The sequence below is a fragment of the Leeuwenhoekiella sp. CH_XMU1409-2 genome, assembly GCF_037029365.1.
Classification (GTDB): Bacteria; Bacteroidota; Bacteroidia; order Flavobacteriales; family Flavobacteriaceae; genus Leeuwenhoekiella; species Leeuwenhoekiella blandensis.
Map to the genome: position 1 here is coordinate 1 of NZ_JAYMEI010000022.1, position 56,258 is coordinate 56,258.

The window sequence follows — 56,258 nt, forward strand, 5'->3', positions numbered from 1 at the left end:
GTCTCATGATTGCTAAGTTAACAACTTGCAATAATATTCATTCAACTCTATGTCCAGTCTAATGTAGTAATTCCACATCGATAAATCCATTTTAAGAGTTTTGAATTTTGTCTAAATCTAAATGAACATAAAAAAAACGCTTAAAAGCGGCTTTTTTATGTTCATAATATTGCGTTTTACAGTCTTGTGCAACGGTTACCGGTGTTGGCTGACGTTTTTATTTTTTAGGATCATTGTTTTTCAATTCCGAGTTATTTGCCCATTTTTTAAGTCTTTCATCAATTGAATTGAGTCCGAAAAAACTTGCTAAAAGTCCAATTGGCATTCCGATAATACTTCTAATAAATTCTTTCGGATTTCTTTTATAATCTTGATAATAACCAAAATAGATAAAAGCTCCGAAAAAAAGTATAAAGAATGATATAATTAAAAAACCAAACATATTTTAGAATGAACCGTTGTTAATGTATAATCCAATAATTACCGCAATGCAATGAATTCCGAGTAAGTAATATTTCCAGTTCGGTTTGTTATTCAGAATCAGAGCATAAGTTGGAATCTGTATGATTGCTATTAAAATTCCAACAATTCCGATTTCGTTTTTGAATTCCGCAATTAACATTGTGAAAGGGTAAATCAGTTTCGCAGGAATATAAGTTCCGTGGCCTCCTCCAGCCAAAAATATAGTCAGAAACAGCAATAGAATTGTGATTATTGTAGTTTGAACGATTTTCATTTCAGGTATTGCACACAACGTTTTTGTGTAACACGTCGTTGTGCGTTCGTTTTTTTAATTCCATCGTTTGTTTTTAATTCGTGTTTTTATTAACACAAATCTGCTCCAACCCTTATCAATATTAAAACTCAAGTTTCTTTTTCCAATAAGGACTTTACCATCCGAGAGATATGGTATTTGAGATATTATTAAATCCGAATCTATAATTGAATCATTTTCTATTTTGCTTAAGTTTTCTTGATTTTTAAATTCTCCTTTAAAAACTAATTTCAATGTATCCATCGAAATTTTAGTCCAAGTCCCTGTAGTTATTTTTTCCTTTCCAAGCTCATTTGAATTGTAATATTCGAAAGTATTGTCATCTTTCAGTTCAATTTGAGAACAAGCAGTGTAACTTTTTTCACATTTGCCATATAAGCCAACAACCGATTTATTTGTTGAGCACGAACTTAAAAAAGTAAGCAATAAAATCAGTTTAATGAATTTCACGATTTGGTTTTTAAAATGACGCACAACGGCAGTGGGTCTCAAAACTACCTGTTTATGTTTTAAAAGTAGTTGAAGTCACTGCGATATCCAACAAAAACTACATATGAAGTGTTTAAGGTTTTTAGGTGATGTCGTTAAGATTTAAATGAATAGGCTTTATTAGAAATTATAGAATTGTGTAACGAGTACTGGTGAACCGCTAAGATGCGCGTATCACATATAGAGCCTGTGCTGAACTTGTTTCAGTAATGCCGAGCAAGTTATATAGGTATTGAATGATTGATAATCCTATCGGAATTATCAACGATTCAACACCCCAAAATCAACATTATGAGGTAATTAAAAATAAAATATTAACTTTAAAGAACTGGACTAGGGCTTTTCATAGGATACATTGTTGCCTGCAGTATTTTATTTTTCATTCCGAGTATAAGATTTTTACTGCTTCGTCGAATTTTATTGGAAAATTATATTTCGAAGCAATTTTTATTCGTTCAGCACCTAATTCGGCTGGGCTCCATTCATTCGGGATTAATTCAGCCAATCTTAGAGCTTCCGAGTTTAATTTTTCATTTTCACTTTTCATTATTTTTGGTTTCTCAAGATTTCCAGTACTATCTATTTTAATTGAAATCCAAACTGTTCCTTTTTCGTCAGTCAGATTCATATTCGAGTATATTATTTTCGGAATACTGTCAAGGCCGTATTTAAACTTTGCAGGGTATTCAATTGGGTCAATAATTATGTCCGTTTGATTTTCAATTGAACCACTATCCAATTCCGTTTTTTGTTTTTCAGTTTTACAACTAAAAATCAGAATCGAAATTAATATGAGTAGCAGTTTTTTCATATTGCAGGCAACGGCAGTCTGTCTCAAAACTACCTTTTTATGTTTTAAAAGTAGTTGAAGTGTATGCGATATCCAACAAAAACTGCATATGAGGTGTTTTGGGTATTTTGGTGATATACTTTAGGTTTGAGCCTCTCTAAGCCCTCTAATAGCTTTAAAACACTTAAAAAACTATGTTTTATCGCTGCCTCAAGAGATACTTTTAGCTTGAACAGTCTTTTAAGATTATAAGCTAGCAGCATAAGACCTAAATCTGCTGAAGCAGCTTGTATTCCTTTTTTGGTCAAGATATGATTAAATCCCCATTGACGCTTTATGGTGCCGTAAGGATGCTCAACTAGTGCTTGCCGCCTTTTGTAGAGTTCACCGCTTTGAGCAATACGTTTGGCATTATCCTGAATGTTCTGGGTGTACTGACTGCGCTGTATTACTTTTCCATTGACTTTTGAAGTGGTACAGTTCTCCCGCACCACACAGGTCTTGCAGGCTTTGGTTTTGTATTGTTTAAAAGTGTAGTTACGTGCTTTGTACTGGGTCCCGTTAGAGGTTAGTGTATGTCCCTGCGGACAGGTATAAGTGTCTGGATCTGAGTTATAGTTAAAATACTCTGCGTTGTATCTGGGGTTTGGTGCCTGACTTTTTCTTCCAATAGCAGGTATGGCAACCAAGGTAGCAATGCCTAAATGATCTGCTGTATGAAACTCACTTCCGGTGTGATACCCTTTGTCATAAAGGGCGGTGAAGTGGGTTGTGCGTAAGATGGTTTTAGCTCTGGCGAGCATACCGCCCATTGCTTTTTTATCATTGGCGTTGGTGAGTTTATAATCGATCAGGATTTTATTTTGAGCATCTACGGTGGTTTGTGCAGTGTAGCATACTTCGGTAACGGTCCCGCGTACAATTTGATGTCTGCTGTCAGGGTCAGAGGTCGATAGTTGCGGATTGGGAGAAGAGGTATCCTGCTCCAGTTGGTTTTTTATCTGCTGGTATTTTACACGTTGAGCTTTACGGGTGTGTATTTGCTGTTGTACTTCTTCTTTGTGATCTCCATCAGCATTAGCCAGTTCCCGGTTATGTTCTTCGAGTTTTTTATCAATGTAATCCAGATGGCGCTGTATCTTCTTTTTGTTGTAGTTATTCTTCTTGCTGTTTTGGGCTCTGAGCTTAGTAGAATCACCGGCGATGAGCGTAGCCCCGATCAGGTTGAAGTTACGTGCGAGTTGCACGCTCTGGCGGAACACGCGCTTAATAGCCTTTGGGTTGTCTTTTCTAAATCGGGCAATAGTATTATGATCAGGCTGTAGGTTTTTGATCAACCAGATGACCTCGATATTGCGCAGGCATTCTTTTTCTAAGATGCGGGAAGAGCGCATCCGGTTCATATAGCCGTAAATGTAAAGCTTCAATAAATCTGCAGGATCATAGGGAGGTCTGCCCTGTGAGGCTTTGGATTGAAAGCCCAGCGCTTGAAGATCTAATAGGTTTACAAATTGATCGATCAGACGAACACTATTATCTTGAGGGATCATATCGTCTAAACAGGTGGTGTACAGGGTAAGTTGCTCGCGGGGTTGTCCTTGTTGATATTCCATTCATGAAATTAATCTTTTTAAATGAAATATCCTAAGTTTTGAGACAGTCTGACGGTCTCGTATAACCGTCAGTTACGGGATTAAAGTTAATGAATTTCGGTTAAAAACTGGCGTTAGCAATTCCGAGTGGATTCGGACGCAGTCGAATCCGCCGTAATTGCGGTTATACATTGTTACCATACGTTTTTATTTTTTCACACGTTTCAAATTCCGAGTTGCCCAAAATTCGTATCCATTTATTGGTTTTATTTTCCGTTTTCTTATTCTGTAACTTATGGTCGAATTGATTTCAGTCCAATTTTTGTCCGATTTACTTTCTTTCTCCAGTTTTATATTCAGAATCAGAGTGTCATTTTTAATTTTCCATTCTCCTTTTAATTCCGAATAAATTATTTCGTGATAATGGTAGAATTTAGTCCGATGAAAAGTTCCGTTTTCGTAAAGCACTAAACTATCAGAATCGATATAATTCCATTTTATTCCGCTACCAATTTCCGATTTAGTTTTTTCTTTTTTGAAAACATATTCAGAGTGAATTTCCTGTGAAATCACAAAGTTTATCAAAAGACTAAAAATTAATATTAGAACTGTTTTTCTCAAATGTATGGTAACGGATTTGTATAACAGAAGTAAAAACTTAAAATACTATACCTTTCCGTTGTGTATTATTGTTTGATTCTCTGCCGAACTTTAGGTCTCGGCAACTGACCTTTTTATTTTTGTTATACGTTGTTGTGCTTAGTGTTTTTAACCACACTTTGAATTAAATCAAACTTACTTTTAAAGTATTTCAACTCTCCTTTTTGGTAAATAAAATACAGGTTATTTGAAAGTCTTTTATATATGTTTTCAAACTTTCTCCCATTTTTATCTATATAGATAAACTCTTCATACTTGCCTAAACTAAAAGACTTTCCTTCTCCTAATTTTTGAAAATATATTTTAGGTAGATTATTTAATTTACTCTTTAAAATTTCAACCTTGTTTTCAAACTCTTCTTTAGTTAAAATACCATCCTCAAATAAACTTTTTAGTTTTTTATAATCTTCTGATGATTTCAGTTCTGAATCTTGTTTTTGGTTTTCAAGGTTTTTAACTTTATCGTTGTACTCTTGTGCAGTTAGAATTTCTTTATCCTTTAATTCTTTTAGAGAGTTTATTTTATCGTCAAAACTGTTTGTTTCTTTTACTGTTTGCTTTTCTCTTAAAACTTCGGGTGAGTTTTGTTTTCTATAATTATTTATTCCTAAAATAATTAGTATTGAAACCCATTGCAACGGCGGAAAAATAATACAAATTAGTAAAAATGCTTTTTGAGCTTTAGTAAATTTATCCGACTGATAAACATATAATGAAGAAGCTATGACTCCGCCAACTATTAATCCAACTCCAATACTTTTATCCATTAATCTTAATTTTCTCTAAAAATAGTTATATTTAACAAATTCTAAAATTTATATTATGGCATTAGAAGTAATCACAAAACCTGCTCAAATTACCGAAGATATGAGTCTCTATCTAAAAATAAGTATAGAGACCTCTAATAAACATATCGAACAAATGGCGGCAGATTTAAGAAAATCTCCTATCAATAATTTAGACCCAAAAGACGGTAGAAAAGCTATAATTACATTATCCGTAAACGAAAAAACTGGGTCAATTGAACAAAATAGGGAGTTTATACTTCCATAGGTTGTTTAATAAACGTATCTATCATTCCGTGAGCCATTTTCTCATATGTTCTTATTTCATATCCATTTTGTTGACACATTTTAATTGCAGAAAGTAATTTTCCTATTTCTTGCGTTGTTGGTTTTGCAATTTCTAAATAATTATTATCAGGTTTAATCCAATAATCTAATTGTTTTTCTATACTCATTTCTTTTTCTACATTAAGCACAACTTGTTATATCAGCACAAATATAGTTGATTATCAGAGTCCCTGTCGGGATATCAACACTTTTTATTGCTCTTTTTCATTTTCTGTTATTGGCAAAATCACGCCGTAAAACCCAGCGCTAAAACAGGTTAAAGCACTGGGTTTTGTACGCAATTCCTGCGTGCTTTAACCATTATTCATCCATAGTTTATCCGTTGTTTTACCATTAAACCCCAGTGTTTATGGGCAAACAATGCTTAATTAACGGATAATCAATGATTAAAGGGCGAACAAAATCAAATGAATATTAGGTTATTTCCTAATTTGCATTTAGCTTAGTTACCTGATAATCAATAAATTAAAACTATTATGGGAATGATGTCAAATAACGGTGGAGGAATGTGGTCCGGGCTGGTTGGTCCGGTAGTATTCGTACAAGACAAAAATGGGAAAACTATTGTGCGTAGCAAGCCGGTTTACAAGAAGAAGAAACTTACCCCTAAGCGACAGGAAAGCTGTGATCGGTTTACACGTGGTGGTGATTTTATTAAACCGATATATCCGTTTTTAAAAACGAGTTTTACCGATTGGCTTGAAATGAAAACTGCTAGGGATGCTGTACGCAGTTATACACTTACATATGCGGTGAAACAAGAGCAGGGGAAGCCGGTGATCGACTATCCTAAATTCCTGATCAGTACCGGGAAGCGAAGAGCTTACCATCCTGTACAACAGCAACGGGAGCATACCGAAGTATTTCTGGAATGGCAGCCCGATAGCACGCAAGCCTTTGCGCATGCTGACGATCTGCTGAGTGTGATGGGCTATGTGCCACAAACCGGCGCGTATGTGTTTTTTGAAGCCTGCGCGACACGTGCTGCCGCACAGGTAGCATTAGAACTTCCGGAAGCGCTCGCAGCGGCGCCGGTACATTTCTGGGCAACCTTCAGCACTCCTACAGGCGATAGCTATGCTTACAGCACCTATTTAGGGCTGTTGTAAGCTTTCGGGAAGCCGGGGCTAGCCTTGCATACGCTTGAGCAATTGTTTGATATAGGCTTTACGCACCATAAGATCCTCTAGCGAGGCTTCATAAGTCTGCGTAGCGCTCAATTTTGGGAAGCTGAGTTTGCCTTTGGCCAGCGAGTTACTCACTAAGAGATTGCCATAATTAAAGGCGAGAATCAGCTGCTGCAAACCGTCCTTGGGTTGGGGTTTAAAGCCTAAACGGGCTGCGGTGCGTTGATTCACGATATAGCTCGTCCAGCGGAGGGTAAGCGGTGCTTCCTGCTGCTCATAGGTTGCTATAAGATGCAAAAGCCCTTCTAAGTAGTGTTGTAGAATAAATGCAGTCCGCGCTTTGCCCGACGCTTTAAAGTCTAAAACATAGACATAGTCAAACAAGGTGCCGCCGTGCAGGTTAAGCACGCCGTCTTTAGGTGCTTCGGCCAATAGGAAAACGGAATGATAGCTCAGCTTTCCGGCTTTGACCATTCCGGGGACGTCTACAAAGGGAGCCAGAAGTGTGATGAGTATAAAACAGATCAAAATACCCACAAACAAGAGGTGCAACCACCAGAAGAGAAGAAAAGCCAATATGCCAAGTATAACGGTAATGCCTATGGCATATAACATATAGCGGTTTTGTTCGGCTGAAGTTTTAGCGAAATAGGGGTGTTGAAACGTGTTGCGCATAACAAAGGATCACTTGCCCGCAAAACTCGTACTTTCCTGTGAATTGCAAAATGAGCGATCAGCTTTTCGACAAGTGCTTCAAAAGTTGGTTTAAGATCTCGTCTTCTTCATCCAGCAAATGATCACGAATAAACAGATCGGGGAGTACCCCTTCGGCGCGCTCACTTCCATTTACACGTACGATATAGCCTTTGGCAATTTGTACTTCAATACCGGTAATGGGTAAGGTATACCGAAACACAGACGCATATAAACTGGGATAATCTGCGGTTTCTTCGCCTACCAGGGTAGCCAACTTATAGTCTTGAAGCTGTGCTGCCGTCACTGCGGCCTGCGAATAGGATTGCCGGTTGATGAGTGCATACACCTTGCCGGTATACCGCAAGTGTTCCGGTTGGGGTGATGTAGGCTCAAAACGATAGGCGTATTGCGTGCCGTTAGGGCGGTTGAGTGCCCGCTTCCAAAAGGCAGCAGTCGTGTCTTGCTTGGCCCTGATGTGTGCTTTAAGCGCTTCGCTCGTTTTTAGCCGGAAGCTGGAATTCCATTGAAACGGCTGCCGGGCAAGATAGCCTACCAGATAGTCGCTAAAGGCATCATCCCCTCCGGGATTGTTTCTCAGGTCGATGATAAGGTTTGCACTTTTGCGCGTGTTGATCGCTGTAAAGGCCGAATCGATAAAGCTTTTATATTCTTCAAGCGCACCACTAAAAGCGCCCGGACTCAAATACGCAGCCTGCTCATAGAACTGCAGCTTTTGTGTGCTGTTGATCACTTCGTTTCTACGCATTTCATAAGCTTCTATCGCGGGTATAGCAGCTAAAGTGTAGGTTTTGGGATGACCGTCTTCCTGCAGCGTTACGCTGAAGTTTTCCTGTGTACCAAAGACTTGCCAGTAATAGCGCGGGAAAGAAAATCCTTCTAAAAACGCATTGCTAAAATAGGGACGTTCGGCAGCGATCTGGGGGCGTATGCGGGAGACGATCTCGGTTATGGGCTGCCCATTGATGCGTAGCAGCCGTGTTCCGGGGTGAATTTCAGCTTCTGTAGACCAATTCTTTCTTACATACACCGTATCGGCTTCAAAGGCAAGCTCCAGCGGGAAAACCGTACCGCCTTCTTGTGCATAAGCGATGTAGGACGGGGCAGGGAAATCAATAAGCGTGTGTCCGTTCTTCAATAAGGCGGGAAGCTGTTGCAGCAGGTTTGTGGTTTCTAAAAGGCTTAGAGAATCCTGCGTGATCTTGTTGTATACATCTTGATACCCTGCTTCAAAAGCTTCTGGAGTGGTATAGGCAAAGGCATTATAGTGCGCGTCGATCAGCGTTTTTTTAAGTGTGTTCAGTTCTTCTCTGACCTCTTGTTTGCTGAAATAGGTTTGACCAAAACTCAAGCTGGTCATTAAAAGGCCTAAGGTCAAAAGCAATTGATGTTTCATTTCAGAGGTTTTTTAAAAGATGAGGTGTCGGTATTTTCGTTTCCTGAAGCAGTGTCGCGCAATTCAAGCATGTCTTTGTTGCTATTGGGGAACAATTTTAAAAATTTCTGCGGAAGTGGTGCCGTAATTGCGACGGGTTGCAGTTTTTGCGGGTGATTAAACCGAAGACTGAAGGCGTGCAGATACATGCCTTTTCCCTGAAGCAGAAGTTCTTTGGGGCAATAGTCCCGATCGCCTAAGATGGGATGGCCTATTCCGGCGAGATGTTTACGCAGCTGATGCCGCCGTCCGGTTTGAGGTTGCAGGCGCACAAGATTGAGTTGTTCAAAACGTGGCGAAGCTACCGAAGCCACAAGGGTATACACAGAAACGGCTGCTTTACCGTCAACAGGTGTATTGATGGTTCCTGACGCGGGCATCACGCCAAGGGTCACCGCATAATAGGTTTTGGTAATTGCTTTGTCTTCAAAAAGTTGGTTCAGCTGTCGGATGCTTTCGCGGGTTTTACCTACTAAAACGGCTCCGGTAGTTGCATAATCCAGACGGTGTGCCGGTTGTGGCGTGCAGGCATCGGGTGCGCTGCTTGCATTTAGATTTTGCGGTAGCGCGCGTGCCACCGTTTTAAAACTGTTGCCACTGACTAAGATACCGGCAGGTTTGTGTACCACGGCTAGAAATTCATCTTCATACAGCACATCTAAGACTAACCGAAGCTTTTTCTGATTATTCGGTTGTTGCGGTATGCGCAAGCTAAGCTGTTCACCACCTTTGATCCAGGTAGCCGTACTCGCCGGCCTACCGTCAATGCTTAGGTAGCCTTTCTTCAGCAATTTCTTCAATGCCGACTTGGTAGCAGCAGCTTTAAAAATGCCTACGCCGTATTCTTGCAACCGCAAGGGCTTTTCCTGAGGAGGGACGCTATGGGTTTCGGTGGTACTGATACTTTGCTTTTAAAAGAAGAGATTATAAAAGAAGCTGGAGTTTATGCGGCTTTTTTTCCGCTTAAAAACGGCTAAGGATTTTTTCATAGTAGTTTTCGCTTTAGGAACTTAAAAAGAAACTACTGCTGCAGTACGTAAAAGATAAAGCACGGCAAAAGTGCCTAAGCTTCCCACAACCAATGTGCCTTGCCAGTAAAACACACGAGGCGTCCACGTGTTCCACGCTTTTTTACCGTATGCTTTTTTAAAATGTGGGTGCGTAGTACAATAAAAGGCAGCGCTGATCACTACAAAAAGTAAGCAAGCAAGAAGGTAAAAGCTGTTCATAGTACGACTTTTAAGATTGATAGCTCAAGATAGGATTTTTAAAAAGATCTCTAGCTGTTGTGTTTAATCCATAAAATAGTGCAGCTAAGGACTAGCGTATTCCGGGTAATCCTTTAAGCTTCAAATCGGCATATACTTCCTGAACCCCATGATAGCTTTTGCCAAAGTCTATAGCTATGGTGTAGGTAATATTATAGGGTTTTAAAACAGCATCTACTTTGGCCTTGTTCCTTTTTGCGCTAGCTAAATTTTGGCGGTGTTTGTGTAGTGTGCCTATAGCCATACCTAGTGGAGCTAAGCCTATTGCCATTATGGTGAGCGGTACCGTTGAAATAAACCCTTGGTCGTAAACATAAACCCCAAAGAGGTAGCCACCGGCGATCACTGCCAGACCAATACTTAAAAAAGCAAAAAAGTAAACGTAGGTGAGTAGCTGTTGTTTCTGGAGTTTCGTGTAGTGGATGTTCACTTCTTTAAGTCGGTCTTCAAACTTCTGGTTCAATGTGATTTTTGAGCAGGTATTGCTGAATTCCGGCTTACGTGCGGTTAACGCACAGGTTGTTCCCTGAGCCAAACTTTTTTCTTGGTGGTCGCATAAATTGCAATGAAAAGAAGGATGCATCTGCTAAGCGGTGTTTTGATCGTTAAATAGGTCTGTGGAAGATACTCTTTTTCGCTTAGTAAACCTTGAAGTACACCTCGTGTATATCAATTCATGGATTAGCAAGGCTTAAGCATCCAATACGCCTGCCTCAATAAAACCTTCAGGAGATCTCGAAATGAAGCTTGTGTTTCTAGCGATTACCATCGCTGATTGCACCGAGATGGCTTATCGGGATACGCGTAAGCTGTACATCTTCTTTGTTGGTAGCATAGCCCACATACAGGTGCTCTTGCCAAAGCACACTTTTGGGGTAGCTGTAGCCGGCGCGTTTGTACTTGCCGGGCACGCGTAAGGCTTGTAGATCATTACCGCCACTGCGCAGTCTAAACGCTCTGTCGAAGAAAAACCCGTCATCGCTTAAGGTGATCACCAGCGGAAAGCGGCGTTTGCTGCCGGTGGGGTTGTTGACCATAAAGGCGGTGCCGTCGGGTAAATTCCCTGCGCTTTGTTTGGCTCGGGAATCGGGGGTGTTGATGAGTACGGGTGTAGACCATGTAACCCCCTGATCTTTGCTAAGGGAAGCCAATTTTTTAAACGAACTTTCCTGATCCCGAAATACCATTACGACAGCATCGTCGCTTCGGGAAAACCAGGAAGGTTCGATGCCGCGGCTCATCGTGGGGCTGCTGCCGGGCATTGGGGGTAGTGCTCCTGCGGTCCAGCCGCTTACCCCAAGGGGATCATCGGTATAATACGGGGTGCATTGCAGTCCCGGTTGCAGGTGAAAAGCAGTAAGCAAGCGACCACTTGGTAAAGCGCGTACATCTTGCTCGATGATGCCTAATACCGGCTGCCCGTAGGCTTCTGTTACCGGTCGTTCTTCTGTCCACTGTATACCGTCTGTAGAACTTCGGTAAACGGTATGGCCTTGCTTGGGATCTTTTTCAGCATCCTGCCATACATTGATATATGCGATCAAGGTCGTACCGTCACTATACCAGCCGCCGCTGGTTTTTATGCCGTGCTCTCCCATTGAGGTTAGTGGTTTTGGAGTGTCCCAATGCTGCCCGTCACTACTGCTGCTGTACATAACCTGAGTGTCTGGGCCGTCCTCATCTTTAGACGAACTCTGCCACTGCGCGTACAATTTGTCTTTAAACGGAAACAGAACCACCCCGTGATTGTAGGTGTTCTGCGTTGCTTTGGGAGCAAAGAGCGTAAAGGTTTCCGCTCCGGGAGCTTCATCTAAGCCTAAGGTATTGGGCTTGTCCAGATTAAAAAGCGGCGCAACACGAAAAGGGGCTGCGGTTTCTTGAGCTACTGAAGAAAACATCAGAACACTTAATAGGCTAAACACGAGGAATAAAAGTCTGTACATAAGGTGGCAGGTGGTTTAAATCATTCCTGTTCTGCTTCAAGTCTTTTGATCATTTGTTTCATCTCCTTGATCTCTTTCTTTTGCGCCTTGATGATTTCATCTGCCAGTTGACGTACTTCAGGATCTTTGATCTCAGCACGGGTACTGGTCAAAATAGCGATCGAGTGATGAGGGATCATGGCCTTCATCCAGCGTACATCTTCAATGGGCGTTTGAGTGCGTACCAAGGTGGTGGAGACTCCCATCAATAGCAGGCTTCCGCCTATAATTCCTATATTTTTGGCTTTGTTGGTATACATTCCCCGCATAAAAAAGAACATAACCAGCGCCATACCTCCAATCCCTATAAAAGTCATATACATACGCGTCCAACTGAAAAAAATATGACTCAGCTCATAGGTGTTGAAATACATGGTGATGTACATCGATAGCGCAGAGCAAAATAGCATCAAGACAAATTTGGTATAGTTTTTCATAGATGAAAATTTAAGGGTTAGTTGATTTTCTTAAAGTTAGATAATGCGCAAAAGATGAGATGAGTCCCGGTATTTAATTAGGAAGAGTTTAGCGTGTTTATTGGGATTCTTAACAAATCCCTAAGGTTTTGCAAGATTTGCCAGACAGAATTTAGGGATGTTCTACAATTAATAGGCATACCTTTTAAAGAATTGTTCGGCATCCTTAAGCTCTTGCAGGTTTAGAATATAGCATACTTCGACTAAGTCTGAAAAATCGACTCCGCCTTTGGCGATCGCTGCGTTGTTGTGCCGTCCTTCCTTCCCGTTGTACTGTGCCGAAAGTTTAAAAGCCAACTCCCAGAGCTTTTCAAGTTCGCGGTTCTTTAAGGTCAGGTTTAAAGGATTCACCTGGGCATCCCGCAAACCCGGCGAACCGTTACCTGTAGCGTTGCCGTCCGGGATCTTACGATAATCGGTAGTCGCTTTGACGTAAGTGAGGGCTTCGGGTGACGTTTTACGTTCATTCCAGTCGCTGTGTTGTACGATATGAATGCGCTTATGGGAATCAAGTTGAGGTACTTTTTGCAGTACTGCTTTGACCAGCGCTGCCGAAAAATCAGATTGCCCGGCCTCGGCGATCCAGAGGTCGCCATCTTGTTGTAAGGTTTCCAGCAACATAGGGAGTAGCTTCTCGATAGCCTGAGCAAAACCGTTGTGCGCGTCCGTCCATCGCGTGCCATAGGCCTGTTGCATCAGTGTGTTTGGCGGTACATAAAGCCCATCCTGAATGCCATAGGTTCCGGCGACGCCGTGATAGTTCAGCTGTTCCAGATCGGGGTGGGATAAGAGGGTAGCAAACCCGGCGATCGAGTGCAAATCATCCACATCGGTCTTACAATCGTAAAACAGCAGCAGCAGGTCTTTCTCGATAGTAAAGTCCGTTGGTTCTAAGTTGGAAGCTTCTTGCGCATAAGCGGTTGTACAAACGACCAAAAATGTGATACACAGGATAAGAATAGATTGCATAGGCTGTTTTTTGATGGACCTATAAATTAAGCATATTCTTTAGGATAAGCGTGGGATTTGTGGGTAAATGATTGGTTTTTAGAGTGCTATTTCTTTTGGTTGGCGATCTTTTGGTTGATGTTATCCAGGTCAATTTGATAGAAAGTCCATTCGGGATCTCCTGTTGCCAAGACGAGTTCTAAGGCTTTTTCATAGTGTTCTTTAGCCTTAAGCAAATCATCCATTTCTTCATACGCCATACCTAAAGTCGAGTGGGCATCAAAAGAATTAGGGTGTGCTTTTACATTTTCTGTAAATACTTCTACGGCGTACGGTTTGTACTCCTCAATTTTTATGAATTTATACCCTAAGTCGATTAACGCATATTCATTGGTGACCTCAAAACCATACTGTTCAGAGAGTTGGTCAAAATAGGCTAAGGTTTTTGTAAGCGCCTGTTGCGGTCCGCCTTGAGCTTTAATGGCTTCGGGAGTACTGGGCACTTCGTACTGGGTAGGTTCAAAAATATAGCGAAGCCCAAAAAAGGTAGATGGCAGACCGAGGGATCCGTGAGATTCTAAGGGCATAGACTCGTATTTGTAGCGTATGTTGGCATCCTTATGCGCATTGCTATAGTTGGCAAACTCACCGTTCAATTTGTAAATATTCCCGCGCATGGTACCGCCATTTTCTGTAGCTAAAGACACGTAGTAGGAGGTGTTTTTAAGTGGAGCAGGATCAGGGAATACATCTTCTAAAGCTTGTTCTATGGTTTTGTTTGTGTACCACAAACTCGGACTGATGATCACGTGACTGCTAAAAAGTTCCGGTTTTTGGAAAATAGTATAGACGCTAAAAAGTCCGCCTAAAGAGTGTCCTTCTAAAATACGATATGGGGAAGCTCTATAGTTTTTTTCAATATGCGGAATGAGTTCTTTTTCGATAAAAGATAAAAAGGCATCTGCTCCAGCGGTTGTTCCTAATCTTTTTTGATGATATTCTCCTATTTCTGAAGCGTCAGGGGTAAGGTCTCGAGCTCTGTTCGTATTGCGTATGCCTACAATGATCAAGTCGGGAATCTTTCGGTTAAGTATCAGATATTCTACCGTGCCCACTACGTGTTTAAAATTGTAGTAGCTGTCTAACAGGTATAATACGGGATAAGTCTTTTTTGTAGTGTCGTAATTTTGTGGTAAGTGAATGTCCAGTTTACGCTCTTCTTGCATGAGTTCAGAGTATAGGCTTTCGGTGTGGCCAATGCTGATATCGTTTTGTGCGGTTGCTGTAATGCCAAAAAACATAAGAACTAGAAGGAAAGAACATCTCATAAAGGAAGGTATAGTTTATAACGTAATTCCTTTAAAGCTAAGGTTTCTAAAGTAGAAGAGGTTTGTATTATACTTAAAGTTTAATACAGCGTGTTTTGGAATAGAGCTTGAAAAGCATTTACTTTAAATTAACTAATAAAAAAAGCGACAGCTCTTAAAGAACTATCGCTTTTCAATAAAGTTTGTCTGGCTTAGGCCTAGTCGGCGTAGGCGTGTTTATACGGTTTGCCTTGTAAGATTTTCAGCATATCTTGCTCGAGACTTTCGATAGGGTATTCTACAATGCGGCCCAACTCGGTACCGTTCTTACTAAAGATCAAAGTAGGAACACGCTTGATGTTTTTCCCTTCTTCCAAGCCTTCCGGCGTGGTTTTAGAACGATCTACTGTGATGAGTTCGATGTCTTGTGTTTTACCTGCCGCATCTAAGATCTTGTAGAAGCGAGGCGTCTCGCGTTTACTATCACCACACCAGGTTCCCATAAAAATGGTCACGTCTACATCTTCTAACAGTGGCTTGAGTTGCATCACCACATCTTTATTGATGTCGTACTCGGCATAGCGCGGGTTAAACCACGAACCAAAAGTACCGGTTTGCAGTTCCATACGTTCAGTCTCACCGATGAGCATTTCCGGTTGTTGTGGCGTTGCCGGTTTAGCCGGAGCTTCCGGTGCTGCGGGTGCCTCTGGAGCTTTAGAAGCACTGGTAGTAGTTGTGGTGGTCTTGCAGCTCACCAATGCACCCAGTGCAAGGGCTAAAAGGCCTGTTTTATACGTTTTCATAATGTGTATGTTTTAGCTAACCAGACTTTTCTGGTCCATTTCTTCAGGTTTGTCAACACCCATCATATCTAAGATGGTAGGAGAGACGTTTCCTAAGATACCGTCTTTTACGCTCTTGATGTCGTTGTCTACCACGATGATCGGCACAGGGTTGGTCGTATGTGCCGTGTTTGGCGAACCGTCTTCATTTTTCATGGTTTCACAGTTTCCGTGGTCGGCGATCACGATGGTGCTGTAGCCGTGCTCCAGACCGGTCTCGATCACGTCTTTAGCGCAGCTGTCTACCGCTTCGCAGGCAGCGATGGCTGCTTCGATCACTCCCGTATGTCCTACCATATCCGGGTTGGCGAAGTTGAGGCAGACAAAGTCTACTTCTTCTTTTTTCAATTCGGCAGTGATCTTGTCACGCACTTCATAGGCGCTCATCTCCGGCTTCAGGTCGTAAGTCGCAACATCTGGAGATTTTGCGATCAGACGGGTTTCGCCTTCAAATTCTTTTTCACGTCCTCCCGAAAAGAAGAACGTCACGTGTGGGTATTTTTCAGTCTCTGCAATACGGATCTGCTTTTTCCCTGCTGCAGAAACTACTTCACCAATCGTATTGGTCAGGTTGTCTTTATCAAAAATGATGTGAATGTTCTCAAACGTCTGATCGTAATTGGTCATCGTCACATAGTACAGATCAAGCTTCTTAGTATCCTGCTCCGGGAAGTCTTCCTGAGAAAGCATACGCGTCAATTCGCGTCCACGGTCGGTACGGTAGTTAAAGAATAACACCACATCGCCTTCTTTGATCGTGGCAACCGGTGCATCATTTTCGGTGATCACTAAAGGTTCTAGGAATTCGTCGGTAGTACCGTCTGCATAAGATTGTTTGATCGCAGCAACCGGATCTGTAGTTTTGGTCCCGATCCCTTTTACCGCAGCGTCATAGGCTTTCTTTACACGCTCCCAACGGGTATCGCGGTCCATCGCAAAGTAACGTCCCGTGATGCTCGCCAGTTTAGCGCCGTTTTCTTTCGCATACCCATCAAGGTCTTCAATAAAGCCGGCACCGCTTTGTGGGTCAACGTCACGACCATCGGTAAAGGCGTGTACATAAACTTCTTCAACACCCACTTCATTGGCTGCTTTGATCAGGCCTTTGGCGTGGTCGATGTGCGCGTGTACGCCACCATCTGAAACCAGACCTAAAAGGTGAATAGGCTTCTTGTTTTCTTTCGCGTAAGCAAAAGCATCTTTAAGCTCTTTTTGCTCGCGTAATTTATCTTCTTTAAGCGCTTTGTTGATCTTTGCAAAATCCTGGTATACAATGCGACCGGCGCCTAAGTTCATATGACCTACTTCGCTGTTTCCCATTTGCCCGTCAGGCAAGCCTACATTACCACCGTGGGTAAGCAACTGCGCGTGTGGGTATTTGGTGTATAACGAATCAATAAACGGAGTTTCAGCAAGATCTACTGCAGAAACTTCTTTATTAGGTGCAAATCCCCATCCATCGAGGATCATTAAAATGACTTTCTTATTCATGGTTTTTCTAGTTGTACTGCAAAGATAATCACTCTTAACGCGAATTACGAAAACTTTGCGTTTTAATAACGTTAGCTTCGGGAGTGTGCAGCTGTGGGATTAATTGCGGTATTTTGTAATAGCGGCACGTATTTTCTCAATACGATTATCGGGGTCGGGGTGGCTGCTCTGAAACTCCGGTACGCGTTGGCCGCCACCAGCTTCTTTTAAAATCTGCATCACCTCGATGAGCGCTTCGGGATCATAACCGGCCTCAAGCATAAACTTTACACCCAGATCATCACTTTCAAGTTCATCGCCGCGACCATTCTTAAGCAGGATGGTTTGGCCTAACTGACTGGCGAGCATTCCCGCGTCTGCGCCTACTTGCGCCCCGGTGGCCACTGTGTTGGCGAGTTCGCTTTGCGCAATACGCTCCGCCGAATGTCGCCCCACCACGTGACCGATCTCGTGCCCCAGAATACCGGCTAATTGATCTTCGCTGTTCAGTCGTTTATAAAGCGCGTAGGTAATAAAGATCTGCCCGCCCGGTAACGCAAAGGCATTTACCGTATTGGGATCACTCAGTAAATGAAATTCATAGGTATAGGGTGTCTCCTGAGCGATGGTGTTGTCTACCAGTTTTTTACCCACAGCATCTACCTGATCTTGCAGGCGCTGATCCGGATACAAGCCGCCGTGTTGTTCGGCCATTATGGGAGCATTCTGTAAACCAATGGCGATCTCTTCTTCGGTAGAAAGGCTAATGGCTTGTGTTCTGCCGGTGTACGGGTTTTCTTCCTGACTCCCGCAATAGCGGATAACGCCAAAAGCAACGATGGCTACGCCTAAAAATAACTTGAGTGCTCTTCCGCCTAATTTCATATTGAAAGGATTTTAGCTCAAAAGAGCAGGGTTGATGTCTAAAATGTTCTCTGTACGGTATTGGTTGATAAATGCGGAAGTAAAGGCTTCGCTTCCCAGTAAGTGTTCCTGCTGAAGAACCTTCGCTACATCCAATTGTTTATACTGTTTAAGATAACCTGCCGAAAGGGGTGCATAGCTAAAATGCCACGGCTCATAGTTGAAGCCTTTGCGGCCATAGTCATTGGTGTACACCTCATAAAACCCAAAGGATTCTGCGTGTTCATCCAGCCAGGCTTTGAGTTCGCAAAACGGACCGGTACCGTGAAATTTATCAGGGTCAAGCACATTGCTGGTCACACCGGTTCCCGATTGAATGATGTCGAGATCGGTTGCCCAATGATGTCGCGAAGTCCCGGGGATGGTGCTGTACTCGATGATCTTTTTAATAGCATCCAAGTCGCTCATTCCGTTACTTGTATAGCTTTTGAATTTACGTTCCCAAATGCGGTTTTGATGCGCATAATCGCGATAACTCGACACCACTTGAATACCGATACCGTCTTGTTGTGCGGCAGCAACCATTGTATCGAAAGCTTCCGCCACAGCAGGGCGCAGGCGGTAACCATCCTTTTCAATAAGCTCGGGACGGCCTTTGCCTATAAGTTGGTCTGCACTCCCGGTTTCCTGCGGGAGTGCCCAGTTTGGGAAGCTGCTTAGTGCGGCGGTTGCCAGAGCGGTGGTTTGTATAAAACGTCTGCGTTTCATCATAATTTTTTATAAAGCAGGTAGTGTGTGCCTATGGGTTCGATCTCAAAAGGTTCGCCTTCAATTTTAAAGCCTTTATGGGTATAAAAGTTGAGTGCTTTAATACGGGCGTTGCACCAGAGTAGGTCATAGCCTTGGGCTTTAAGTCGTGCTTCGCCTTCGGCGACCAGCAGATTGCCCAGGCCTTTACCTTGATAGGCTTCTAAAACCGCCATACCACGCAGCTGGTATTGCTTACCGGTGAATTGAGGTTTAGCCGCATTCATAAAGGTGACCACCCCAATAAGGTTTTCAGCATCAAAGAGTCCTAAGTGAAAGGTATCTTCGGCATCATCACCCGGCATTGCGCAGGTCTCGACAGGTCTGCCAGCGCGTAGCACAGGATGCCGCACAGCATAGGTTTCGGCAGTTGTAATTTGCTTAACGGTAAAATCTTTTTGGGTCAAATTCAATAGGGTTTAAGCACGCACATCGGCGTAGTCGGGGTTCTCATCAAATTTAACTTCGGCAAACGGGCAAAGCGGCTCTATTTTGATGTTGTTAGAACGCGCCCATGCAACGGTGTGATCCAGTAATTTGCTGGCGTATCCCTGATGTTCAAATTCCATTTTTGTTTCGGTATGATCTACAATGATCGTACTGCTATCTTGCACGGTATAGGTGAGTTCTGAGATCTTTCCGCTTTCGCTTTCTATCCAGAACATTCCGCGTTTATCATTTTCTCTGTGTTGAATAGTATAATCCATTATTTTTGTGTCAATTTTCAATACTTCAGTGGGCGTACTTCAAGATTCATTGCCTGCGCATGGTCTTGTAATGCAACACTTTTTTGTTTAATACCTTTTCGACCTTTCTGAAAAGGATATGCTTTTAAAATTAGCAATTATGTCCAAAATTACGGTCACCCGTTTGTATAAAGAAGACATTAACACCTTTTTACCACTGGTGCAGGAGTTGATGGAGCATAGCGTAGCAGAAGACCTGCTGAAAGCGCGTTTTGCCGAAATGTTTGAACACCGGTATCAATGTCGGGGAATCTATGTAGAAGGAGAACTTGCCGGCGTATTTGGCTTATGGTTTGCGGTGCGGCATTATGCCGGTAAAACCTGTGAGGTAGATCACGTCTATATTAAACCCGAATACCGCAATCAAGGTTTAGGCAAACAAGCCTTTCAATGGATTTACGATTATGCACGGGAGCAAGGTTGTGAGACTTCAGAACTGAATGCGTATGTGCATAACTTTCCCAGTCACAAGTTTTATATGAATGAAAACTACGTGATCAAAGGCTATCACTTTTTGAAGAAACTCTAGCTAACGGTAATTACGCTGTCTGTAGGCAATTCATACGGCGCCTTGTCGGCTTCAAAAATTCGCGCACTGTGTGGGCCGCGTAAGGTGTATACCCGCTTTTTGACTTCGATCCAACTGCCTTCACGCAGTCCGACTACAGGAAGCGCATTGAAATGGTGAAATTCTTTAATTCGGGTTTCCCGGGTTTCACCCATATGCGTGCTGCCTTCTACAGGATCTAAATAATGCGGATTGATATTGAAAGGAACCGCACCTAAAGTTTTAAAACTAGGCGGATAAACAATAGGCATATCATTTGTGGTTTGCATACTCACTCCGGCAATATTGGTGCCTGCACTAGTGCCCAGATACGGCATATTCTCGTACAACCGATCGCGCAGCGCTTCAAGCACTTTTTGCTCATAGAGTTGTTTTACCAGTAGAAAGGTATTGCCGCCACCGGTAAATACGCCTTGTGCTTTGCTGATGGCTTCAGCAGGATTCTTAAATTGGTGAATGCCTACGACTTCAATATTCAATTGCTTGAAAAACTCTTGCGCCTTGGCGGTGTACAATTCGTGCGATATCCCACCCGGCCGTGCATACGGAATAAAAATAATACGGCTCGCATCTTTAAAATGCTGTGCTAATTGCGGTTTTAAATAGTCAAGATAAGAGCCACCGTGAACGGTAGAAGTGCTTGCGAGAATTAAGTTTTTCAAAAGGTTTCGGTTTAGGACTGTCAAAGGTAGGGGACTGTAGGGATTTAACAAAAAATTACGCGCATTTATCGGGAATTTTGAACTACTAGTTATTAACTTCATTGTAGATTTCAAAAAACCTTCCTTATGAGACTTTTTATGCTTTTTGTTGCACTGTTTTTAACTCAGGCCGATGCGGTTTCCCAAAAGATCGCGCGGGTAATGATCGATGGTCAGATAATCGTTCCTGCAGGAGATGATGCGGCCGGTATTGTGATCTATAATAAAACAGCACAGCGCGGGACGATCACTTCAGAAGAAGGTACCTTTGATATTGCCGTAGCCCGCAACGATGAGGTGGTAATCCAATCGGTACAGTTTGCACCCATTACCGCGATCATTGATCAAGGGATCGTAAGCAGCAAGCAAATGAACGTGACCCTAAGAGAGACGGTAAATGAATTGGATGAAATTGTCGTACGTCCTTATGATCTTACTGGAGATATCGTGGCAGATGTAAATCGCGTACGAACTATAGATCCGGTCCCTTTTGATGGAAGCGACATCCGTATGGAAGACACGCAGTACGACCGGTATTCTGCTGCCGAGAATGTGGCGATAGATGATCAACGCTGGAGGTATGGACTCAATTTTGTGAACATATTTAAGGCGATATTCAAAAAATCTGATGATGGAGCTACTCCAGAGAATACCGAAGAAGAGTTGGCGCAGATGTATTCAAACACTTTCTTTCAAAACAATCTGAATATAGAACAGGAGCGTGTAGGCCAATACATTCAATACGTCGCAGAAAACGGACTGACTAAAGAAATGATGGAGCAAGGGAACGAGTTGGCATTGATCCAGTTTTTGCTAGAGCAGCGCGATGCATTTAAAAAGACCTTGTCAGACAACGAATAGGTATATAAAAAAGCAGCCGGTAAGGCTGCTTTTGGATTATTCATTTGTGATAAATCACATTTCTAAATCTGTGTAAGACTTAAAATGCGCGTGGTGCACGTACAGGGTACGCTTTGCGACGCAGCGAGTCACGCAGTTTTTGTTGTCTTTCATCAAGGACTATAGTGCCCGGATGTAAAAAAGTGCCGGTCAAGACTTTGGAGTCGGTAGTTACTGAAGCTTTAGCTTCAGTGGCTTGCGCATCTTTTTTGAGGTTGGTACTTGCAGGAGTTTCAGAAGGCATCTGAACTGCACTTTGATTAGGGGTTTCTTCTTGAATAGGTGCCTTTTGTGCAACACAAAATGCAGAGCATAGAAGAAGAAACAGTAGGGGTGAAAATTTCTTCATAATTACTAAAACGATTTAATGAGGCAAAACTACTAGTAAGAACCTATTAATGCAATATTTTCTTCATAAAGTTTTCTTAACTATCGGTTAATGAGATTATAAAGGCGTTCAAAGGCTTGATTTTGCTGAAAAGCCAAACTTCTTTAAAGAGTCATTTTTGAGGGAAACTTAGCCTCAACTACGTTCAAATACCCATAATTTTAGTGTAACAAGAAGCTTTATCAGTATACTAACCCGTTACTTTTGCAACGCAAGGATACCAGAGACGTATTTAAAGCGAAGGAATATTTGATATATGGCAAAGCGTATTGCTTTTTTCTTATGGTTTATAGGCTGTTGTGGCTTTAGTTTGAGCGCTCAGGAAACGAAGATGCTTGAAGGTCGCGTGATCAATGATTCTATTGATCACGAATACCTACATATATTAAACCTTACGCTGCAAAAAGGAACGATCACTACCCGTAGCGGTAATTTTACCATTCCGGTGCGGGAGAACGACACCTTGTATGTCTCGGCACTTCAATTCAAGCATCAGGAAGTGGTCATCACGCCCGAGCTCTTTGGACGGAATTATGTGGAGATCAAACTGGAAACCGAAGTGACCGAACTTGAGGATGTCAATATTAGCGATATCGAATTGAGCGGCAGGTTGGGAGACGATATGAATGTGCCTAAAGTAGAAAAACCTTTTGATCCCGGGGCGGCCGGTTTGCCGGTGTACACGGGGCCGGTGCTTACTTCAGAAGAGCGCAAGCTGTACACCGCAACACATACCGGAGGCGGTATCATTCCTGTAGATGCTGTGATCAACGCGATTTCTGGTCGTACGGCCTATCTTAAGAAAATCGTCAAAATATCAAATATGGAAATCCGCGTTCAAAAAGCGCGTAACCTCGTTGCCGATTCAACGTATATGTTTCAGTTGAAGATTCCCGCACGCTATATCGATGATTTTGCACATTATGTGTATATGGATCGTTCTGAAAACTTAGAGATCGCCTCGCGTGACAATCAGCTCTCCTTGATGGAGCTTTTGATGGAGGAGGCGCCTGCTTATTTACGTTCTAAAGAAGAAGAAGGAGTGTCTGTAGATTTTCCTTCAGAAAAAAACTAATGCGTTTATGGAATGTCTTTTGATACAAGCTAGGCGGTCAGGCTTTATAAAAAGCGTAATTTTACGGCACTTATGAAAAAATTAAGCATTCTACTTTTAGTTGCTTTGCCCTTGATGGCAGCGGCAGCGCATAAATATTATTTCAGCGTAACACAGGCAGATTATGATGCGCAGGAGCACTCCTTAAAAATGGTGACTCGTGTGTTTTATGATGATCTGGAAAAAGCCTTTCAAGAGCGTTATGATGCTTCGATAAAAGTAGATGCTACCTACGATCAGGATAAATTGGATGCATATATTCAGCGCTATTTTGATCAGAAGTTGATCATTTCGATAAACGGAAAACCACAACAACTTAACTACATTGGGCATAAGGATGAGGTAGACTACGTCGTGTGCTTTATCGAAGTCACCGGGATACAAGATTTGCGCTCGATAGCTATAGAAAATACCTTATTGATGGATGTATTCCCCGATCAAAAAAACGTGATTCATCTTAACGCAAAAGGGAAGAAAAAGAGCTTTTTACTTACCGAGGGAAATGATAAAGCGATGTTAAATTTTTCTGAATAATTTACTAAGATTCGGTTAATCTTTACTTTTATAAAATTCACAAGCACTTAAAATAGATTTAATTTTTATGAGAACACTCAAGCACACGCTTTTTGCAGTGTTACTTCTGGTTGGAGCAACAGCAGTTGCGCAGGAAGAGCAAGCACCGCAAGAAAAACAAGCAGGGCATGTAAACACGAATAAGTTTAGACAACTTTATAACGAGTTTGCAACGCCTAATCAATTTCGTACGGCTTCGGGAGCACCGGGACCTGCCTATTATCAAAATGAGGCCGATTATGAAATTAAGATTGAACTTGATGATGAGAAGCAAACCATAAGCGGTTTTGAAACCATCACCTATCACAATAACAGTCCTGATCAGTTAGAATATCTTTGGGTACAATTAGATCAAAATGTACGTACAAAAGATTCTCCTGCCTTAGAGCGTAACGGGAGCGGGATGTCTCCTGTAGCACAGCCTGCGGGCATCGTTTCACAATATATGACCGAAGCTTTTGACGGTGGTTTCAATATCACAGAAGTGTCTCAAGACGGTACGCCTTTAGAGCATATGATCAATTACACAATGATGCGTGTAGAAATGCCTGAGCCATTGGCACCGGGTGATTCTTTTGAATTCAGCATACGTTGGAATTATAATATTCCTGAGCATACTGTAGATCGTGCACGTTCTGGATATGAGAGTTTTCCTGACGGAAACAAAAACTATGTGATCGCACAGTTCTTCCCAAGAATGTGTGTGTACAATGACGTAGAAGGCTGGCAAAACTACCAGTTCTGGGGAAGCGGTGAATTTGCGCTTCCTTTTGGAGATTACGACGTAGAGATCACAGTACCTGCAGATCACTTGTTAGACGGAACCGGTAACTTGGTAAACCGTAAAGAAGTATATAGTAAAGAAGAATACAAGCGTTGGGAACAAGCGACCAAGAGCTATGACAAGCCGGTGCTCATCAGAACACAGGCTGAAGCAGAGCAAATCGAACAAGGACGCAGCACCAAAACTAAAACCTGGAAACTTCAGGCAGAGAATGTGCGTGACTTTGCATTTACCTCTTCTCGTAAATATATTATGGACGCACAAGCGGTTAAGTTTCCTAAAGGAGACGTAATGGCGATCTCGATCTATCCTAAAGAAGGAAATCCACTTTGGGAAGAGTACTCTACAAAAGCTGTTGTACAGACTTTAGAATCGTACTCTAGAATGACTTTTGATTATCCTTATCCTAAAGCGATCTCTGTTCACGGAAAGAACCAAGGGATGGAATACCCAATGATCTGCTGGAACTACGGACGTCCTAATGAAGATGGAAGCTATAGCGATCGTACTAAATTTGGAATGATCAGTGTAATTATTCACGAGGTGGGACACAACTTCTTCCCGATGATCGTAAACTCTGATGAGCGCCAATGGGGTTGGATGGATGAAGGAATCAACACCTTTGTACAGTATGTAGCCGAGCAAGATTTTGGTGAGAAGTATCCAGAGGCGATTGCTCCTAATGCAAAGTATCCTTCACGTCGTGGAGAAGCTTCTAAGATCACCGGTTATATGGGTGGTAATCAAGACTTTATTTCGCCAATTATGTCAAACCCAGAGAACGTTTATCAACTAGGGAACAACGCCTACGGAAAACCGGCAACTGCGCTTAATATTTTAAGAGAGACCGTGATGGGACGTGAGTTGTTTGACTATTCATTTAAAACTTACGCACAGCGCTGGATGTTTAAACACCCAACTCCTGAAGATTTCTTCCGTACTATGGAAGACGCTTCTGCAGTTGATCTAGACTGGTACTGGAGAGGATGGTTCTATACTACTGAAAACGTAGATATGGGTGTTGAAGAAGTAAAATCATATTACTTGACTGATAAGCCTACACAAGCAGGAAAGGAATTGATGCAACGTTATGGGGTTGATCCTAGCGGAAGAGATCTTGTTTATGTTGTTGAAGAAGGTGGTGAAGACTATGATCCGGCAATGAAGAACAAGTCGAGCTTAGAGAACGCACCAAACCTTCAAGAGTTCTTGATGGATAACCTTTCTCCTGCAGAACGAGCAAACTTAAAAACACCTAAGCATTTCTATGCGATCAAATTCAATAAGCCGGGAGGGATCCCAATGCCTATTATCGTTGAGTATAGCTATGCAGACGGAACTAAAGAGAAGGTTACCTATCCTGTACAAGTATGGCGTAAAAACGACGCTCAGGTGACTAAAGTATTGGCTACCGATAAAGAACTTACCGGAGTATTACTTGATCCGGATCTTGAAACTGCCGATGTTGACGTTAGCAACAACAGCTGGCCAAAACAAGAGCAAGAGAGCGAGTTTGACAGCTTTAAAGAAGGTACCGAAGACTAGTACGTATTAAGACAGATTTATTATATTAAAAAGCCGATGTTCTTACATCGGCTTTTATTTTTCCTATATATTTGCAGTGTTATGAGTATACCACTTTTTATTAGCGGAGGAGAGATTGCCTTTGTGATTTTTATTGTGATTATGGTTTTTGGTGCCGATAAAGTTCCGGATATCGCCAGAGGTCTCGGTAAAGGTATGCGCACCCTGAAGAACGCTACAGAAGATATTAAATCTGAAATTACCAAGAGCGCAGATAAGCAAGGCATCAATACCGATATCGCCAAGGATATGAAAAAGGAAATTGACGATGCTAAAAAGAATATCGAAGAGATTACCGGATCGGTAAAGCGTAAATTCTAAAGTACTTTTTGAAGGATTCTAAGCGGTTTGTAAATGCTCAGGTTAGTTGCGTTTATGGTCGCTGTAAGGTTAAGGTTGTCAGGAGATTGTATTGGTCAGCTTTCCTGTTTTTTTGATCAGTTCTAAGATAGCCACAGCTGCTTAATGTTAAATTTTGACACTTTGTAAAAATTTACACGGCTAAACCGAGAATTTAGTAATATCTTAAACAAGAAATCGATTACCTATGATTTCTATCCTATAAATACTCTGGGTGATTGTTTATAAGCAGAGTATTTTAGAACAATAATTGTATTTATTCTAAGTGTTAATTATGAATCCCGACTTGTTTCAAGTCGGGATTTTTATTGGAATCAAAAGGAATAATGCTCTGAGGAAATTCAACTACCCGCGTTTCCTGCTTATGGTGAGTCCGTCGCGAATGGTGAGCAATACGGTCTCCAGACGTTCGTCATCCGCCAGTAGGCGATTGTATTCTAAAAGCGCTTTTGTAGAGCTGTCTTTAGGATTTAGCGGCTCTACCACTTTACCACTCCACAATACATTGTCAGAAAGTAAGAGTCCGCCCGGTCTGATACGGTCAACGATCATATCAAAATAAGCGGGGTAATTGGGCTTATCTGCATCCATAAAAACGAGGTCAAAGTCTTCATCCAGCTGCGGAATGATCTCTAGCGCCGGACCCAAGTGTTGTTTGATGTTAGCTGCATAGGCCGAAGCATCAAAGTACTTTTTTTGCAGATCAACAAGTTCTTCATTTACATCTATGGTGTGCAAGATGCCGTCAGGTTGTAAACCTTCAGCTAAGCATAAGGCCGAATAGCCGGTATAGGTGCCTATTTCTAGAATGACCTTAGGATTTACCAGTTTAGCGATCATACTCAAGATACGGCCTTGGTAATGCCCGCTTAGCATACGCGGTTGAACCACTTTTTGATAAGTCTCCCGGGTAAGCTGGCGCAGTAACTCGGGCTCCTTTTCAGAGTGCGCTACTGCATAATCGTCAAGATCTTCTGAGATAAAATGCATAGTTTAATCTTCTTCTTCAAGGCCTTCTAGGACCTCCTCATCGTGTAACATTTTGCGGGTTTCCTGCTTCATCAAGTCAAGTTTATCGCGTAAACTCATATCAGTGGTGAACTTGCCGTCGTAGATCAAATTTAAGATGGCTTTATCCTGAACCCTGCCGCGGCGCATCGCTTCAGAATAGCGCAAGTCTTCTCTAAAGGTAACTAGGGAGTATTTTGAAAAATATTCGGTAGGGAAGGCTTCTTCAAAAGCAATTTCAAGTTTCCGCTTCTCTTGAAAAATAGGCCTCGCCGTATGCGCTTTCATCTCGTGAAAATTATCTACAGCGAGATCTGCAATCGCATCAGTATCTTCTTTGCGCTCTTCTTGATAAGCTTTAAAAACCGCTTTCCAGTCTCCGGCATGCTGATCAAGATATTGATCAAGCACATAAATATCTTCAAAAGCAGAATTCATTCCTTGCCCATAAAACGGAACAATGCCGTGTGCGGCATCGCCTAGCAATAATACTTTACCGTACGCGTGCCAGGGTGAACATTTGATAGTACCCAGCGGTGATGTAGGATTAGCGTGAAACTCTTCAAGCAGGTCTGGCATTAGCGCTAGCGCATCAGGATATTCACGTTTAAAGTAATCTACGACAGCCTCATCGGTATTGAGACTTTCAAAGCTGTCTTTGCCCTCATCCCAAGAAAGGAAAAGCGTAACAGTGAAACTGCCGTCAAGGTTAGGCAAGGCGATCATCATATCTTTCCCTCTCGGCCAGATATGCAAAGCGTGTTTCTCTACAAGAAAGCCGCCATCTGCTTTAGGAGGAAAAGACAATTCTTTATACCCGTGGGTTAAAAAGTCTTGACCGTAGCTGAATAAGAATTTACGATGATCCAACATACTCTTGCGCAGGGCAGAACCTACACCGTCGGCGCCCATCACAATATCGGTTTGATAGGTGGTGGTTTCTCCGGTTTTATAATCTTCAAAAGTAGCTTCAGCCGTCTCGAGGTTTACCCCAGTACATTTTTGATTGAAACGCATTGTGATTTGCGGCATAAGCTCACATTCATCAAGCAGCATTATGTTGAGGTCTTCGCGAGAGATCGAATTGATATATTCATGTCTTCCGCTGTACGGACTCATAAATTGTTCTCCTTCGGTGTTGTGAATCATGCGACCGTGCATAGGAATACAAAGCGGAAGCACTTTATCTTCAAGACCGGCAAGGCGTAAGCCTTTCATTCCGCGGTCTGAAAAAGCCAAATTGATCGAGCGGCCGCTATCTACAACTTCTTTGCGCAGATCGGGACGTTTTTCCATCAGGGTGACTTTATACCCGCGTTGGGCCATACGCAAGGCGAGCAGTGAACCGCAAAGCCCGGCGCCTATGACTAAAATATGTTCTTGGTTTGGAGTTTTCAAAAGAGGTTTGTTAGTTGGTACGCTAGCGTACAATTATATGTTGGCTAAAAGTTGTTTAAGGCGTTGGGTCATCTCGTAAACATCCTCATAGCTGTTATAAAGCGGAGCAGGAGCTACACGTATTACATCCGGCTCTCGCCAGTCGCAAATAATACCGGCTTGCATAAAACCATCGTGCATGCTTCGGTCTGCATTTTTAACTTGAATAGAAAGTTGGCACCCGCGTTCTTCCGGATTTTCAGGAGTTAGGATAGAAATGCGCTCATCATTCAGTTGGTTGATGAGGTATTCTAAATACCCTGTGATCTTTTTAGATTTAGCGCGTATGTTTTTAAAACCGGCTTCAGCAAAAATCTCCAGAGAGGCGCGTATAGGCGCCATCGATAAAATAGGCGGATTGCTCAATTGCCAGCCTTCTGCTCCAGGAATAGGGTCAAAGTCCACACGCATATTAAAGCGGCTTTCCATTTTATGTCCCCACCATCCCGTAAAACGCGGGATATCTTTGTCATTTGCGTGTCGCTCGTGTACAAAGCATCCGCCAATAGCACCGGGGCCGCTGTTTAAATATTTATACGTACACCACACGGCAAAATCAGGGCCGTTATAGTGCAAGTCTGCATCTATATTGCCCACGCCGTGTGCCAGATCAAAACCTACCTTACAGCCGTAACGGTGACCTAACTGTGTGATTTCTTTTATAGGGTATTTTTGACCGGTATAATAATTAGAATTCCCCACCATTACCAAGGCGATTTCTTCTCCATGTTCAGCCATTAGCGCTTCGAGATCTTCAAAGCGGTTGAGGTGCTCGCCCTCACGCGGTTGCCAAAGTATAAGCCCTTCTTGAGGATCATAACCTTTCTCTTTGATTTGCGATTTGACCGCGTAACTGTCAGAAGGAAAAGCGTCACTTTCTATAAGGATTTTATAGCGTTTAGCTGTCGGTCTGTAAAACGAGACCATCATCAAGTGCAAATTGGTAGACAGCGTGTTCATAAGTACTACCTCTTCAGGTTTTGCACCTACGATTGCTGCCATAGGTTCGCGCATAACCTCGTGATACGTCGTCCATGGGATAGCTGCTTTAAAGTGACCTTCAACCGCGATATCTGCCCAATTGCTTAATTCTTGAGCAACATATTCTTTTGCTTTTTTAGGCTGAAGTCCTAAAGAGTTTCCGCAAAGGTAAATGAGGTTGTTTCCTTGCGCGTCTTTAGGAATATTAAACATATCCCGAAAGCGGGCTAAAGGGTCTGCTGCATCAGCCTGTTTTGCGTAGGCTAAAGTGTCTTGATACGTGGTTTTTTCAATTTCTGGCATAGACGGTAAAAATAACACATCGGCAAACGTGCGGCAAACTTAGCAGGCATAAACCTTAAGCCTAAAGAGACTCACTAAATCCTTTTAAGCCTAGGGTATTTGTAGTAATTTGCTAAGCTGTTTTTTATTGGTGCCGCCAAAGGGTTTAATACTCTTAGGCTTGTTTTTAAATTGAAAATTTAACTTTAATAACTTTCTTTAGGGCTTTCCTTTGTCGACAGACAGGTTTGTCCTGAGGTAGTTCACTTTAAAATTGATGCAATCACTTGGTTTAGTATTTAGCCGTTTACGGTATTTTACGCCGGTTTTTTTATTTGCAACCTTAAATATTCTTTACGGTACCTGGGCTATTTATATCCCACAGATCACTGCAAAACTGCAGCTCAATGAAGGAGAATTGGGCTTTGCCGTGTTTTTTATGGCGTTAGGGACGCTTTGTACCATTCCTTTTGTGCCAAAGCTTATCAAGAATCTTGGTTTGGGAAAAGCGGTTTTATTTGCTGTGATTGGCTTTTGTTTGTTTATCCTTGGTCCGTTTTTGGCTAAGTCCTATGTTTTGCTTTGTGCGTCTTTGTATGGAGTAGGTGTCTTTTCAGGATTACTTGATGTAGCGATCAATACCTTGGTCACAGAAGTTGAGCGTAAAGACAAGGTGCATTTTATGTCGGTTTCTCACGGGTTTTTCAGTTTAGGCGGGATGCTGGGAGCAGGTTTGGGAAGTTTATTAATGCCGTATATCGCTTTTGCGGAATGTCATGTTGCCGGAGTAAGTCTTATCTTGATTGTGATCAATCTTATTTTATCTAAAAACTATTACCGAATAACGAGCACTCAGGAAGCTGAAGAATCTAGTTTTAAGCTGAAAAATCTGAAGCCTTTGATCGGTTTGGCATTGATTGGTTTTCTGGTAATGGCTGCCGAAGGCGCTATTGTAGATTGGAGTGCGTTGTATCTAGAGCAAGTAACTTTGGCTACCGCAGCCTTATCAGGCTTGGGGTATACTATTTTTAACGGGACGATGGCATTGGGCAGATTCTTTGGCGATGCCGTTTCTACACGATTTGGTTCGCGTTTGATTATGATCATCGGTTCTTTTCTTGCGGCCGCTGGTTTTGGTCTCACCTTAGTTGCCGATACAACCACTGCGCTTATAGGTTTTGCAGTCGTGGGGATGGGCTTGTCTATTGTAGTTCCTGAATTGTTCAGATATAGCGGTAATTTGAAAGGAATACGTGCCGAAGAGGGCATTAGCTTTATTGCCGGAACCGGATTTGTAGGCCTACTTCTTGGTCCGGTATTTTTGGGCTTTTTGGCACAAACCTTTGATCTTAAAGGAAGCTTTATTGCACTTCTATGCTTTACCGCAATCGCCGGAATTGTTGCGCTCAGCCTTAGGCGAAACTAAAAAGCACGCCTAAGGGCGTGCTTTTAAAATTTTATAAGCCTAAGCTTTATTCTGTTTTTACTGCGATGTCTGTGAAATAAAGTCTAAAATTTTTATCTTCAGTTTTGTGATCTGAGGCGATTTTAATTCCATTGTAATCCTCATAATCGTCCCAGGTGGTCACCATAGAGAATTCTGAAACATTTCCTCTTCTAAAAATCCATTCGCGTACCATAAACTCGTCATCATAGAAAAAGTCATAGGCATCTCCCGGAGTATAGCCTCCTTCGTCACCATAGGTAAGGGTGATCTTATGAAATTGCTTCTTGCTTATAGGCGCTGTTGCTGTGTCTTGTACGGTAAGATTTGAACTTTCTTTATCCCAAACCAAATGCATAGGAGCTAGAAGCCAGAAGGAGTCATTGATAAAGCCTTTATCTGTAGCGGTGCTGGTGTTGTCTACGCTAGATCGGTTATACGTGATGGTGTCCTGAGCTGTCATCTGGGTGATGTCCTGTGTTTTGGGTTTCCAGATCCAGGATTTCTCGTAGTGTTCTTCTCCGCGGTCTACATTAAAAGTGAATTGTACTTCAGAAACCTGATCCCATTGGTCTAAGCCATTGGCTTCAGCGATCTTATAGGCAACTTCCTGTTCTGGTGTGCGTTCTTCTTCTGCGACTTCTTCAGTAGAGACTACGGGAGTTGTTTCAGGAGTTTCCTTGGTTTCGGTTTTACAAGAAAAGAGCGCCAGAAGTATGGCGGTACTGAGTATTATTTTTTTCATCGTTTTGTTTTAGCTATTAAAAATACAAAGTAGATTTTGACCAATAGCATTTTAAGGTTTATTTATTACATCAGCATAGCAGCTTACCGTAAGTTTTCGGCTAAAAGTCGACTATAAAATCTAGATTTATAATCAACTTATTTAAAATACATTCAATGAAAACACTACTTCACAAAGCAGAAACGCGCGGAGATGCAAATCACGGCTGGTTACACAGCAGACATACGTTTAGTTTTGCAAATTATTACGATCCGCAGCGTATGAACTTTGGTGTTTTACGCGTGCTTAATGACGATAAAGTGAGTGGGGGAATGGGATTTGGTACGCATCCGCATCAGAATATGGAAATTATTTCCATTCCTTTATCCGGTGATCTGGAGCATAAAGACAGTATGGGAAATACCACCGTCATCAAGGAAGGAGATATTCAAGTGATGAGTGCCGGAACCGGAGTGCAGCATTCTGAGTATAACAAGAATAAAGACGAGGAGGTGCGTTTTCTACAAATTTGGGTGATTCCCAATACGCAAAATGTAGAACCGCGTTATGATCAAATCACTCTTGATCGTGCCGATCGTAAGAATAAACTGCAGCAAGTGCTTTCTCCTAATAAAGAAGACGCCGGTGTATGGATCTATCAGGATGCCTGGTTCAATATGGTAGATTTGGATGCCGAAAAAGAAGTGGTTTACGATTTCAATTTAAAAACAAACGGACTCTACATTTTTGTTTTAGAAGGAAGCATAGAAGCAGGCGGGCAAGCTCTGGAACGAAGAGACGGTTTGGGTGTTTTTGATACTGATGCTATTACCTTAAAAGCGACAGCAGATGCTTCTGTTTTGTTGATGGAAGTGCCGCTGCAGCTGTAAAACCTTGATGGGCTTTCTGAAAAATTGACAGTTTTTTTCTCGTGAAATCTGATGGTACTTTTTTTGCTTTGAGTTGACGAGAAACTATTAATTAAACCTTCGATTTATGGAAACACCAATTAAGTTAGAGTTAGTAGGACAAAAAGGAGAACTGTTTGCCTTAAAATATCCGGGATTGCAAATTCCTATTCACGTTAATGACGAACTGTTAGAAAAATTTAAGGCGAGTGATGAGTATATTGTGGTTGAAAATTTATCAACCGCTGAATATTCAGAACAATCTTGGAGTTCTTCGGAAACCAAAAATCAAATACGAGCTTAAAATACTAAAAAAGGCGACGCATTAGGGTCGCCTTTTTTATTGGCACCGTCAAAGGGTTTGATACTCCAAGGCTTGCCTCGCAATTGAAAATTCGTTTTCAAGCAATGTCTCGGGTTTGCCCTAAAATAGTTTACTGGCAATATCTAATACTTTGTCACTTCAAAGCCTTTCTCGAATTGGTTTACTGTAGTCTACTACATCGTTGCCTTAAGAAAATCAGCGCTTACTTTACGATTTTAATAACATCCGGCTGCCCGCGATTTGTAATAACATAGATTAATTTTGCATTTTAGAATCAGGTTATGACAAAACGCTTCACCACTTCTTCGCGCACGACGATCATTTTAATTCTGGGAACTCTTATTGCAATTGGTCCGTTTTCGATCGATATGTACCTGCCGGGTTTTGGTAATGTTGCAGAAGATTTTGGAGTAGATATCAGCAGAGTAGGTTTAACCTTGACCAGTTACCTTATTGGGATAGCACTGGGACAACTCGCTTATGGACCTTTGATGGATCGGTTTGGGAGACGTCGCCCGCTTATAGGCGGCCTTATCCTTTTTACAGTTACTTCACTTATTTGTGCAGCCAGCTGGAATCTTAATATTCTTATTGCCGCACGCTTTTTTATGGCATTGGGTGGTTGCGCCGGTATGGTGGCTTCAAAGGCGATCGTAAGAGATCTTTTTGAAAAGAAACAAGTTGCAGATGTACTTTCAACATTAATGCTCATTATGGGAGTTGCTCCCATAATCGCTCCTACTGTAGGCGGACTTGTAATTGGTGCTTTTGACTGGGAGGCGGTTTTTTATATTCTTGCTGCATTTGCAATTATTATGTTGGTTTTGATCACCTATGTTTTGCCGGAAAGTGCAAAACCCAATCATACCACCAGCCTTAGGCCAAAAAATATTTTGCTTGAATATGTCTCAATCTTAAAAAACAGGGAGTTTTTCATTTTTGCAGTTGCTCGCGGTTTTACAATGGGATGCTTGCTAAGTTATGTAAGCAGTGCTCCTTTTATTTTTATTGAATTTTTTGGCTTAACGGAACAACAATTTGGTTGGGTCTTTGGAAGTAATGCGCTTGGTTTAATTCTGGGAAGTCAAATCAATCGCTTAGCGCTTAAGCGTTTTTCGTTGTTGCAAATTACAGTAACCACCTGTGTAGCGCTTACTATTTTAACAGCGCTCGGACTAGGGATTAGTTTCGTCGAAATCAATTTCTGGATCGTATACCCATTTTTATTTACAATGTTGTTTTTAATAGGTTTTCAAAACCCTAATGTTACCGCGTTATCTCTTGATCCCTTTACCAAGCAAGCAGGAAGTGCTTCTGCACTTATAGGAAGTATTGGTATGATCTTTGGGTCGGTTGCCAGTATTTTGGTCGCAGAGCTCGTTACCGAAAGTGTAAAGCCGTTGCTTTTTATCTTATTTGGAAGTGCGGTCTGTAGCTTACTCCTTGTTTTATTCTATCTTAATAAGCGTAAGGCTTACAAATTTCAGACTACATAGTTTTTATCTTTTATCCCGATTTTCGGGTTTGTTAGCTATAATTAACAAATAGTTTTTTGTAACTGATTAATAATTAGTATTTTAGGCGATTTTTTAAAATGAGGTTCTCGCAGTGAGAACTTTTTAAAACTTTTTTAAAAGCCTATTATGAGATTAAAATCCCTACTTCCTCTTAGTATTGCGCTGTGTATTACATCAATTACCACTTTTGCCCAAGATAAAAGCTATGACATTGGCTTGTATCTCGGAGGTGTGAATTATTATGGCGAAATTGGTAAAAAGAACTTTGTGGCACCCAACCGCGCTTTTTTAGGCATTATTGGCAAGATGAATTTTAATGAAAATTTAAGCGCCAGAGCAAGTGTAACCTACATGACTTTGTACGATGATGATCGGGATGCAGACGACGGATACCGAGGAACCGGAAGAAATAACTCGCTTTACTATTCTTTTGATAACAGCCATCTGGAACTCACCGCAGCATTAGAGTATGTGCCATTTTCATTTTTTAAATCCTCATACAATCCAATTGATTTTTATGTCTATGGCGGAATAGGCGCGATTTACGGCGACGAATTGTATTACCCGTTGTCTGCAGGGTTTGAAGATGTACAAGCGGTAAAATATGGCACGCGTACCCGTATGATTATTCCTTTTGGTGCCGGGCTTAAAACCTTCATTGGAAGCCAATTTATGCTCGGTATAGAGTTGGCTCCACGATACAATTTCAGTGATAATTTAGATGGAAGCCATCCGGATGAGGAACAATTGGAGCCAAATCAACTGCCTAACTTCATAAATAATGATTGGTACACGTATATAGGTTTGACCTTGACGTACCGCATTGGCAAAGGTGGACGTAATGCTTGCTACTGCACGCTTTAATCACCACTGTTTTCTTCGGTAATACGTACTTCGTTTTATCTTTGTCCTATGGCGAGAAGACTAGATAGCATTACCGATACCAAAAAAACAAACGTGCGTGCTTCCTTTCAGGCACTGCGCTACATTCCGCGATTTTTTAAAGAGATCAGTCGGGTAAGTAAATTGCTCTTTGGTCTTAATCTTCTGGGGCGTATAATCAATGCATTCTCACCGGTGGTGATTCTATGGGTAGGAAAATTGATCATTGATGAGATCATTACCCAAATTAACGCATCACCTGCAAATTATGAGCAGCTTTGGAACTATGTGCTGCTGGAATTTGTCATCATCATTATTGCCGACATCATCAATCGAGGAATCGCGATTTCAGATGGTTTGCTGGGTGATAAATACAATATCATTTCTTCAGAAAAAATGATACGTAAAACCAGTAAGATCGACATGGCGCAGCTTGAAGATTCTGAATTTTACGATAAGCTTGAACGTGCACGCCAGCAAACTCAGGGCAGGGTAGGACTTATGAGTACATCACTCAGTCAGTTACAAAGCCTTATTTCTATAAGTACACTTATCGCCGGGCTGGTCTATTTTCAGCCGATGTTGATCGTCTTACTGGCACTTAGTATCATTCCGTTATTTATTAATGAAATTCGTTTTAGCGGGCAGCAATATTCGTTATCACGCAGCTGGACTGCCGAGCGGCGAGAGCTTGATTATCTGAGATATATTGGGGCTAATGATAAAACAGCTAAAGAGATTAAACTCTTTGGGTTGACCGATTTTATTGCAAGTAGATTTAAAAAACTCAGCGAGGAATATTATCAAATAAATAAGAAACTTACGATCAAGCGCAGTGCTTACAGTGCCGTTTTTAATATTCTGGGAGTGGTGTGCTATTATGCTGCATATCTGGTGATCATCAAAAGTGTTTTGGATGGGCAGATAACCGTAGGAGAATTGACCTTTTTATCAGCCTCCTTTAATCGCTTGCGCAACAGCTTGCAATCCTTTTTTACCAATTTTACCCAGATCACTCAACGTGCGTTATATCTTAAAGATTACTTTGATTTTATCGATTTGGAAATTCCTGATGCTCAAAAATCATTTCTAGAGTTACCACAAGCGATCACCCAAGGTTTTGAATTGGTAAATGTGCATTTTGGTTATCCTGAAAGTGAATACGAGGTTTTAAAAGGGGTAAGTTTCAAATTAAAAGCCGGAGAGAAAATGGCTTTTGTAGGAGAGAATGGAGCGGGTAAAACGACCTTGATCAAGTTGATGCTGCGTTTTTATGAACCTACACAAGGACAGATCTTGCTGGATGGCGTAAATATCAATCGATACGATAAGGCAGACTATCAACAAATGTTTGGTGTGATTTTTCAGGATTTTTTCAGATATGAGTTTACGCTGCGCGAAAACATTGCCGTAGGGGCCATTGATGCAGTTACAGATAATCATCGCATTGGGCAGGCCGCAGAATTGAGTTTGGCGAGTGAAGTGATCGATGCGCTTGAAGAAGGTGTAGAAACCCAATTAGGTAAACGCTTTAAAAAAGGGCAGGAACTTTCAGGCGGACAATGGCAAAAAGTAGCTTTGGCACGCGCTTATATGAAAGATGCTAAAGTGATGATTCTAGACGAACCTACTGCAGCTTTAGACGCTAAAGCAGAGTACGAGGTTTTTGAACGATTTATTGATCTGACAAAAGGGAAAACGAGCATAATCATATCTCATCGTTTCAGTACAGTGCGTATGGCAGATCGCATTCTGGTTCTTAAACATGGAAAAATCCTGGAGTTAGGAACGCACGACGAGCTGATGGAAACCCCAAAACTCTATGCCGAACTGTTTGAGCTACAAGCTCAAGGCTATAAATGATGTTTAAAGTCCGTTTGCGCTAAGTCCGCCATCAACCACCAGATTTTGACCAGTGATGTATGAAGATTGGTCCATCGCAAGAAAGGCAATAGTATTTGCCATTTCTTCAGGCTGTGCAAAACGCTTCAGTGGAGTGCGCTCAATAATTTTATCGTAACGCTCTTTTTGATCCATTACCGGTTTAACTAACGGAGTTTCTGTATACCATGGAGAAACGGCGTTCACACGAATATTTTTATCGGCCCATTCTGAAGCAAGGCTTCGGGTTTGTTGTAAAAGACCGGCTTTGGCCATCGCATAAGGTGCACCGCTTTTAATATCCTGAGAAGCTGCAACCGAAGCTACATTAATGACTGAAGCTTTTCCTGAGCGTTTAAGAAGTGCAAAAAACTTTCGAGTCAATTCAAAGGGAGCCAAAAGATTGGTGTCTATAATTTGCTGATATTCTTCAGGTTCAAAAAGAATGGCTTCTTTGCGAATATTCATTCCTGCATTATTGACTAAAATATCAAGAGAACCGCTACGCTGAAAAACAAAATCTGTTAATTGATCTTGATCATCTTCAGAAGTTACATCGGCTTGCATACCCGAAGCGATAAAGCCTTGTTCTCCCAATTCTTGCTGAAATGCGGTAACGGCTTCACCATCGCGTGCGGTAAAGATGACTTTAGCACCAAGTTGTGCAAATGCAAGAACGGTAGCTCTGCCAATCCCTTTAGTTCCTCCGGTTATTAATGCTGTTTTTCCTTCTAAATTCCACATAGGTTAATCTCAATTTGCCGGCAAAACTACAAAGAGATTTAAGGCTATCTGCAGGGATGGAGCATAAATTTTAAATCGCTCTTCGATTTATGCATAAAAAAAGCCGTACTAGTTAGTACGGCTTTCAACTTATAAATGCGATAGATTTAATCTACAGCATCTTCTGCAGCGTCACCAATGTCATCTGCTGCATCTTCAATTTTATCTCCGGTAGATTCTTCACGACAACTTTGTAGTGTTGTGCCCATAACTCCGGCTAGAAATAGAAATAAAAAAATACGTTTCATAATTAAAAATTTAAAGGTTAGAATTTTGGTTGTTTTACAAGCGTCTGCCTGTTGCTAGTTTGTAAAGAATCGCAATTACAGCGAGTACCAGTAGAATGTGTATTAAACTACCTACCGATTCGGCGAAGCCAAAATAGCCTACAAGCCATCCTATAATTAAAATCACTACAATAAGCCAAATTATGTCTCTCATAACTAATTTTTATTGGTTAGTGATATGAAATTAATTGATTGTTGCAGAAGTGAGTCTTTGGTTAACAGTGAATTAACGGCAGTTCTAGAATTTTTGTGGATTCTTTATGATTTCCTGCGCCCGTTTAACAAGTTGTTCTAATTCGTCCGGATCTTTTTTGTCGAGCATGCTCATCATCATGTTCATGCGTTGGTTGTTCTTGAAATGTTCTCGTTTTTCAAAAAGAAAATTCCAGTATAAACTATTAAAAGGGCAGGCGTCATCACCTGTTTTTTTACTTACACTGTATTTACATGAACTGCAATAATTGCTCATTTTATTGATGTAGCTTCCGCTGGAAACATAGGGTTTTGTCGCGACGATGCCGCCATCAGCAAACTGACTCATACCCCGAGTATTTGTGATTTCTACCCACTCGAGGGCATCAATATAAATGCCCAGATACCAAGCGTCAACTTCATCGGGGTGTGTTTGGGTGAGCAGCGCATAATTTCCTGTGATCATCAGGCGCTGAATGTGATGTGCATATGCGTGGTCTAAGCTTTGCTTGATGGCATGGTGCATGCAATTCATTTTTGTTTCTGCCGTCCAATAAAAATCAGGAAGCTCATTTTGATTGTCTAGTTTGTTGCTGCGACGGTAACCGGGCATTTTCATCCAGTAAATTCCGCGCATATATTCACGCCAACCTAAAATCTGTCTTACAAAACCTTCAACTTGGCTGATGTCTATGTCATCTTTATTTGCTCTCCAGTGATCGATCACTTTTTCTATAACCTCAAGTGGATGCAAGAGTTTGCTATTCATCGCAAAGCTGAGTCGGCTATGAAAAAGATAAATTTGATCAGGATCCATTGCATCTTGATAATCTCCAAAATGTTTCAGTAAGTTGGAGCAGAAATAATTGAGCACACTTAAACCGTCTTCACGGCTCGTGGGCCAGTTAAATTGTTGCTCATCAATACTCCCCATCGTCTTGACGCCGGCTTCTTCAATCATCTTGCAAAGAGCCGAAACATCTTTTCTAAAACCACGCTCGTGCGGAATTTCAGGCTCTCCTTTCCATTTCTTACGATTGCTTTGATCAAAATTCCATTTTCCGCCTTCAGGATCTTTAGCATTTGCCATCATAATGTCGTATTTCTTGCGCATGTCGCGGTAGAAATATTCCATCGTATAGGTTTTCTTTCCTTTAAAAAAAGTTTCCAGATCGGTGCGTGAAGTGAGGAAGTGTTCTGTGTCTACTGCTTCAGAATCAAGCTCAAGGGAATCGCTGAATTCTTTGAGTTGCTGGTCGAGTCGGTATTCGTCAGGAAGTTGGTATTCAAAGCGTTCGATGTAATGCGCTTTAAAAAGCTTTACTAAGTTTTGGGTAAGATCTTGCTTGTTGTCAGGATGATCTAATTGATAATAGATCACGCTATGTCCGCGTTCCTGAAGCCACTGGCTAAAATTGCGCATTGCGCTAAAAAAGGCGACCACTTTTTGAATATGATGCGTAACATAGTCGGTTTCCTGCCGCATCTCTGCCATAAAATAAAGCACCTCATCATCGGTCTTATCAAACCAAGAGTGCTTATGATTCAATTGATCTCCTAAAAGTAATCGTAGTGTTTTTGCCATATTTTTTAATCAAAAAGCGACTCCTGAAGCCAAAGTCTGCGGAATTTCCCATCACTATCATAGCGTTCTGCCTGACTTTTAATATTGAATTTTCTATCTCGAGGATCATTGCCCACGCCGCTATTGTACATCCAATTGCCGTAATTGCTGTGCACATCATAATCGATCAACATACTTTCAAAATAGGCTGCGCCTATACGCCAATCTTGTTGTAATTCTTTTGCCCAGTAACTCGCAACATTCTGACGGCCACGGTTGCTCATCCAGCCGGTCGCGGCAATTTCTTTCATATTGGCATTTACAAAATCATATTTCGTCTGGCCGTTTATCCATTCCTTTTTTGCGGCCTTGTTGGTTTTCCAATCGTAGTCTTTCTCTAGAATTCCACCGATCTTAAAAATTTGATCACCGTACTTTAAGGAAATGTATTTGAAGAAATCCCGCCACATCAATTCAAAAAAGAGCCAATAAGTACTTTCATTTTTGGTTTCTTCTTGTTCAAAAGCTTTTATTTTCCAGTAAATGGTACGTGCTGAAATGCTTCCGTTTGCCAGCCAAGCCGAAAGTTTTGAGCTGTAATTTTTTCCGGTAAGTCCGTTACGTGTTTTCTTATAAACCGCGAGTTTTTTGGTCTGCCAGAAATAGTCTTCAATTCGATTTAATGCTTGCTGTTCTCCACCTTTAAAAGGAAATGCAGTTCTATGATCTGGCTCAAAACTTTCTAGATTTAAATCCTGGAGTGTAGGAATCGAAGTTGAGGTTGCTTCATAATTCGTTTGCGGAAATGCAGCAATAGCAACTTCTTCTCTGATATTTAAGTTTTTCTCGCATTTTTTGCGCCATTGCGTAAATACATTAGGAATTGCTTCAATAGATTTATATGGAAGGTCTTCAGGATGAATGAGAAATTGATCATAACTTTCAAAAAATGTAACCGATGCTGAACACGATTCTTTAACCTTTCTAGTAACTTCCTGTTCTTCAGAGGTCCATTCTTCTTGAAAGAAGAGCTGATCTATTTGTAAGCGCTCCATCAACTGTGGAAGAATGTCTTCCGGTTGTTCATTATAAATATATAAAGGAATATTCAACTCGGCGAGATGTTCTCGTAACTCGGTGACCGTTTCAATTAAAAATTGTGCGCGAAAACGTTCGGTCTTTTTAAAACCGAATTGATCTTCTTGAAATTGTCTGGGATCAAAACAGTAAATTGCTGCAAGTCGCTTGGCATTTTTGCTAGCCTTGAATAAGCTCGTGTTGTCCTTTACGCGTAAATCATTTCTAAACCAAACCAGGTTATTCATACGTTTTTAGTTCTTCTGCAGCGTTCACTGCAGTAATTAACATCATCCCAATTTTTCTCCCACTTTTTGCGCCATGTGAATGGCTTTTTACAAACGACACAAATTTTTTCCGGAAGATTTACTTTTTTATGAGCCAAGATCCTTAATTGAATTTACTGGTTGGTCAGGTTGCGCGTAGGTAAAACGGTTCAGGATTTGAGGAAGTGCATACCCGTCTAGCCCGTCGATACAAACCGTTTGAGCACGTTCTAGATTGAGCCAGCCATCTTCTGCCTGAATTTCACGATCTACATAAATATGCTGGATTCTGCCAATTATAAAATGACAATCATTTTCTTTGATAAAATATTCATTCTCAAAAGTGCATCCTAATTTGATTCTGCTCTGTTGCACATAAGGCGCTTTAAAGTCATCGAGGTATTCTTCGTTTAATAAGGTTTTGTCAAACTCTGAAACTGTACCATCATATTTTGCTGAAGTTTTATGCGCTTCTTTTATGAAATTTTGATTTACGTGGTTTACCGTAAAAACTCCTGTCTTTTTGAGATTGTCATAGGTGTTGCGATCTACAGTAGTCGGTCGTAAAATAAAGCTAAGTAGGGGCGGGTTGCTGCCTAAATGGGTAACCGAACTAAAGATGGCAACATTTGTAATTCCGTCTTCTGAAATACTCCCTAAAAGATTAGCAGACTTGAATCCCGTACAACTGTTTATAAAGTGCGCACGGTATTTTGAAGGCAATTCTGCTATTTGCTCTGCTGTATAATGTCTCATAAAAAAAGGGTAAGAATTAACTCACCCTAAAAATATGATTTGTTTAATCTTAATGCTGTTAACATTAAACAAAATAACAAAATTTTAAAAGTCTATGCTTCCTGCTGTTCTGCTTTATACGTGGGATAATCGGTATATCCTTTTTCTCCCTGGGTGTAGAACGTATCTTCATCCCAGTCTGCCATAGGAGCATTCATTGCAAAACGTTCTACCAGATCTGGATTCGAGATAAATAATTTTCCAAAAGCGACCAAGTCTGCATTTCCTTCTTCTATTACTTTATTTCCGCTTTCTTGATCAAAGTTTGCATTGATCATCAGGTTACCGTGATATTTAGGACGATAATGCTTTGCGATCTCAGTTTCTAGATAGTCAATATCGCTAACATCTGTAAAGGGTTCAGATAAGTGTAAATAGGCTAAATCGTAGTTGTTCAAACGTTCTACGATATGATCAAACGTTGGGATGGTTTCTTCGGTAGCTTCGATTCCAAATACTCCATTTAGCGATGGATTTAAGCGCACTCCAATTTTATTTTCAGGAAGTACTTCTTTTACCTTGTCTAGAGTTTCAAAGAAAAAACGGACTCTATTCTCTATGCTTCCGCCATAGTCATCAGTTCGTACATTTGCGTTCTTATTAAAAAATTGATGAAATAAATAGCCATTAGAGCTGTGTATTTCGACCCCGTCAAAGCCTGCTTCTATAGCATTTTTTGCAGCGTTTACAAAATCTTCCTGAGTTTGTTTGATTTCCTCCAGCGTCATTGCTCTGGGCTCTTCAGTTTCTTTAAAGCCTTCTGGAGTGTATGCTTTTGCATTTGGGTTTACTGCACTTGGTGCCAATGGTTTTTCTCCGTTGTGAAAATCAGGATGTGACATTCGGCCCACGTGCCATAACTGAATGAAAATTTTTCCGTCTTCGGCGTGCACAGCATCTACAACTTTTTTCCATCCTTCGACTTGCTCAGTGGTGTGAATTCCGGGAGTGTGGATGTAACCAACAGCTTGCTCAGATACTTGAGATCCTTCAGTAATGATCAATCCGGCACTGGCTCTTTGGGTATAATATTCGACGTGCATCTCTGTAGGAACATTGCCGGGATTGTCTGCGCGACTACGCGTCATAGGAGCCATAACTACACGATTCTTCAGTGTTGTTGCTCCAAGTTTAAATGATTGTAATAAAGGTTGATCGGTTTGCATAATTTTTCTTTTTCGGTTTAGCGATTGATAAATCAATCGTGCTATATACTAGATTTTTGTCCTAAAGATTCGTAAAGCCTAACAAATAAGCTTGTTAAACGTTTTATAAAATAGGAATTGAAAGCGCGACTAGTGAATCAATCATCTAGATTTTCACGCATTTCTCTCTGGCGCATAGGCATGTTGTCTATGGTTTCAAAAATGGCAACAACATCAAATGGAACATTTTTCTGCATCTTGACGCCACCATCTTTTCCGATTAGGGTAAAGCCTTCAAAATTGGTAGGAATGTCATAGCGTTTTCTAAGTGGGCTTACGTGAAATCCTGAAAGTGCTTTGAGATCTTTATCATAGATGCGTCCTTTTGCGAGTGCAAATAAGAGAATGTTTCGGTCGTCGAGTTTTTTAGGCGAACTTTTAATGCGCTCCCAATGCGAAATGAATTTTTCTGAAGTGAGATTTTGTGTAGAGAGCACAACGATGCGATTGCGCCACTTATATTTTGAGAAATCTTCTTGTGCCGAAGCTGAAATTGAAAAGAGAATCAGAGCGAGGTTGGCTATTCTTTTCATAAATGTTCGTTGTCTTTTAAAAGTTCAGGAAATTGCTTTTTGAAGCGATTAAGTCGCGGGAGCGAAACACCTCTAATGTAAGGGTCATTTGGATTTTTACGCTCATAATCCTGATGGTAGGCTTCGGCTTTCCAGAATTTTTGAAACGGTAAAACCTGGGTTACAATAGATTCGTTATAAACAGTTTCATCAAGTTCTTTTATGATACTGTCTATGATTTTCTTTTCATCTTCATTTTGATAGAATGCGATAGAGCGGTATTGTTTGCCTTTGTCCGGCCCTTGCCGGTTGAGGCTGGTAGGATCGTGCGAACCAAAAAAAGCAAGAACTAAATTGCGGTAGCTTACCATTTCTGGATTGTAAAACACTTCAACAGCCTCTGCATGATTGGTCTTACCGTAACTTACTTGCTTGTATGTGGGGTTTTCTTCAAACCCGCCGCTGTAGCCACTTACGGCTTCCTTGACTCCTTTTATACTTTCAAAAATAGCTTCTACGCACCAGAAGCAACCGCTGGCAAAGTAAGCACGTTCATAACCATCTAAGGGTTCCGTTTGCACGGGATCAAGCTGCGCCATTTTTTGCTCATACTCAGAAGGCTCAGAATTTTTACAATTCGAGAAGAAAAGTAATAGCAATAATAGCCCGGTAATGAATCGCATAGCGTGGTTTTTCCTTTAAAGTTAAGGAGAAGAACCACGCGACTCTCCTAAGAGGCTGTTAAACTGGTATGTAAGCTGTATTGAAACGAGTCTTTCTGGCTGGCAGTAGCGGGCTCAGAAGGCATTTGTTGATAACAACTTTTAAATCTGGAGCCTCGTCTTATGGTGTTATACCCTTTTGACGGTGTCAATAAAAAAAGCCCCGTAAAAACGGGGCTTTTCAAATATATCTTAGAAAAAGATTACAATTTTGCGAAAATTGCTTCCATTTTTTCTGCTTCTTCTTTTGCTAGTTCTTCATCTACAAGGATACGACCACTGTGCTCATCGGTAATGATTTTTTTGCGACCGGCGATCTCTACTTGTACCTGCGGTGGGATCGTAAAGAAAGATCCTCCTGAAGCTCCACGCTCGATTGCTACTACAGCAAGACCGTTACGTACATTAGAGCGAATACGCTTGTAAGCTTTTACCAGACGCTCATCGATTTGCTCCTCATAAGCTTCTCCTTTTTCAAGAAGCGCTTGCTCCTCTTTTTCAGTTTCTGCTAAGATTTCATCAAGCTCGTCTTTCTTGTGTTTAAGGTGCTTTTGGCGCTCCTCAAGACGTTCTTTTGTAGTGTTGATCACTTCGTTTTTCTGCTCGATTTGAGCACGAAATTCTCTAATATTCTTTTCAGCAAGTTGAATTTCTAATTCTTGAAATTCAATCTCTTTGCTAAGTGAGTTGTACTCTCTATTGTTACGCACATTTTTTTGCTGCTCAGAATATTTCTTGATAGCTGCTTTAGCGTCTTCAATAAGGATTTTTTTCGCTTTGATCTGATCATCGATCAAGCTTAACTCACCACCTAATTTGTCAAGTCGGGTATTTAATCCTGCAACTTCATCTTCAAGGTCTTCTACTTCTAAAGGAAGCTCACCACGCACATTGCGAATGGTGTCAACGCGAGCGTGTATCAACTGCAGATCATATAATGCTCTGAGTTTTTCTTCAACAGTTGCTTCGGTCTTTTTTGCCATATTATAAATACTTAATAGGATTGGTGTTTTCGTCTGATAAAACGACTGCAAAATTAGTAATTTTTTTCGTAAGATAGTCGGTCAGAATATTTTTTGTGAATTGCTCACTCTCATAATGTCCTATATCTGCTAAAATAAGTTGACCTTCAGCTTGATAAAACTGATGATATTTCAAATCTGCAGTAATCAATGCGTCTGCTCCCGAAGCCATTGCGGCCCCAATGGCAAAGCTTCCGCTTCCACCTAAAACGGCTACTTTTTGTACAGGTTTGTCTCTTAAAGCCGAATGGCGAATGCCTTGTGCATCAAAGACTTTTTTTACATTTTCTAAAAAGCTACGTTCATCTTGTGGTGTTTCGAGTTCGCCAAGCATTCCCATACCAATGTTTTGATTGGTGTTATCTAAGGTAGTGATCTCGTAGGCTACTTCCTCATAAGAATGTGCATTAAACAATGCTTTGAGGATGCTTGATTGCAGCCGCGCTTCAAAGGTTACATTCAGTTGAACTTCTTTTTCTATTTGTAGTTCTCCGGCTTTGCCTACCGTAGGATTGCTTTGTTCATTTCCTTTAAAAGTACCTTTGCCTTTTGTGCTAAAACTGCATTGCTCATAATTGCCTATGTTGCCTGCGCCGGCGGCAAAGAGTGACTCGCGTACCGCGATCACTTCGTTTTTAGGAACATACGTGGTGAGTTTTTTAATGACTCCAGGTTTAGGGATTAATACACTGCGGTTTTTAAGACCTAAAGCATCACACATGCCTTTGCTTACGCCGTGTGGCATATTGTCTAGTGCGGTATGAATAGCATAAATGGCAATGTCGTTTTTAATGGCTTTAAGTACCACGCGTTCCACATAATTTTTACCGGTTATTTTTTTAAGTCCGCCAAAGATTATAGGATGAAAACTCACAATAAGATTGCAGTTTTTTGAGATGGCTTCATCAACGGTTTTTTCCAGTGTGTCGAGTGTGACGAGCACTCCGGTAACCTTTGTGTTTTGATCGCCTAGTAGTAGTCCTACGTTGTCAAAATCTTCGGCGTATGCTAGTGGTGCAAATTCTTCAATCGCCTGAGTAACATCTTTTATAGTCATGGATTTTGTGTCTTTTCAGAAAGCGTTAAAGATAAAAATTGCAGGTGTGGATGACTATGGAAATTAAATAAAAGTCTACTTCGAGTTTTTATTAAGGTACCGTTATTAAAGAAAAGTAATACCTTCGGGCTGTGAGAACATTGCGAAAAATACTTTGGCCTTTTGCTGTCCCTTATGATGGAGTAACTCGTGTGCGCAATTATCTTTTTGATAAGCAGATTTTTGAATCACGCTCGTATGATTTCCCTGTAATAGGAATTGGGAATTTATCTGTAGGCGGTACGGGAAAAACTCCTATGACCGAGTATGTTTTGAATTTACTCAGGAACAAACACACCCTTGCTACGTTGAGCAGAGGTTATGGCAGAACGACTAGTGGATACCGTGATGTAACTTCAGATTCTAAAGCGGTTGAGGTGGGAGATGAGCCGCTTCAGTTTGCAATGAAATTTCCTGAGGTACACGTTGCGGTTTGTGAGCGTCGTGTAGCAGGTATTGATAAATTACGTCTCAAAAAACCAGAGCCAGAAGTTGTTATTTTAGATGATGTTTTTCAGCATAGAAAAGTGAAGCCTGGTTTTTTAATTATGCTCACGGCGTTTAATGATCTTTTTTATGAAGATCTGGTACTTCCTGCCGGAAACCTTAGGGAATCAAGATCAGGTGCCGAAAGGGCTCATGCGATCATTGTGACCAAGTGTCCTGCTGATTTGAGTTTGGAAGCGCAAAAAAGAATCGCTGAGAAAATAAGTGCATATGCTGAAGCTAAAGTGTTCTTTAGCACCATAGCTTATGGGGAATTGTACGATGACACACAGAAGATTGATTGGTTACAATTGACAGATCAAAAAATAAGTGTGGTTACCGGTATTGCGAAGCCTGAACCTTTTTTAGCATATTTGACAGCGAAAGGATTGCATTATGACCATATTGCTTATGGTGATCACCATAACTTTTCTGAAAGGGAATTGGCAGCATTAGATAAAAAAGAATGCATCATTACTACCGAAAAGGATTACATGCGTTTAAAAGGAAAGCTTAAAAAAGCACACTTATACTATTTACCGATAGCCTTTCAGTTTTTAAAAGATGCTGAAGTTTTCAATGAATCGATACTAGAGTTCGTAGAAAGCTAATGCCTACAGAATTACATTTTTACGTTTTAAGGCATTGTGGATTTTAAAGAAAAACTCTTCAACCTTATAGGGTTTTGGGATGATGTCATTAAATCCGGCCAGATAAAAATCATCTATATTTTCATCAATGGTAACCGCGGTTAACGCGAGTATAGGCAAGTCTTTGTTAAATTCTCTGATCTTTTGAGTGGCTTCAATACCGCTTATTCCCGGCATATGAATATCCATCAAGACAAGGTCAAAAGGTTCAAAACGAACTTTCTCGATCGCGATTTCGCCATTATCAGCTACTTCGCATTTCATTTCGTTTTTCTCAAGAATTTTTCTGGTGATCATTTGGTTGATCTTATTATCTTCAACAACCAATAACTTTCTGCCTTTTAAGGCTTCGTAATCTATATTGTACACGCGTTCTTCAGGTTCGTTTGCTTTACTTTTGGCAAGGCCATATTTGATATCGAAGAAAAATTTAGATCCTTTACCTAAGGTACTTTCCAGTTCGATCTTACTCTTTTGAAGGGAAAGCAGTCGTTTTACAATAGAAAGGCCAAGACCGGTTCCACCGAATTTTCTGTTGATCTGTACAGAGCCCTGAGTAAAGTTCTGAAAAATATCTTTTTGTTTTTTCTTACTGATTCCTTCACCGGTATCTTCAACTTCAAAATGTAAATACGTTTGCGTATCGTTGCGGCTAAGTTGTTTGATCCTGATAAAAATATCACCGTCTCGCGTAAACTTGTTTCCGTTACCAATGAGATTAATCAAAATTTGCGAGATCATAAGCGGATCTCCTATAATTTGCTCGGGTATTTCTTCATCATATTCCAAAGTAAGCTTGTTGCCTTTTTCCTGAGCTGAGCGCTCAAGAGCAAAAAGCACATCATCTACGCGCTTGCGCAGGTTGAAAGTGGCTTGTTCTACTTCAACTTTATCGGCTTCAAGCTTGTTGAGGTCCAGGATGTTATTGATGAGCGACAGTAAATATTCTCCCGAAAATTTCAAGGAGTCTAAGTGCTTCTTTTGTTCTTCGGTTGGGTTTTCGCTCAATAAAAGGTGCGTAAGACCGGTAACTGCATACATCGGTGTTCGCAATTCGTGTGTAATGGTCGAGAGAAATTGTGCTTTTACAACAGAAGCCTTTTCTGCGTTCTCTTTTGCGATCATCAATTCGGCATTTTTAGCCTGTAATAATTCGTTTGCTTTTGCGCGAAGGTTGTTGTTTTTATAAAGCGATAGAGCCAATAGACATAAGATGGTAAATAAGGCAATGATTAAAACCGTTGTGATTTTATTGGCTTGCACGCGCTTGCCCGGGTCATAATCGTCTGCGTTTATATTGGCAAGTAATGCATTGCGAATGGCGGTATTCTTTACATTATTGTTGGCGTCGCCAAAATAGGTGAGCCTTTTTTGATTGTATAAGGATAAGAAAGAAAAGGCTTCTTCATATTCCTTGCGCTCAGAATGTACCTTACTTAAAAGATTAAGCGCATCAACTTCAAGCTGCGGATAGTTGTTATTAAGACTGATCTCGTGTGCGCTGGTAGCGTACTCTAGGGCAGGATCTAGTTGACCCAGTTGCAAATTGGTTTTTCCTTCCTGCAGGTAAACACGACACAATAAATAATTATTTTTTGACTGAGTTTTCTTAAGAAGCGCTTCTGCTTCCTGGAATCGTGTTAGGGCTTCTTCATCTTGTTTGAGTTCTTGATAGATGTTTCCTTCGTAGAGATAGGTGGTCGCTAATTGAACTCTGGAATTTTCATCACGCTGATTTTGATAGATGATTTCAGCATTTTCAAGAAAAGGTAAGGCTTTTTCACTGTTGCCTGTCTTGATTAAGATTTGGCTGTATATAATGTAATCTTGTCCTAAATTATTGAGCTCTTGCAATTCCTGATGCAGCTTAATAGCATTGAGGATGTAAGGTCCAGCAAGTTCGTATTGACCTAACTCGTAGTAGATTTTTGTCAACAATTGATTGCTGATCGCTTCATTACTACTGTTCTTGGATTCTAGAGAAAGTGCTTCAGCCTTTTTAATGTTTGCAATTGCCTCGTCAAAATTTGCACGATCCATTGCTATAACCCCTTTTAAGAGAAGCGAATCGATCTGAATGTTTTGTGCATTTTCAGCCCGACTTGGTTTTTGACCAAATCCCACAAACGAAAGGAGAAGTAATAAGACGACAAGTAGCTTTCTGTCGATCAACATTTTTAGACACATTAAGATACTAATATAGACACTTTGTTGAAATATCAGTAGAAATCTCTAAATAATTTATGAGATTTTGAGGATTAAGTCGATCAAGCGTGAGGAATATCCGGTTTCGTTATCATACCAGCCAATGAGTTTCACCAAGTTGCCAATAACAGAAGTCATTTGGGAGTCAACTATACAAGAATGAGAATTGCCTACAATATCAATAGAAACCAGAGGGACTTCGGTATACTGAAGGATATTTTTTAAAGAACCGGCGGCTGCTTTTTGAAAGGCTTCATTGATCTCTTCTATAGTTGTGTCGCGAGAAACATTTAAGGTAAGATCGGTTAGGGAGCCATTAGGTACGGGGACCCGTATGCCACAACCTCCTATGACTTCACTTAGATCTGGGAATATTTTTGTTAAAGCCTTGGCAGCTCCGGTAGTGGTGGGCACGATAGACTGTCCTGCAGCGCGAGCCCGTCGCAAATCAGGATGTGGTTGGTCGTGTAAACTTTGGTCTGTGGTGTAGGAATGCACGGTGGTTATATATGCCTGCTTTATTCCACAGAGGTCATTAACGACTTTTATCATAGGTGCCGCATTATTGGTCGTGCAACTCGCGTTAGAAAGAATACGCTCGGTGCCATCAATTTGAAAATCGTTAACGCCTAAGACAATTGTTTTGATACTGTCATCTGTCGGAGGAACGCTTAAAATAACTTTTGGCGCGCCTGCATCTAGATGCGGTTTTAAAAGATTATAAGTTTTAAACTTTCCCGTTGCTTCTATGACAAGGTCTAACTTGTGACGATGCCAGGGGATTGCTCCCGGACTACTTTCTTGATATAAAGCAATAAGAGAATCATCAACTTTTAAACCTTTCTCAGTGTGAGTAACCTCGGCATTGAATATACCGTGAATACTGTCGTATTTAAGCAAATGTGCTAAAGTTGCTCCTTCTGCTTTATCATTTATAGCGACAACTTCAATAGTGGGATGCTTATGTAGAAGGCGAAAGAGTCTTCTTCCTATGCGTCCAAAACCGTTTATTCCGATTTTGATTTTAGCCATAAAAAATACCTCTAGTTGATGTGCTTTTGTGCTTTGTATGAAGAACGAACGAGCGCGCTACTTTCTACATGGCGGAAGCCCATTTCTAAACCGATCGTCTCGTATTTTTTGAATTGATCTGGAGTGATGAATTGCTTTACAGAAAGATGCTTTTTTGAAGGCTGAAGGTATTGACCTATGGTTACAACATCTACATCTGCCGCTCTAAGATCTCTAAGCGTTTGTACGACTTCTTCTTCAGTTTCTCCTAGCCCTAGCATAATACCAGACTTTGTGCGTCTAATACCTTGTGCTTTCAAATATTTAAGCACACCAAGACTACGCTCGTATTGTGCTTGTATACGCACTTCACGCGTTAAGCGTTTTACCGTTTCCATATTATGAGAAACCACTTCTGGTGAGACTTCTACAATCCGGTCGATGTTACGCTCGTTTCCTTGAAAGTCAGGGATTAGAGTTTCTAAAGTGGTGTCAGGATTCATACGTCTAATGGCTTTCACCGTTTCAGCCCACATAATTGATCCCATATCCTTTAGATCATCACGATCTACCGAAGTTATCACCGCATGCTTGATTTTCATCAACTTTATAGATCGGGCTACTTTTTCTGGCTCTTCCCAGTCAAGTGTATCTGGTCTCCCTGTTTTCACTCCACAAAAACCACAAGAGCGTGTGCATACATTACCCAAGATCATAAAGGTAGCGGTGCCTTCGCTCCAGCATTCTCCCATATTAGGACAGCTTCCTGAAGTACAAATAGTATGTAAATCGTACTTGTCTACAAGGCTTCTGAGTTCGGTGTACTTCTTGCCGGTGGGCAATTTAACGCGCAACCATTTTGGTTTTGGTTTATGTACAGGTGCAGCTATGGTTTCAGTATTCATTACAATTTTTTTAGGGATACAAAGATACAAACTGTGTTTTAAATAACAGTTTGTTATTAGTGATGTCTCAATAGTCTCGTTTGTAGCCTTAAGCTAACAGTGTTTATTGAAAATTAAGCTGTTAACAAGGCCTTAGCACTTGCGTTAAAATTTAGGTAATTAGGAAATCCTTGTGATAAACACCTTGATTATCAGGCTACTTTTACATCAGTATTAAACACAAAAACACTCTATTATGAAACGATTTACACTTCCTTTTTTGATTATTGCAGTTATAACGGGAATATATGGTTTTGGAGGTTTTGATCTTTGGGCTACTGAAGCTGCACGAATTCTGTTTTTAATTTCAGCAGATTTATTTGTGGTTTCACTTTTTGCTAAGTTTTTATTTAAAAAGAGTCCTAAGCGCGTTGCGCAACAGGTAAAATCATAATTTACGAACCTTTCACCCATATATTTAAAACTGCTTTTTTACTTAGCAGTTTTTTTTATGCCTAAATTGTAGCACAGTTATTGATACACTTTTTAAAAACTTTTATGCGAAATAGCTTACTAATCACACTTTGCTTATTTGCGATACACTTTGCAAATGCTCAAGAACAAACTTTACTTCGAGGCGCAGTTACCGAAACTACTGTAACCAATGACTCTCTTGATATTTCGTACTCCATTTATCTTCCTCAAAATTACGATCCTGAGAAGCTGGCCAAAGCACTTTTTGTATTTGATCCTGAAGGGGAAGGGACTAAGGCAGTTCGTCTGTTTGCTTCGGGATTGCAGGGCGAGGATTTTGTGATTGTTTCTAATAATCATCCGATGTCCTCAACAATTGATAGTCTTGATGGCAATGCAAATAATGTGCTTCTCATTGTGCGTGATGTTTTTAGAAAAATAGCTGTAGATAAATACCGAGTTTATTTTAGTGGACTTAAAGGTGGAGCTAAAACGGCGAGTGCGTTATCCTATATATTTAAGAGTTCGGCTAATTTGCTCCTTATCGATGATATGTATTTTGCAAATCGCTTTGCTAATCAAGCGCAGCGCAATCTGGCGATAGGTGTAATAGGTGACGCATCACCAAATTATTATCCTATGGAAGATTATTTCTATATGATGAAAGCTTACGGTAAGGACAACGAGTTGTATACCTATGATGATACCAGTGAATGGCCGTCTGCGGCTTTGTTAGGAACTTTAGTTAAACGACTCGATCATCTTAATGTGGAGCAACATAATTTAAAGGTCGAGGATTCGGTTTGGCAACGGCAGGCATCTGCAGATCTCAATACGGTACAGGGTTTAATCAACTCCGGTCAACTGGTAGTGGCTTATGATCTTGTACGAGATCTTAAAGGAGATTATCGGGGTGAAGTAGATCTTGATCCTATACGCGAAGTTCAACGTTCTTTGCGCAGGTCTGATGCCTACAAACAGGCGAAGCGTCTACATAGTAAAGATGAAGTTCAAGAAGGTTTGCTCCTTGATGATATCAGCTATTTTTTAGATGAAGATCTTGCGCTGGGTAATTTTAAAAATCTTGGTTATTGGGATGATCGAATCCAACAATTTAAAACAGCTGCGCAAAATGCGGCAAAGCCCATCGAGCAAAAAGTAGCGCGGCGCATGTTGGGCTATATCGATTATACGGTAAAAGACTTTTTGGCGCTCAACAAAGTGGCGCTTTATGACCAACGCATTTTTGCTAATGTGCTTAAAACTATTCTAGACCCTGACGATTACTATGCTTATTTAGATATTATTAGTCTTGCAGCTCAAGATGAGGATGAAAATACTGCTTTTTTCTACCTCGAAGAATTGCTGAAACAAGGCTACACAGACTATGATAAACTCTACGACATTCCGGATACGGAGTTTGTAAAAATAAAGCCTGTTTATAATCAACTTATTGAAAGCTACCTGGGTAAATCTAAATTTTAAGAGTATTCGCGCGACGCTTTACATAAAACAATAGCGCTAAAGCGAGTAAGGTTATAAGGCCCATGATTGCCCAGGTTAGATTGTAACCTAACGAATTTACCAATTGCATTCCGCTGTTGTGGCCAAATATATGCGCTAGTGAAAAAGACATGCTGTACAGTCCCATGTATGCGCCTTGCCTCCCCAATTTGGCACGACGAAGCGCAAAAGCATTTCCAAAAGGGAATGCAACCATTTCACCTAATGTAGCGGTAGCCATACCTAAAACGAGAACGCCGGGCCAGCCTTCAATATAAAAGAAAAGAAAACTTAAGCCGGTAAGCAATAAACCTCCAATAACATTGCCAATCAAATTCCAGCCGCGTCGCTCCATGTATGCAATGAGTGGCATTTCAAACACAAAAATCATCAGGCCGTTCATGCCTAGCAGAAGACCTATTTGAGACTCGGTGAGCAAGCGTACTTCTTTATAATAGACAGGCACGGTTGAAAAATATTGAACAAAGACAACACCAAATAAAGCAAGTGCAATCAGGAAGATTACATACAAGCCATCTTTGTGAGGTGCCAGCGGATTTTCCACAAGTTGTTCTTGATCAACTTCTTTGGCCTTTTTCGGGTTTAAGGTTTGAATTAAAAGAAACCCTGCAAGAATACAGGTAATTCCGTCTGCTAGAAAGAGTCCGTAATAACCAATACTGGCGATAATAATTCCGCCCAAAGCCGGTCCGGCAGAAAAGCCTAAATTAATCGCGAGGCGTATAAGGGTTAAGGAGCGTGTCTTGTTTTCCGGTTTGCTATAAGCACTTAAGGCTACAAAAAAGGCAGGCCGAGACATATCTGCAACGGTGATCAATGCAAAAAAGCCCAAGCATACAGCCCAAAAACTGGTAATGAATTGAAGCCCTAAAAAACCAATTCCTGTTGCTATTAAACTTAAAAGTATCGTCTTATAATAGCCTAGTTTATCTGATAAAATGCCACCAAGCCACGAACCGAATAAGGAGCCAAAACCAAAGCACGTCATGACCCATCCTACGCTGCTCAAACTAAATCCCAGATCATCGCGCAAATAAAGCGACAGAAAAGGAATGACCATTGCTCCGGCACGGTTGACCAAAGTAATAAGAGCCAGCCACCAAATTTCTTTTGATAGGCCTTTGAACGTGTCTAAGTAAGAGGTAAATAGTTTTTTCACAGTGTTATTAAGTAAACTGCCTTAGGGCAAGTATATGAGTCATTGGTTGGAAACGAATTTTCAATTTTTAGGCAACTCGGAGTATTAAACCCTTTGATGGCGCCAATAAAAAAAGTCTGACCGAAAGGCCAGACTTTTAATGTTGTGATATAAAATAATAAACTATCTACACAACGCGTCTGGCAAGGTAACCTGTACCTTCACATAACGATATGATGTAAATAGAGTTTTCATGAATTCTAAAGTTGTTTTAAAACTACTAAAACTTTTTAAAGCGTAGTCTGTGTTTTTTAACTTTTTTTGATTTAGAGACTTTCGGTTGTCAATTCCTGAGCAGCTACGGGTAAATATAATTCAGTGACCCATTCTGCTGGGTTTTCGGTATCGTCAGGTCCTACAACATAAAATTCAAAAGGATTACTATCTGGCGCAAGGGCGTATTCGTTTTCAGCCATATACTCATAGGTTTGCTGCCACGCTTCATCAAGATTGCTCAAATCTCCGGTGAGTTTGGTTTTGATAACCGTATATGCCGGTAAGAAGCCACAAAGAATATTG

At 41.1% G+C, this 56,258-nt stretch carries 62 protein-coding genes (1 of these 62 running past the window's edge); 17 read left to right on the plus strand and 45 right to left on the minus strand.

What is annotated here, in order from left to right:
- Positions 1–217 precede the first annotated feature (217 nt).
- From WA338_RS17305 to WA338_RS17330, 6 genes are all read right to left on the minus strand, one after another.
- On the minus strand, positions 218–442 hold the full coding sequence (locus WA338_RS17305) for a hypothetical protein (protein ID WP_009781367.1): 225 nt from the start codon (positions 440–442) through the stop codon (positions 218–220).
- 348 nt (positions 443–790) lie between these two features.
- Positions 791–1,267, minus strand: coding sequence for a hypothetical protein (locus tag WA338_RS17310; RefSeq protein WP_009781365.1), 477 nt, complete (start codon positions 1,265–1,267; stop codon positions 791–793).
- A 376-nt stretch (positions 1,268–1,643) separates the two neighbouring features.
- The gene (locus WA338_RS17315; protein WP_040532928.1) at positions 1,644–2,102 is read right to left on the minus strand and encodes an energy transducer TonB; all 459 of its coding nucleotides are present in this window, start codon (positions 2,100–2,102) and stop codon (positions 1,644–1,646) included.
- 17 nt (positions 2,103–2,119) lie between these two features.
- Positions 2,120–3,667 (minus strand): IS1182 family transposase, encoded by a 1,548-nt coding sequence (locus tag WA338_RS17320; RefSeq protein WP_009780326.1) that lies wholly within the window; start codon positions 3,665–3,667, stop codon positions 2,120–2,122.
- A 186-nt stretch (positions 3,668–3,853) separates the two neighbouring features.
- A complete protein-coding gene (locus WA338_RS17325) occupies positions 3,854–4,267 on the minus strand; it encodes a hypothetical protein (protein WP_336094330.1) in 414 nt (137 codons plus the stop codon).
- Positions 4,268–4,389: 122 nt separating this feature from the next.
- Positions 4,390–5,073, minus strand: coding sequence for an SHOCT domain-containing protein (locus tag WA338_RS17330; protein WP_336094331.1), 684 nt, complete (start codon positions 5,071–5,073; stop codon positions 4,390–4,392).
- A 55-nt stretch (positions 5,074–5,128) separates the two neighbouring features.
- On the opposite strand from WA338_RS17330, the gene WA338_RS17335 reads away from it, so the two are divergent.
- Positions 5,129–5,359, plus strand: a complete 231-nt coding sequence (locus tag WA338_RS17335; RefSeq protein WP_336094332.1) for a hypothetical protein — start codon at positions 5,129–5,131, stop codon at positions 5,357–5,359.
- On the opposite strand, the gene WA338_RS17340 is transcribed toward WA338_RS17335, so the two are convergent.
- Positions 5,346–5,567, minus strand: coding sequence for a hypothetical protein (locus tag WA338_RS17340; protein WP_336094333.1), 222 nt, complete (start codon positions 5,565–5,567; stop codon positions 5,346–5,348). The two genes, WA338_RS17335 and WA338_RS17340, sit on opposite strands and share 14 nt — an antisense overlap.
- 354 nt (positions 5,568–5,921) lie before the next feature.
- Here WA338_RS17340 and WA338_RS17345 point away from each other — a divergent pair, with 354 nt between their 5' ends.
- On the plus strand, positions 5,922–6,548 hold the full coding sequence (locus WA338_RS17345; RefSeq protein ID WP_154648956.1) for a DUF6266 family protein: 627 nt from the start codon (positions 5,922–5,924) through the stop codon (positions 6,546–6,548).
- Between the two features lie 18 nt (positions 6,549–6,566).
- On the opposite strand, the gene WA338_RS17350 is transcribed toward WA338_RS17345, so the two are convergent.
- The 15 genes from WA338_RS17350 to WA338_RS17420 form a co-directional block, all read right to left on the minus strand.
- Entirely contained in the window at positions 6,567–7,241 is a 675-nt protein-coding gene (locus tag WA338_RS17350; RefSeq protein ID WP_040532918.1) for a hypothetical protein, read from the minus strand.
- A 58-nt stretch (positions 7,242–7,299) separates the two neighbouring features.
- Entirely contained in the window at positions 7,300–8,676 is a 1,377-nt protein-coding gene (locus tag WA338_RS17355) for a S41 family peptidase (RefSeq protein WP_009781347.1), read from the minus strand.
- The gene (locus WA338_RS17360) at positions 8,673–9,566 is read right to left on the minus strand and encodes an RluA family pseudouridine synthase (protein WP_009781346.1); all 894 of its coding nucleotides are present in this window, start codon (positions 9,564–9,566) and stop codon (positions 8,673–8,675) included. The genes WA338_RS17355 and WA338_RS17360 overlap by 4 nt, the downstream gene beginning before the upstream one ends.
- Before the next feature lie 159 nt (positions 9,567–9,725).
- Positions 9,726–9,944 carry a hypothetical protein gene (locus WA338_RS17365; RefSeq protein ID WP_009781344.1) on the minus strand — a complete coding sequence of 73 codons (219 nt, stop codon included), beginning with the start codon at positions 9,942–9,944 and terminating at the stop codon, positions 9,726–9,728.
- A 91-nt stretch (positions 9,945–10,035) separates the two neighbouring features.
- Positions 10,036–10,566: a hypothetical protein gene (locus WA338_RS17370; RefSeq protein WP_009781343.1), complete on the minus strand. Its 531-nt coding sequence runs from the start codon at positions 10,564–10,566 to the stop codon at positions 10,036–10,038.
- A 172-nt stretch (positions 10,567–10,738) separates the two neighbouring features.
- Positions 10,739–11,926, minus strand: a complete 1,188-nt coding sequence (locus WA338_RS17375) for an exo-alpha-sialidase (protein ID WP_230199278.1) — start codon at positions 11,924–11,926, stop codon at positions 10,739–10,741.
- 20 nt (positions 11,927–11,946) lie between these two features.
- A complete protein-coding gene (locus WA338_RS17380) occupies positions 11,947–12,402 on the minus strand; it encodes a DUF305 domain-containing protein (protein WP_040532916.1) in 456 nt (151 codons plus the stop codon).
- 168 nt (positions 12,403–12,570) lie between these two features.
- Entirely contained in the window at positions 12,571–13,137 is a 567-nt protein-coding gene (locus WA338_RS17385; protein WP_336094335.1) for a hypothetical protein, read from the minus strand.
- Between the two features lie 359 nt (positions 13,138–13,496).
- The gene (locus WA338_RS17390; protein WP_154648954.1) at positions 13,497–14,717 is read right to left on the minus strand and encodes an alpha/beta hydrolase-fold protein; all 1,221 of its coding nucleotides are present in this window, start codon (positions 14,715–14,717) and stop codon (positions 13,497–13,499) included.
- Between the two features lie 197 nt (positions 14,718–14,914).
- Complete coding sequence (locus tag WA338_RS17395) at positions 14,915–15,499, minus strand: thioredoxin family protein (protein ID WP_272986723.1); 585 nt, start codon at positions 15,497–15,499, stop codon at positions 14,915–14,917.
- A 12-nt stretch (positions 15,500–15,511) separates the two neighbouring features.
- A complete protein-coding gene (gpmI, locus tag WA338_RS17400) occupies positions 15,512–17,029 on the minus strand; it encodes a 2,3-bisphosphoglycerate-independent phosphoglycerate mutase (RefSeq protein ID WP_336094336.1) in 1,518 nt (505 codons plus the stop codon).
- A 99-nt stretch (positions 17,030–17,128) separates the two neighbouring features.
- A complete protein-coding gene (locus WA338_RS17405; RefSeq protein WP_336094338.1) occupies positions 17,129–17,893 on the minus strand; it encodes a M48 family metalloprotease in 765 nt (254 codons plus the stop codon).
- A gap of 12 nt (positions 17,894–17,905) precedes the next feature.
- Positions 17,906–18,643, minus strand: coding sequence for a M15 family metallopeptidase (locus WA338_RS17410; protein ID WP_273419517.1), 738 nt, complete (start codon positions 18,641–18,643; stop codon positions 17,906–17,908).
- Positions 18,640–19,086 (minus strand): GNAT family N-acetyltransferase, encoded by a 447-nt coding sequence (locus WA338_RS17415; RefSeq protein WP_336094342.1) that lies wholly within the window; start codon positions 19,084–19,086, stop codon positions 18,640–18,642. The genes WA338_RS17410 and WA338_RS17415 overlap by 4 nt, the downstream gene beginning before the upstream one ends.
- Before the next feature lie 12 nt (positions 19,087–19,098).
- On the minus strand, positions 19,099–19,386 hold the full coding sequence (locus WA338_RS17420) for a GNAT family N-acetyltransferase (RefSeq protein ID WP_009781333.1): 288 nt from the start codon (positions 19,384–19,386) through the stop codon (positions 19,099–19,101).
- Positions 19,387–19,525: 139 nt separating this feature from the next.
- Here WA338_RS17420 and WA338_RS17425 point away from each other — a divergent pair, with 139 nt between their 5' ends.
- Positions 19,526–19,954, plus strand: a complete 429-nt coding sequence (locus WA338_RS17425; protein WP_154648953.1) for a GNAT family N-acetyltransferase — start codon at positions 19,526–19,528, stop codon at positions 19,952–19,954.
- On the opposite strand, the gene pepE is transcribed toward WA338_RS17425, so the two are convergent.
- Entirely contained in the window at positions 19,951–20,655 is a 705-nt protein-coding gene (pepE, locus tag WA338_RS17430; protein WP_336094345.1) for a dipeptidase PepE, read from the minus strand. The two genes, WA338_RS17425 and pepE, sit on opposite strands and share 4 nt — an antisense overlap.
- 126 nt (positions 20,656–20,781) lie before the next feature.
- Here pepE and WA338_RS17435 point away from each other — a divergent pair, with 126 nt between their 5' ends.
- Positions 20,782–21,555, plus strand: a complete 774-nt coding sequence (locus tag WA338_RS17435) for a hypothetical protein (protein WP_009781330.1) — start codon at positions 20,782–20,784, stop codon at positions 21,553–21,555.
- 79 nt (positions 21,556–21,634) lie between these two features.
- Here the strand turns inward: WA338_RS17435 and WA338_RS17440 are convergent, their stop codons facing one another.
- Complete coding sequence (locus WA338_RS17440; RefSeq protein ID WP_273420031.1) at positions 21,635–21,943, minus strand: hypothetical protein; 309 nt, start codon at positions 21,941–21,943, stop codon at positions 21,635–21,637.
- Positions 21,944–22,238: 295 nt separating this feature from the next.
- Between WA338_RS17440 and WA338_RS17445 the strand changes: the two genes are divergently transcribed.
- The 4 genes from WA338_RS17445 to WA338_RS17460 all read left to right on the plus strand — a co-directional run bounded on the left by WA338_RS17445 (position 22,239) and on the right by WA338_RS17460 (position 26,358).
- Positions 22,239–23,057 carry a hypothetical protein gene (locus WA338_RS17445; RefSeq protein WP_009781328.1) on the plus strand — a complete coding sequence of 273 codons (819 nt, stop codon included), beginning with the start codon at positions 22,239–22,241 and terminating at the stop codon, positions 23,055–23,057.
- Positions 23,058–23,129: 72 nt separating this feature from the next.
- Positions 23,130–23,630, plus strand: a complete 501-nt coding sequence (locus tag WA338_RS17450; protein ID WP_009781327.1) for a DUF6702 family protein — start codon at positions 23,130–23,132, stop codon at positions 23,628–23,630.
- A gap of 67 nt (positions 23,631–23,697) precedes the next feature.
- A complete protein-coding gene (locus WA338_RS17455) occupies positions 23,698–25,998 on the plus strand; it encodes a M1 family metallopeptidase (protein ID WP_336094350.1) in 2,301 nt (766 codons plus the stop codon).
- An 81-nt stretch (positions 25,999–26,079) separates the two neighbouring features.
- Positions 26,080–26,358: a Sec-independent protein translocase subunit TatA/TatB gene (locus tag WA338_RS17460; protein ID WP_009781325.1), complete on the plus strand. Its 279-nt coding sequence runs from the start codon at positions 26,080–26,082 to the stop codon at positions 26,356–26,358.
- Positions 26,359–26,742: 384 nt separating this feature from the next.
- Here WA338_RS17460 and WA338_RS17465 read toward each other — a convergent pair whose 3' ends face one another.
- From WA338_RS17465 to kynU, 3 genes are read right to left on the minus strand one after another with little or no spacing between them, the layout of a single operon-like run.
- The gene (locus WA338_RS17465) at positions 26,743–27,387 is read right to left on the minus strand and encodes an O-methyltransferase (RefSeq protein WP_009781324.1); all 645 of its coding nucleotides are present in this window, start codon (positions 27,385–27,387) and stop codon (positions 26,743–26,745) included.
- Between the two features lie 3 nt (positions 27,388–27,390).
- Positions 27,391–28,803, minus strand: coding sequence for an FAD-dependent oxidoreductase (locus tag WA338_RS17470; RefSeq protein ID WP_040533679.1), 1,413 nt, complete (start codon positions 28,801–28,803; stop codon positions 27,391–27,393).
- A 33-nt stretch (positions 28,804–28,836) separates the two neighbouring features.
- Positions 28,837–30,126 carry a kynureninase gene (kynU, locus tag WA338_RS17475; protein ID WP_009781322.1) on the minus strand — a complete coding sequence of 430 codons (1,290 nt, stop codon included), beginning with the start codon at positions 30,124–30,126 and terminating at the stop codon, positions 28,837–28,839.
- Positions 30,127–30,382: 256 nt separating this feature from the next.
- Here kynU and WA338_RS17480 point away from each other — a divergent pair, with 256 nt between their 5' ends.
- On the plus strand, positions 30,383–31,531 hold the full coding sequence (locus WA338_RS17480) for an MFS transporter (RefSeq protein ID WP_009781321.1): 1,149 nt from the start codon (positions 30,383–30,385) through the stop codon (positions 31,529–31,531).
- A gap of 46 nt (positions 31,532–31,577) precedes the next feature.
- Here the strand turns inward: WA338_RS17480 and WA338_RS17485 are convergent, their stop codons facing one another.
- Positions 31,578–32,294 carry a hypothetical protein gene (locus WA338_RS17485; RefSeq protein ID WP_009781320.1) on the minus strand — a complete coding sequence of 239 codons (717 nt, stop codon included), beginning with the start codon at positions 32,292–32,294 and terminating at the stop codon, positions 31,578–31,580.
- Positions 32,295–32,449: 155 nt separating this feature from the next.
- On the opposite strand from WA338_RS17485, the gene WA338_RS17490 reads away from it, so the two are divergent.
- The 5 genes from WA338_RS17490 (at position 32,450) to WA338_RS17510 (ending at position 37,768) form a co-directional block, all read left to right on the plus strand.
- The gene (locus tag WA338_RS17490) at positions 32,450–33,163 is read left to right on the plus strand and encodes a pirin family protein (RefSeq protein ID WP_009781319.1); all 714 of its coding nucleotides are present in this window, start codon (positions 32,450–32,452) and stop codon (positions 33,161–33,163) included.
- Between the two features lie 106 nt (positions 33,164–33,269).
- Positions 33,270–33,485, plus strand: a complete 216-nt coding sequence (locus WA338_RS17495) for a hypothetical protein (RefSeq protein WP_009781318.1) — start codon at positions 33,270–33,272, stop codon at positions 33,483–33,485.
- 302 nt (positions 33,486–33,787) lie between these two features.
- Positions 33,788–35,002 (plus strand): multidrug effflux MFS transporter, encoded by a 1,215-nt coding sequence (locus tag WA338_RS17500; RefSeq protein ID WP_273016148.1) that lies wholly within the window; start codon positions 33,788–33,790, stop codon positions 35,000–35,002.
- A 147-nt stretch (positions 35,003–35,149) separates the two neighbouring features.
- A complete protein-coding gene (porG, locus tag WA338_RS17505; RefSeq protein ID WP_009781315.1) occupies positions 35,150–35,887 on the plus strand; it encodes a type IX secretion system protein PorG in 738 nt (245 codons plus the stop codon).
- Positions 35,888–35,935: 48 nt separating this feature from the next.
- Positions 35,936–37,768 (plus strand): ABC transporter ATP-binding protein, encoded by a 1,833-nt coding sequence (locus WA338_RS17510; RefSeq protein WP_273016145.1) that lies wholly within the window; start codon positions 35,936–35,938, stop codon positions 37,766–37,768.
- A 3-nt stretch (positions 37,769–37,771) separates the two neighbouring features.
- On the opposite strand, the gene WA338_RS17515 is transcribed toward WA338_RS17510, so the two are convergent.
- From WA338_RS17515 to WA338_RS17570, 12 genes are all read right to left on the minus strand, one after another.
- Entirely contained in the window at positions 37,772–38,530 is a 759-nt protein-coding gene (locus tag WA338_RS17515; protein ID WP_009781313.1) for an SDR family oxidoreductase, read from the minus strand.
- A gap of 146 nt (positions 38,531–38,676) precedes the next feature.
- Entirely contained in the window at positions 38,677–38,817 is a 141-nt protein-coding gene (locus WA338_RS17520; RefSeq protein WP_009781312.1) for a hypothetical protein, read from the minus strand.
- 34 nt (positions 38,818–38,851) lie between these two features.
- Entirely contained in the window at positions 38,852–39,010 is a 159-nt protein-coding gene (locus WA338_RS17525; protein ID WP_040532911.1) for a lmo0937 family membrane protein, read from the minus strand.
- Between the two features lie 84 nt (positions 39,011–39,094).
- Positions 39,095–40,633 (minus strand): cryptochrome/photolyase family protein, encoded by a 1,539-nt coding sequence (locus WA338_RS17530; protein WP_336094359.1) that lies wholly within the window; start codon positions 40,631–40,633, stop codon positions 39,095–39,097.
- 5 nt (positions 40,634–40,638) lie between these two features.
- Entirely contained in the window at positions 40,639–41,937 is a 1,299-nt protein-coding gene (locus WA338_RS17535) for a DASH family cryptochrome (protein ID WP_336094360.1), read from the minus strand.
- Positions 41,934–42,074 (minus strand): DUF2256 domain-containing protein, encoded by a 141-nt coding sequence (locus WA338_RS17540; protein WP_336094361.1) that lies wholly within the window; start codon positions 42,072–42,074, stop codon positions 41,934–41,936. Before WA338_RS17540 ends, WA338_RS17535 begins: the two co-directional genes overlap by 4 nt.
- On the minus strand, positions 42,064–42,711 hold the full coding sequence (locus tag WA338_RS17545) for a flavin reductase family protein (RefSeq protein ID WP_336094362.1): 648 nt from the start codon (positions 42,709–42,711) through the stop codon (positions 42,064–42,066). The genes WA338_RS17540 and WA338_RS17545 overlap by 11 nt, the downstream gene beginning before the upstream one ends.
- 92 nt (positions 42,712–42,803) lie before the next feature.
- Positions 42,804–43,916: an alkene reductase gene (locus tag WA338_RS17550; protein WP_336094363.1), complete on the minus strand. Its 1,113-nt coding sequence runs from the start codon at positions 43,914–43,916 to the stop codon at positions 42,804–42,806.
- Between the two features lie 137 nt (positions 43,917–44,053).
- Positions 44,054–44,488 (minus strand): DUF4174 domain-containing protein, encoded by a 435-nt coding sequence (locus tag WA338_RS17555; RefSeq protein ID WP_273016136.1) that lies wholly within the window; start codon positions 44,486–44,488, stop codon positions 44,054–44,056.
- Positions 44,485–45,150 (minus strand): peptide-methionine (S)-S-oxide reductase MsrA, encoded by a 666-nt coding sequence (gene msrA / locus WA338_RS17560; RefSeq protein ID WP_273016134.1) that lies wholly within the window; start codon positions 45,148–45,150, stop codon positions 44,485–44,487. Before msrA ends, WA338_RS17555 begins: the two co-directional genes overlap by 4 nt.
- Before the next feature lie 242 nt (positions 45,151–45,392).
- Complete coding sequence (locus tag WA338_RS17565) at positions 45,393–46,172, minus strand: zinc ribbon domain-containing protein (RefSeq protein ID WP_009781303.1); 780 nt, start codon at positions 46,170–46,172, stop codon at positions 45,393–45,395.
- A gap of 1 nt (position 46,173) precedes the next feature.
- Entirely contained in the window at positions 46,174–47,268 is a 1,095-nt protein-coding gene (locus WA338_RS17570; protein WP_336094365.1) for a Nif3-like dinuclear metal center hexameric protein, read from the minus strand.
- Positions 47,269–47,399: 131 nt separating this feature from the next.
- Here WA338_RS17570 and lpxK point away from each other — a divergent pair, with 131 nt between their 5' ends.
- Positions 47,400–48,404 (plus strand): tetraacyldisaccharide 4'-kinase, encoded by a 1,005-nt coding sequence (lpxK, locus tag WA338_RS17575; RefSeq protein WP_040532907.1) that lies wholly within the window; start codon positions 47,400–47,402, stop codon positions 48,402–48,404.
- 3 nt (positions 48,405–48,407) lie between these two features.
- Here lpxK and WA338_RS17580 read toward each other — a convergent pair whose 3' ends face one another.
- From WA338_RS17580 to lipA, 3 genes are all read right to left on the minus strand, one after another.
- Positions 48,408–50,618, minus strand: coding sequence for a hybrid sensor histidine kinase/response regulator (locus tag WA338_RS17580; RefSeq protein WP_336094366.1), 2,211 nt, complete (start codon positions 50,616–50,618; stop codon positions 48,408–48,410).
- Between the two features lie 66 nt (positions 50,619–50,684).
- Complete coding sequence (gene gap, locus WA338_RS17585; protein ID WP_336094367.1) at positions 50,685–51,680, minus strand: type I glyceraldehyde-3-phosphate dehydrogenase; 996 nt, start codon at positions 51,678–51,680, stop codon at positions 50,685–50,687.
- A gap of 11 nt (positions 51,681–51,691) precedes the next feature.
- Positions 51,692–52,564, minus strand: coding sequence for a lipoyl synthase (gene lipA, locus WA338_RS17590; RefSeq protein ID WP_336094368.1), 873 nt, complete (start codon positions 52,562–52,564; stop codon positions 51,692–51,694).
- Between the two features lie 235 nt (positions 52,565–52,799).
- On the opposite strand from lipA, the gene WA338_RS17595 reads away from it, so the two are divergent.
- Positions 52,800–52,997, plus strand: coding sequence for a DUF1328 domain-containing protein (locus WA338_RS17595; RefSeq protein WP_009781297.1), 198 nt, complete (start codon positions 52,800–52,802; stop codon positions 52,995–52,997).
- Between the two features lie 104 nt (positions 52,998–53,101).
- Complete coding sequence (locus WA338_RS17600) at positions 53,102–54,502, plus strand: hypothetical protein (protein ID WP_336094370.1); 1,401 nt, start codon at positions 53,102–53,104, stop codon at positions 54,500–54,502.
- On the opposite strand, the gene WA338_RS17605 is transcribed toward WA338_RS17600, so the two are convergent.
- The gene (locus WA338_RS17605; RefSeq protein ID WP_009781295.1) at positions 54,492–55,700 is read right to left on the minus strand and encodes an MDR family MFS transporter; all 1,209 of its coding nucleotides are present in this window, start codon (positions 55,698–55,700) and stop codon (positions 54,492–54,494) included. The genes WA338_RS17600 and WA338_RS17605 overlap by 11 nt on opposite strands.
- 305 nt (positions 55,701–56,005) lie before the next feature.
- Positions 56,006–56,258 carry the 3' portion of an SRPBCC family protein gene (locus WA338_RS17610; RefSeq protein ID WP_009781294.1) on the minus strand. 803 nt of this gene lie beyond the right edge of the window, so the window shows 253 of its 1,056 coding nt (coding positions 804–1,056); its start codon lies off the right edge, out of view; the stop codon is at positions 56,006–56,008.

Excerpts from the sequence above, each read along its gene's own strand:
- WA338_RS17305 (WP_009781367.1), bottom strand. The coding sequence starts at position 442 with ATGTTTGGTTTTTTAATTATATCATTCTTTATACTTTTTTTCGGAGCT.
- WA338_RS17320 (WP_009780326.1), bottom strand. The coding sequence starts at position 3,667 with ATGGAATATCAACAAGGACAACCCCGCGAGCAACTTACCCTGTACACC.
- WA338_RS17330 (WP_336094331.1), bottom strand. The coding sequence starts at position 5,073 with ATGGATAAAAGTATTGGAGTTGGATTAATAGTTGGCGGAGTCATAGCT.
- WA338_RS17335 (WP_336094332.1), top strand. The coding sequence starts at position 5,129 with ATGGCATTAGAAGTAATCACAAAACCTGCTCAAATTACCGAAGATATG.
- WA338_RS17345 (WP_154648956.1), top strand. The coding sequence starts at position 5,922 with ATGATGTCAAATAACGGTGGAGGAATGTGGTCCGGGCTGGTTGGTCCG.
- WA338_RS17350 (WP_040532918.1), bottom strand. The coding sequence starts at position 7,241 with ATGCGCAACACGTTTCAACACCCCTATTTCGCTAAAACTTCAGCCGAA.
- WA338_RS17355 (WP_009781347.1), bottom strand. The coding sequence starts at position 8,676 with ATGAAACATCAATTGCTTTTGACCTTAGGCCTTTTAATGACCAGCTTG.
- WA338_RS17365 (WP_009781344.1), bottom strand. The coding sequence starts at position 9,944 with ATGAACAGCTTTTACCTTCTTGCTTGCTTACTTTTTGTAGTGATCAGC.
- WA338_RS17370 (WP_009781343.1), bottom strand. The coding sequence starts at position 10,566 with ATGCATCCTTCTTTTCATTGCAATTTATGCGACCACCAAGAAAAAAGT.
- WA338_RS17375 (WP_230199278.1), bottom strand. The coding sequence starts at position 11,926 with ATGTACAGACTTTTATTCCTCGTGTTTAGCCTATTAAGTGTTCTGATG.
- WA338_RS17380 (WP_040532916.1), bottom strand. The coding sequence starts at position 12,402 with ATGAAAAACTATACCAAATTTGTCTTGATGCTATTTTGCTCTGCGCTA.
- WA338_RS17385 (WP_336094335.1), bottom strand. The coding sequence starts at position 13,137 with ATGCAACAGGCCTATGGCACGCGATGGACGGACGCGCACAACGGTTTT.
- WA338_RS17390 (WP_154648954.1), bottom strand. The coding sequence starts at position 14,717 with ATGAGATGTTCTTTCCTTCTAGTTCTTATGTTTTTTGGCATTACAGCA.
- WA338_RS17395 (WP_272986723.1), bottom strand. The coding sequence starts at position 15,499 with ATGAAAACGTATAAAACAGGCCTTTTAGCCCTTGCACTGGGTGCATTG.
- gpmI (WP_336094336.1), bottom strand. The coding sequence starts at position 17,029 with ATGAATAAGAAAGTCATTTTAATGATCCTCGATGGATGGGGATTTGCA.
- WA338_RS17405 (WP_336094338.1), bottom strand. The coding sequence starts at position 17,893 with ATGAAATTAGGCGGAAGAGCACTCAAGTTATTTTTAGGCGTAGCCATC.
- WA338_RS17410 (WP_273419517.1), bottom strand. The coding sequence starts at position 18,643 with ATGATGAAACGCAGACGTTTTATACAAACCACCGCTCTGGCAACCGCC.
- WA338_RS17420 (WP_009781333.1), bottom strand. The coding sequence starts at position 19,386 with ATGGATTATACTATTCAACACAGAGAAAATGATAAACGCGGAATGTTC.
- WA338_RS17425 (WP_154648953.1), top strand. The coding sequence starts at position 19,526 with ATGTCCAAAATTACGGTCACCCGTTTGTATAAAGAAGACATTAACACC.
- WA338_RS17435 (WP_009781330.1), top strand. The coding sequence starts at position 20,782 with ATGAGACTTTTTATGCTTTTTGTTGCACTGTTTTTAACTCAGGCCGAT.
- WA338_RS17440 (WP_273420031.1), bottom strand. The coding sequence starts at position 21,943 with ATGAAGAAATTTTCACCCCTACTGTTTCTTCTTCTATGCTCTGCATTT.
- WA338_RS17445 (WP_009781328.1), top strand. The coding sequence starts at position 22,239 with ATGGCAAAGCGTATTGCTTTTTTCTTATGGTTTATAGGCTGTTGTGGC.
- WA338_RS17450 (WP_009781327.1), top strand. The coding sequence starts at position 23,130 with ATGAAAAAATTAAGCATTCTACTTTTAGTTGCTTTGCCCTTGATGGCA.
- WA338_RS17455 (WP_336094350.1), top strand. The coding sequence starts at position 23,698 with ATGAGAACACTCAAGCACACGCTTTTTGCAGTGTTACTTCTGGTTGGA.
- WA338_RS17460 (WP_009781325.1), top strand. The coding sequence starts at position 26,080 with ATGAGTATACCACTTTTTATTAGCGGAGGAGAGATTGCCTTTGTGATT.
- WA338_RS17465 (WP_009781324.1), bottom strand. The coding sequence starts at position 27,387 with ATGCATTTTATCTCAGAAGATCTTGACGATTATGCAGTAGCGCACTCT.
- kynU (WP_009781322.1), bottom strand. The coding sequence starts at position 30,126 with ATGCCAGAAATTGAAAAAACCACGTATCAAGACACTTTAGCCTACGCA.
- WA338_RS17480 (WP_009781321.1), top strand. The coding sequence starts at position 30,383 with ATGCAATCACTTGGTTTAGTATTTAGCCGTTTACGGTATTTTACGCCG.
- WA338_RS17485 (WP_009781320.1), bottom strand. The coding sequence starts at position 32,294 with ATGAAAAAAATAATACTCAGTACCGCCATACTTCTGGCGCTCTTTTCT.
- WA338_RS17490 (WP_009781319.1), top strand. The coding sequence starts at position 32,450 with ATGAAAACACTACTTCACAAAGCAGAAACGCGCGGAGATGCAAATCAC.
- WA338_RS17495 (WP_009781318.1), top strand. The coding sequence starts at position 33,270 with ATGGAAACACCAATTAAGTTAGAGTTAGTAGGACAAAAAGGAGAACTG.
- WA338_RS17500 (WP_273016148.1), top strand. The coding sequence starts at position 33,788 with ATGACAAAACGCTTCACCACTTCTTCGCGCACGACGATCATTTTAATT.
- porG (WP_009781315.1), top strand. The coding sequence starts at position 35,150 with ATGAGATTAAAATCCCTACTTCCTCTTAGTATTGCGCTGTGTATTACA.
- WA338_RS17510 (WP_273016145.1), top strand. The coding sequence starts at position 35,936 with ATGGCGAGAAGACTAGATAGCATTACCGATACCAAAAAAACAAACGTG.
- WA338_RS17515 (WP_009781313.1), bottom strand. The coding sequence starts at position 38,530 with ATGTGGAATTTAGAAGGAAAAACAGCATTAATAACCGGAGGAACTAAA.
- WA338_RS17520 (WP_009781312.1), bottom strand. The coding sequence starts at position 38,817 with ATGAAACGTATTTTTTTATTTCTATTTCTAGCCGGAGTTATGGGCACA.
- WA338_RS17525 (WP_040532911.1), bottom strand. The coding sequence starts at position 39,010 with ATGAGAGACATAATTTGGCTTATTGTAGTGATTTTAATTATAGGATGG.
- WA338_RS17530 (WP_336094359.1), bottom strand. The coding sequence starts at position 40,633 with ATGGCAAAAACACTACGATTACTTTTAGGAGATCAATTGAATCATAAG.
- WA338_RS17535 (WP_336094360.1), bottom strand. The coding sequence starts at position 41,937 with ATGAATAACCTGGTTTGGTTTAGAAATGATTTACGCGTAAAGGACAAC.
- WA338_RS17545 (WP_336094362.1), bottom strand. The coding sequence starts at position 42,711 with ATGAGACATTATACAGCAGAGCAAATAGCAGAATTGCCTTCAAAATAC.
- WA338_RS17550 (WP_336094363.1), bottom strand. The coding sequence starts at position 43,916 with ATGCAAACCGATCAACCTTTATTACAATCATTTAAACTTGGAGCAACA.
- WA338_RS17555 (WP_273016136.1), bottom strand. The coding sequence starts at position 44,488 with ATGAAAAGAATAGCCAACCTCGCTCTGATTCTCTTTTCAATTTCAGCT.
- msrA (WP_273016134.1), bottom strand. The coding sequence starts at position 45,150 with ATGCGATTCATTACCGGGCTATTATTGCTATTACTTTTCTTCTCGAAT.
- WA338_RS17565 (WP_009781303.1), bottom strand. The coding sequence starts at position 46,172 with ATGGCAAAAAAGACCGAAGCAACTGTTGAAGAAAAACTCAGAGCATTA.
- WA338_RS17570 (WP_336094365.1), bottom strand. The coding sequence starts at position 47,268 with ATGACTATAAAAGATGTTACTCAGGCGATTGAAGAATTTGCACCACTA.
- WA338_RS17580 (WP_336094366.1), bottom strand. The coding sequence starts at position 50,618 with ATGTTGATCGACAGAAAGCTACTTGTCGTCTTATTACTTCTCCTTTCG.
- gap (WP_336094367.1), bottom strand. The coding sequence starts at position 51,680 with ATGGCTAAAATCAAAATCGGAATAAACGGTTTTGGACGCATAGGAAGA.
- lipA (WP_336094368.1), bottom strand. The coding sequence starts at position 52,564 with ATGAATACTGAAACCATAGCTGCACCTGTACATAAACCAAAACCAAAA.
- WA338_RS17595 (WP_009781297.1), top strand. The coding sequence starts at position 52,800 with ATGAAACGATTTACACTTCCTTTTTTGATTATTGCAGTTATAACGGGA.
- WA338_RS17600 (WP_336094370.1), top strand. The coding sequence starts at position 53,102 with ATGCGAAATAGCTTACTAATCACACTTTGCTTATTTGCGATACACTTT.